The organism is Dyadobacter sp. HNCC25DJ185 (assembly GCF_056895195.1).
In genome coordinates, this window is sequence record NZ_JBXHAR010000004.1 from 1 (window position 1) to 57671 (window position 57671).

The window sequence follows — 57671 nt, forward strand, 5'->3', positions numbered from 1 at the left end:
CGCGGTCGGCTAGACGCGGTCGGCTAGACGCGGTCGGCTAGACGCGGTCGGCTAGACGTGATCAGAATTGTAGTGCAACCCGATATTCTCACGTCTGGCCATAGCCATTTTAATGATCAGGTAAGAAACCGAGATCATGTTCCTAAGCTCACAAATTGCTACCGAAACCTTAGATTCCCGGTAAAGCTGTTCGTGTTCTTCGTGCAATAATTCCAGACGGTCGTATGCTCTTTTCATACGACGGTCCGTCCTGACAATGCCCACGTAATTGGACATAATGCTGTTCAGTTCCCTGGTCATCTCCGTAACCAATACCTGCTCTTCCGGATGTGTTGTACCGGAATCGTCCCATTCCGGTATGTTGTCAGGAGTAAATGCCTCCTCAAAACTGGAAATCGTATTTTCGTAGGCCCTGTGCCCAAACACAACCGCTTCCAGCAAAGAATTAGATGCTAGCCGGTTGGATCCATGTAATCCGGTACAGGAACACTCGCCCACAGCGTACAGGAAGTTGATATTGGTTTTCCCCCACTCATTCACTTTGATCCCACCACACATATAGTGCTGGGCCGGAACCACAGGGATCATCTCTTTGCGTACATCGATACCCTGTTTAAGACAGTACTCTGTAATATTTGGAAAATGCTCTAAAAATTTATCGTAGTCGCAATGCCTTACATCCAAATAAACATGGTCAACCCCATTTTTTTTCATTTCAGAGTCAATGGCCCGTGCTACAATGTCACGAGGTGCCAGTGATAAACGCGGGTCGTAATTTTCCATGAATGTGCTTCCATCCGCCCGCTTCAGAATACCTCCAAATCCGCGTACAGCTTCCGAGATCAGGAAAGAAGGCTTCTGGCCTGGCTGATAAAAGCTGGTTGGATGGAACTGGATAAACTCCATGTTATCGCAAATACCCTTCGCCCGGTATGCCATCGCAATTCCATCACCTGTTGCAATGGTAGGGTTGGTAGTACTCTGGTAAATATTACCGATACCACCGGTGGCAAGCATCGTGGTTTTAGCCAGAAACTTTTCTACATCCCCTGTTCGGCGATTCAAAACGTAAGCTCCAAAACATTTAATGTCTTCCCGATAGCGATAAACTGTTTCGCCTAAATGGTGTTGTGTAATCAGTTCTACCGCATAATAATGCGTGAATATATGAATGCTTTGATGCCGGTTTACCTCTTCCAGCAGTGCGCGCTCGATCTCAGCTCCTGTGATGTCTTTAAAATGAAGGATGCGATGGTCAGAATGCCCTCCTTCTTTCGCCAGATCATATTCTCCGCCACTTTCTCTATCGAAGCGGGTTCCATAATCAATCAATTCCTGAATTCGCTGAGGGGCTTCACGGACAACGATCTCAACAATGTTCCGTTTGTTGACCTCGTCTCCTGCATCCATTGTATCCTGGATATGCTTTTCAAAAGAATCCGACTCTGCCCAAACCACCGCTATGCCGCCCTGCGCATACTTGGTATTCGTTTCGTCGGCCTGGACTTTTGTTATAACTGCAATGGAGACTTCTTGTTTCAAACCGTCGAAATGCCTGGCCAGCTTGGCAGCATAACTCAGCCCCGCGATACCGGAACCAATAATCAGAAAATCGAATTGGGGCATAAATCAAAAATGAATAAAAATGGTGTCAGATGCCTTTGCTTAATTCAAGCATACGGGCAACAGATTCGTAGGCTTTTAGTCGGATGTCTTCCGGGACAAAGATTTCGGGCTGTTCAAAGTAAAGTGCATGATAGACTTTTTCTAACGTGTTCATTTTCATGTACGGGCACTCCGAGCAGGCGCAGGTATTATTATCCGATCCTGGCGCTGGTATCAGCTTTTTATCCGGAACAGACTGTTTCATTTTGTGCAGGATCCCCGCTTCGGTAGCCACAATAAACTGATCATGGTCGGAATCTTTTACAAATTTCAACAGACCGGTCGTCGAGCTCACGAAATCTGCTTGTTTGAGAATATCTTCTTTACATTCGGGATGCGCGATTAACAGTGCGTGTGGATTTTCGTCACGCAATTGTTTCAGCTTTTCCCTTGAAATATCAATGTGTACAATGCAGGCACCATCCCACAGCACCATATCGCGGCCGGTTTTATGTGCGACATATCTACCCAGGTTAGCGTCTGGGGCAAAAATAATCTTCTGATCTTTTGGCAGGCTTTCAACAATCTGCAAGGCGTTGGACGAGGTACAAACGATATCCGTCAATGCCTTGATTTCAGCAGAACAGTTAATGTAGCTGATGACAATGTGGTCAGGATACTGGGCTTTGAAGGCGGCAAACTTATCGGCAGGTGCGGAATCGGCGAGGGAGCAGCCCGCATTCAGGTCGGGAATCACTACCTTTTTGTTCGGACTAAGGATCTTTGCCGTCTCACCCATGAAATGAACCCCGCAAAAAACAATCATATCCGCCTCCGTGGCAGCTGCCTGCTGTGAAAGGCCGAGGCTATCACCAATATAGTCGGCCAAATCCTGGATTTCAGCGTCTACATAATAGTGGGCAAGAATGACTGCGTTCTTCTCCTTTTTCAACCGGTTGATCTCTGCAACCAAATCAATGTCCTCTGCAATTGGCTCGGTCACATAACCGTAACGGCTTACCTGCGCTTCAATAGTTGTCATTATGATGAATAATTGGCTTTTGCTTAATCATAAAAAATTCCGGCCACCGGGTGGCAACCACCGCATTGGCCGAAATTACTACATTAAAACCAATGAAATATAAAGAAAGTGCGGGGTCAACAGGTAAAAGAAAAGCCGTCGGCATAAACCAGACGGCTTTTCAAGCGTGAAAATCTTTTCACACTATAAAATCCAGCGGAAAAATACGTACAGCGTACCGGACAGAACCATAGTCACGGGTAAGGTAAGTACCCAGGCGATCACAATGTTGCGAATCGTCCCGCCTTGCAGGTTTTTGACACCCTTACTAGCCACCATAGACCCCGCGATACCCGACGAAAGTACGTGGGTGGTGCTCACCGGAAGGCCCATGTAAGAAGAAACACCAATTGTACTCGCCGCTACCAGTTCAGCGGAAGCGCCTTGTGCATATGTTAAGTGCTGCTTGCCAATCTTTTCACCAATGGTAATGACGATCCGTTTCCAACCCACCATGGTTCCCAAACCAAGAGAAAGTGAGATCATCAGGATGACCCAGTCAGGTGCGTAATCGGTATATCTCCGGATGCCTTTTTCACTGCCAGACTGCATTTTCAAGAATGCCTTATCTGCCACATTGAGGTTGGCCTGGCCGTTATCCAGGATGGTTTTCGTATTACGGCTGATCAGCAAAAGAGAGCGACGCGCATTCATGCGTTGGTCGAGCGGAAGACGATGATCCGGAAGTGGATGATCAATTTGCGCATGCAAAGTCGTGATTTCATTCTTAATCGTCTGAAGGTGCGCACGGTCCGAAACAGATAGTCTGGAAGAATCAATTCTGTTCATGGCCTGTTCGATACCAACCAGGTCCGTTTTCATCAACATAGGATCCTTGCTGTTGTCCAGTGCAAAATGAGCGGGAACAATCCCGATCAAAATCAGCATGACCAGGCCTACCCCTTTCTGCCCGTCGTTGGATCCATGGAAAAAGCTGACAAGGGTACAAGTAGTGATTAATATAGCCCTGATCCAGATCGGCGGTGCCTGATTTTTCTTTGGCTCGCTAAAAACGATTTCGCGGATGGGTTTAGATAGCGCCCTGCGCAGAATAAACATGATGATGATCGCCAGGGCAAATCCAAAAATAGGCGATGTTAATAATGACATGAACAACTCCTCCGCCTTCGACCAGTTAACCCCCGTGGCATTGGAATTCTCCGGCATGAAGGTAAATGCAAGCCCCACTCCAAGAATGGACCCGATCAGCGTATGCGAACTGGAACTCGGAAGGCCAAAATACCAGGTACCCAAATTCCAGATAATCGCACTGAACAGCAGGGAAAAAACCATAGCTGCGCTGTGATAAACATTCTGATCAATCAAAAGTTCGACAGGCAACAGGTTCACAATGCCCATCGCAACTGCGATTCCGCCCAGGAAAACGCCGCAAAAGTTCATAAAACCAGACCATATCACCGCAATATTGGGTTTTAATGAATTGGTATAGATCACAGTTGCTACTGCATTGGCGGTATCGTGAAAACCATTAACAAACTCGAATGCGCAGGCCGCTAAAATACTAAAAGCGAGGAGGAGGAAAATGTCGGTTTCAAGACCAAACATAAATGGAGTATAGGTTTATTTATTGGACGCAAAGCTACTTATTCTTGTCCGTTGAAATATTAACAAATTGTTAAGCCAGGTTGGTCATGCTGTTTCCTTGTTGGCCAATTGTCCGCAGGCGGCGTCAATATCTTTACCCCTGCTCCGGCGCACGTGAACGGAAACACCTCTGTCTTCCAGGAAAGCCGCAAATTTATCCAGCCGGTCAGCTTCGGTATTTTTAAAATCCGCCTCCGCGATTGGGTTGTATTCGATAATGTTCACCCTTGCCGGCACACGTTTGGTGAACTCCCAAAGCTCCCTGGCATCCTGCAAAGTATCATTGAAGTTATTGAAGACAATGTATTCAAAAGTGATCCGGTTACCGGTTTTCTTATAAAAGTAATTCAGTGCCTCTGCCAGGTTATCCAGCGAATTGGATTCATTGATAGGCATGATCTGGTTTCTTTTGGCATCATTGGCGGCATGCAGTGAAAGCGCAAGCCGGAAACGTACTTCATCATCTCCCAGCTTCCTGATCATCTTCGCAATCCCGGCTGTTGAAACGGTAATTCGTTTGGGTGACATATTCAGACCTTCCGGAGAGGTAATATGTTCTATTGATTTCAGCACATTTGCGTAGTTCAGAAGCGGCTCACCCATTCCCATGTAAACGATATTCGTAAGCGGCGCTTTAAAACTACCCTCAGCCTGGCGCGCGATAGCTACGACCTGATCATAAATCTCACCTGCTTCCAGGTTTCGTTTGCGGTCCATATATCCGGTCGCGCAAAATTTGCAGGTCAGCGAACAACCGACCTGGCTACTTACACAGGCCGTCATTCTGTCTGCGGCAGGGATAAGTACGCCTTCGACGAGATTACCGTCGAAAAGCCGGAACGCGGACTTAATGGTCCCGTCGTTGCTCTGCTGCTGTTTGGCAACATCCATCGAATGGATCACAAAATGCTCGCCCATCAGCTGGCGGGTTGCCAGTGAAAGGTTGGTCATTTCAGCAAAGGAGTTGGCTGATTTTTTCCAGATCCATTCATAGATCTGCTTGGCCCGAAAAGCTTTTTCTCCGTGATCAGCCATCCAGGTCTTGATCTGCCCCACATCCATTTTCCGGATGTCCTGCTTGTTTTGTACTTCGGTCATGTGATTTTTTTGCTGGAAACCGCTCGTATCCAACCTATTTGTCTGCAAAGGTACTGAAACTCAATATTGAAAGCTTAACCTCACCTGGATTTTGAAAGTTCAATCGTCCAGATATTCGCGCTTCCATTCCCGGATCAGCTCTGTCCCCGAAGGCATTAATGTCAATGCTTTGGTGATCAGATTGGGGGCAACCGGGACAACAAGGGGGTAAAGGAAGGTATCATCAGTACGGTGTGCTGGGATTTTCACCCCGATCATATTTACGAGCCAAAAAAATTCGCTGATGCCGAACACCCAGGTAAATACGCCCACAATACCCCCCGCGAGGCTGTCGAATGTTCCCAGAATGGAATACCTGAGCGATCTCCGGATTGCATAACCAAATTGATTTAAAAGAAATATGGTTGGGAAGAAAATAACCGAAAACCCGATATAAGGCAGGATTTTTTTGGCCATACTATCGCTGAAATATGGAGTAAGTACTTCCATCCCTAAGCCCAGGAACTTAAATCCCAGGATCATGGCGACCACAAGGCCCGCAATACCTATTATTTCGATCAGCAGCCCTTTGCGGTAGCCATGCAATGCTCCCCACAGCAGGGGAAGAAGGATGAGTACATCCAATAACTTCATGCCAATAAGCTCTTAACCAAGGTAGAAATCACGCGTCCTTCAGCCTGCCCTGCCAATTCTTTGGTCGCAACACCCATCACTTTTCCCATATCCGAAGGCCCCGCTGCGCCAACCCGAGCTATAATTTCCTGAAGTTTGGCTTTCACCTCTTCTTCGCTTAATTGTTTGGGGAGGAATTGCTCTATCACCGCCAGCTCTGCCTCTTCTTTTTCAAGAAGGTCCGCACGGTTTTGCGCTTTGTAAATATCTGCTGATTCGCGCCTTTGCTTTGCAGCCTTGGTCAACAACTTAAGTTCGTCTTCCGAACTAAGATCCCCACCGGCAGCACGACCTTTGGTTTCTTCCAATAATATAAGGGACTTGATGGCGCGCAAAGCACGTAAAGTATCTTGATCTTTGGCACGCATAGCATCTTTAATGCCTGATTCTACCTGACTTTTGAGTGACATATAGGATAATGATTGAATGAATGAATTCTGAATGATTGAATGTTGATGATAAAATGAACGAATTCTGAATGGGAGTGCTAAATTTGCTTTCGGCCTGCAAAGGTAAACGAATCAACTTAATTGCACTTCATTCAACCCAATCATTCCCGTTCCAAGGCAGACCCATTCAATCATTCAGTCATTCACTCTATCCAAAACTCAACATGACCCGGCTAAGCGTCAACATTAATAAAATCGCAACCCTCAGAAATTCAAGAGGCGGCGACAATCCTAATGTCCTGAAAGTTGCGCTGGATTGCGAGCGGTTTGGGGCACAGGGTATAACCGTCCACCCCCGGCCCGATGAGCGGCATATACGCTATCAGGATGTTTATGACCTGAAAGAAGTGGTAACGACTGAGTTTAATATTGAAGGAAATCCCTCGGAAAAAAAATTCGTCGAATTGGTCCTCGCTAACAAACCTGACCAGGTTACACTCGTACCCGATGCGCTCAATGCCATTACCTCCAATGCGGGTTGGGATACCGTTGGCAAGAAAAACGAGTTAACAGGCCTGGTAGCCATTTTTAAGTCCGCAGGAATCCGGGTTTCTGTATTTGTGGATGCAGATGAACGTATGGTAGAAGGCGCAAAAATCTGCGGTGCCGACCGGGTAGAGCTGTATACGGAACCTTATGCCGCAGGTTATTTTGAAAATCGCCAGAAGTCGGTACTGCCTTTTATCGTAGCGGCAGAAAAGGCACGTGAGCTAGGGCTGGGATTGAATGCGGGCCATGACCTGAGCCTGGATAACCTTCATTTTCTGAAACAATGTATTCCCTGGATGGATGAAGTTTCAATCGGACACGCGCTAATTTCGGATGCACTATATCTCGGGTTGGAAAATACGGTACAAATGTACCTGCGGGAACTGGAACTATAATCAAAAACAGGCTTACTGGCCAAAGTACCGGTAAGCCTGCACTTTTACCATCCGGTACGATATTCCCTCTTCACAAATTGATTGGCCAGATCGAAGTTAGTAATCTTCATGCTGTCCCCGTCCCAGATCAGCTTCTGCCTTCCCGGGAAGCTAAAACCCTTTCCGTCGGCCTTTGCTTCTCTGTACATATAAGAACGCACTGCGAGGTTCCCCATCAGAACAATTTCAGTAAGCGGGCCTGACTGATCAAAAGAGGAACTGGTATAAGCACCATATCCCTTTTTACAAGCCTGTACAAACTGCTGCTGATGGCCTTCCCAGCTGCCCTTCACCAATTCTCTTGGCTTGGTAGCAATCCTGACCGTTTCGAATTTCTTTTCCGGCCACAGCCTGGGCTTTTCACCAAACATTTCGGCACTTAAAATACCTTTGGTACCCACAAAGAGCATTCCTCCATCTACGCTTCCGAAGACCGTTTTGTAATCACAACCATCTGGTAGCTGAGGGCGCATTCCACCGTCATACCACGAAAAGTTGATTTCCTTCCCAGGTGTTTTGGAGGCAAATTTCAAATGGATCATCGCAGAAGTCGGCCCGACGTCATCGAAAAACGACTGCTGAAAAAAATCCGAATAAACAGATCCCACGCTGCATTCAACCGAAGTTGGATATCCTAGTTTCAGGGCGCGGAAGGGTACATCGATAAAGTGGCAACCCATGTCACCCAAAGCACCTGTACCGAAATCCCAATATCCCCTCCATCTGAAAGGCATGTAAGCTTCGTGGTAATCGCGTTTCGGGGCGGTACCCAGCCACAAATCCCAGTCCACACCGGGAGGGACTGGCTGTGATTCTCCCCTGTCTTTGGGGGATTTTACACCCTGTGGCCAAACAGGACGGTCTGTCCAGACGTGAATGGTATGCACATCGCCCAAAACGCCTGATTGCACCAGCGCTTCAGTCTGGCGAGTACCGTCGCTGCTACTGCCCTGGTTCCCCATCTGAGTTACTACCTTATACTTTTTCGCAGCAGCAGCCAGGCTACGCGCCTCCCAGATATCTTTAGTAAGTGGTTTTTCAACATACACATGTTTGCCCAATTCAATGGCCGCAACCGCGATCGGGTAATGCATGTGGTCCGGGGTCGTCACCAGAACCGCATCAATATGCTTAGCTTCCTTTTCATACATTTTCCTAAAATCCTTGTAGTACGGCGCATTAGGAAACTGTTTACGGTATTTTTCGGATTGGCGGTCGTCTACATCGCAAAGCGCCACGATGTTTTCCGTACCTCCATTATAGGCCTGGCGGACATTTACATCGCCTTTCCCGCCACATCCCACAGCGGCAATATTCAACTTGTCGCTGGGAGGGATGAACCCTTTGCCCAGGACATGCCTCGGAACGATCATAAAACCACCCGCTGCAAGTGCACCGGCTTTCACGAAATCCCTTCGCCCGATGTTGCTTTCTACGATTTTGTTCTCATTTTCCATACCTGATAGTGAATTCTGATGGGTGAAATATTGCCGATGAAAGAAAAAAGGCTACCTGGCTCCCGGCCTACTATCGCCCCTTGAAAGTTTCAGCGATTTTCATTGCGACCCCCATATCCCCTTCGATCTTGAGCTTACCTGTCATCAGGGCCATCATAGCGTTCAGATCACCGTCAATGAGTTTCAGGGCATTTTTTGTAGAAATTTCGAAGGTACAATCTGCTTCCAGGTCGTCATTGCTGACCGCATTGGGAATTGATTTCCCATCGACAAACACATTGCCTTCATCGGTAACAAACTTGGCCGTTGCGTCCAGCCCGCTATCGGTCCCCAGAATATTTTTAACACGGTCGGTCAGGATTTGCAGGCTCATAATAACAGTCTTTACGTTGTTAGAATTTTTATTGGACTAAAACGACAAATGTATGTCCCCTCATAAGAATATTCAAATGCCTTTGGTGTTTTCAGCTAAAACATCAAATTTTACATCCTTCATCAGAAAAAGCTGCTGATTTATTTCTATCCGAATGAGTGATATTGTCAATCGACCCACGTTCCTTACCGTTTTGTGCTTTCTTACTTTTATGAATTCAGTTTCAGGCCTTTGGACACAATCGGAAAGATTGTGGAACCCTGGCGTGGTCGCAGACAAAACCAGGGAGACATTTGAAGAGGTACGTGAAAATCTGGAAAAGCAGACGACCACGACGGATACCAAAACCATGGATAAAATGTTTGACTCGGTTATCGAGCAAACCACCCCTCGATCCGTTACCGTCAGCGCCGTCATCACCCTGATTTTCGAATCGCTGTCGCTCTTTGCCGCCTACTTCATGTGGAATCTTCAAAAAAAAGGTTTTTACCTATATATAGCAGGTATGGTGGTGGCATTCCTGGGACCACTGTTCCTCATTGGAGGCTGGCTGGGCGCCATTACGTCGATAGCAGGTATATTCCTCAGCGTCTTTATGCTGATCATGTACGCTTTCAATCTTAAATACATGGAGTAACCTTCCTGTTTATCATTTGATAGAGACTCATGTATTTACGGCAAGTGGCGACCTGCCAATTATCGAAATTGAAACGTAAGGTCTTGCATTCCATGAAGAAAAGATTTTATTTTGCGGACTAATTTGAATCGAGAAAATGGCTTTAATTAACAAAATCAGAGAAAAATCCGGGATTGCCGTGACGGTAATCGCTATCAGCTTAATCCTTTTTATGGTAGGGGGCGACCTTATGGGACCAAATTCAATACTTGGAGGAGGAAATAACCAGGTTGTAGGCGAGATTGCTGGTCACAAAATTGATATCAAGGATTTTCAAAGCCGGGTCGATGGTTTCCGCCAGAATTACGAAGCACAATCGGGCCGCAGCCTGAATGAAAATGAGCTTACTTCACTGAGGGATCAGGCCTGGAATCAATTTGTAGTGGATATCGCTTACAAAAAACAATACGAAGACCTCGGACTTTCTGTAACCGACGAAGAACTGTATGATATGGTACAAGGGAACCATATCAGCCCATCCATTTTACAAGCCTTCTCTGATCCAACCAGTGGCCGTTTTGACAAAAATGCGGTTATTAATTATCTGAAAAACCTCAAAACACTTCCTCTCGAACAACAAAAATCGTGGGAAAACTTTGAGAAAAACCTGAGAGAAGAACGCACCCGTGCCAAATACGAAAATCTGCTGAAACTTTCGACTTATACACCAAAGGCTCAGGCTGAAAAAGAATATATCGCGCAAAACACCAAAGCCAATCTGCGCTACTTATATGTTCCTTATTTCTCGGTTGTTGATACAACTATTAAAGTGACCGACGCCCAACTGGAAGACTACCTGAGCGCTCACCGCAAAGAATATAAAGGAACTGATACCCGTTCGATAGAATATGTGACTTTCCCGATCCAGCCTGCCAAAGACGACAGTGCTGCCTTGTATTCAGAAATTAAAGATCTTGCGCGTGGACTGGCCACTGCGCAAAATGATTCTGCTTTTGCAGCAATGAATTCCGACATTCCCCTCCCCATCAATCAGTCATTGGGAACGATGACCGACCAGTTGAAGGAAGCGGTTAAAACCTTTGTACCTGGCGGTGTTTACGGTCCTTACCGCGAAGGCAATACCTATTTTATTTACAAGTATGGAGGTACTAAATCGGATACCGTTTCTTCTGCAAGGGCCAGCCATATTTTGGTTCGTGCAGAAAACCAGTCCGATTCCGCTAAGGCGGCTGCACGCACCAAAGCAGAGGGAATTCTTGCACAGATCCGCGCAGGTGCTAATTTTGAAGCACTTGCCGCCACTTCCAGCGCAGACCAGGGTTCTGCTCAGCGTGGTGGGGACGTAGGTTACTTTCAAAACAATGGTGCAATGGTGAAGCCTTTCGAAGAGGCAGTTTTCTCTGCTACTGCCCCAGGGTTAATTCCAAGATTGGTGGAAAGCCAGTTTGGTTTCCATATCATTAAAGTAACCGATCCTAAGTCCAATACATTGTACCGAATCGCTGCTATAGGAAAGACAATTGCGCCAAGCCAGGCTACCCGTGACGAAGCTTACAGGAAAGCAGATGAGTTTGTCAATTCCGTGAAAACAAAGGAACAGTTCGACGAGGCAGTAAAGAAAAACAAGTCACTGGTGCTCGCAACCGCAAACCGCATCCCTGAATCTGCAACCAATATCAATGCGATTCAAAATGGCCGCGAAATTGTTAGATGGGCTTTCAAAGATGATTCCAAAATCAACTCCGTTTCCCAGGTGTTTGAAACCGAAGAACAATATATTGTTGCTGTCCTGACTGGAAAATCGGATGCGAAAGATGTGAAAATAGACGATTTCCGCGATGAGCTGACCACCAAAGTACGTAACCAGATCAAATCCGAGCAAATCACTGCCAAGCTGAAAGCCGCTACAGGTGACCTTGAAACCATCGCCAAAAAATATGGTGCCGGTGCATTGGTTGAATCGGCAACCGACATTTCTCTTGCTACCGGTTTCCTGACCAGCGCAGGCTTCGACCCCATCGCACTTGGAAAGGCGTTCGGCCTTAAACCCGGTCAGAAAACGGGTGTTTTCACAGGCGAAAATGGTGTTTTCATTATGGAATTGGTCAGCAAGGCAGATGCTCCGAAAATTGCTGACTTTACCCAATACAAAACACAGTTAACCCAATCATTGGAAAGCAGGATGTCATATTTGGTGAATGAGGCGATCCGTGAAAACGCGAAGATCGAAGACCACCGGGCAAAATTCTTTTGATTTAAGAAATAAAAATCTTGCGTAAAGAGGAGCAGAATTTCATTCTGCTCCTCTTTTTTATGAGACTGCAAACTTTTCAAAAAAAAGTGATAGTATTGCAGTATAAATTGTCAATACTACACTTAATAAGTGGTTAGCTTTGGCTTCTGAAACTATTACCAAACGATTAATAAAAACACAATGAGCATTCTACTCGGAGAACAAGAGTATTTTAAAGGAATAGGGAAAATCGCATACGAAGGACCCGAAACGGATAATCCGCTGGCATACCGTTGGTATGATGAAAACCGAATTGTTGCAGGCAAAAGCATGAAAGACCACCTTCGGTTCGCCATTGCTTATTGGCATACATTTTGCGGTGCTGGGCTTGATCCTTTTGGAGGCCCTACTCTTTTTTATCCATGGGACAAAAAGCCCGATGCAGTTGACCGTGCTAAGGATAAAGCCGACGCAGCTTTCGAATTAATCACCAAATTGGGTGCTCCCTATTATTGCTTTCATGATGTGGATGTAGTGGACTATGCCGACGATGTCCGCACAAATGAAAAAAGGTTACAAGCATTGACTGAATACCTTGGTCAGAAACAAAAAGAATCCGAGGTAAAATTGCTTTGGGGAACTGCCAACCTGTTTGGCCACCATCGTTATATGAACGGTGCTTCTACCAATCCCGATTTCGATGTGGTAACACACGCTGGCGCACAGGTAAAAATGGCATTGGATGCCACTATCGCCTTGGGCGGAGAAAATTATGTATTCTGGGGAGGTCGTGAGGGTTACATGACGCTCTTGAACACAGACATGAAGCGCGAGCAGGAACATTTTGCCCAAATGCTGAAAATCTCCGTGGCTTATGCCCGTTCCAATGGCTTCAAAGGCAAGTTCTTCATCGAACCAAAACCTTGTGAACCTACCAAACACCAATACGATTATGACGCAGCAACCGTGATCGGTTTCCTGCGCCAGCACGATCTGCTGGGTGACTTTGCACTGAACCTGGAAGTGAACCACGCTACATTGGCTGGACATACATTTGAACATGAATTGCAGGTTGCGGCCGATGCCGGAATTTTAGGGTCTATCGACGCCAACCGCGGTGACTACCAGAACGGCTGGGATACAGATCAGTTTCCTAACGACATAGCAGAATGGACCAAGGCACTTTTGGTAATCCTCAAAGCCGGTGGATTAAAAGGAGGCGGTATCAATTTTGACGCAAAACGCCGTCGTAATTCTACCGATATGGAAGATGTTTTTTATGCGCATATCGGTGGTATCGATACTGTTGCAAGGGCATTGATCGTAGCTGATAAAATCATCAGTAATGGAGAGTACGACAAAATCCGCACCGACCGTTATGCCAGCTTTGACAGCGGTAAAGGCGCAGAATTTGAAGCCGGAGCATTGAAACTGGAAGATCTTTTTGAACTGGCCGCTACTAAAGGCGAGCCTGCAACCACTTCCGGAAGACAGGAATATCTGGAAAACCTGATCAACCGTTTTATCTGACCAGACTCCAAGATTACCCCAATATTAATTTATCAGAAGCCATCGGTTCACTTCGATGGCTTTTGACATTTATACATCTTTATTTGTGCGGCCGGAATTAACTTGCAACCGGATTAATCATAGTGAACCGGAACTATGAACATTGGAGTTGTAAAAACTTACCGCATATTGAAAACTTGCCTGATTGGCATTTCTTGTCTTCTTTACATCCTTTCCGCCGCTGTTTGCCTTGCTCAAACTCAAAATTCAGCAAAGGATCTTCCAGAATCCGATGTTCTGATCATCAATAATTTACCCAAACCGGATTCCCTGTTACTTGCGATTAAAGAGAATTATAACAAAGCTGTCCAAGGTAATCGCGAAAAGGAAGCCGCAAGCTATCTTCAGCAAATTGGACAGCTGCTCTTTATTTCCGGACAATATCCCCAATCGCTGGATTATCTGCTCCGCGCCGAAAAGCTTTTGAGAAGCAATAATCAGAAAAAAATGCTGGGCGCCAATCTGGGCATGCTCGGAGAGCTGTATTATCGGAGCCGACAACCTCAGTTGGCACGGAAACAATACGACGAAGCGCTAACCCTTTACGAGGACTTGAAATATGAATCGGGGAAAGCTGAGATTTATGGCGCGATCGGACATTTGTATGAAAAAACGCAGCAGTACGACAGCGCCTTTTACTTCCAGCGAAAAGCGCTCGCTTCCTTTCAGCGCGACCATCATATGGAGGGTGCTGCCAAGATTTATGAGAATATCGGAAGCATTTATGAGGACCTGGAAGATTATGATTCGGCCTACCATTATTTTAATAAAGCCTATATATTGAATGGAAAGCGTGGAAACGAAAGAGCTCAGATCGAAGTAGTCAACAACCTGGGCGACATGCTGCGCAAGACCGGAAAATTCAGGGAAAGTCTGGTGTACAGTTTTAAAAGCCTGGACATGGCCAGGAGAAAGGGAGATTTGTACCAACAGTCCGGCGCGTTCAACGATCTTGCAAAAGCCTATAACCTCCTCAATAAAAACGACAGCGCCTTCCATTATCTCGCACTCAGCCGGAGTTATCTGAATGATATCTATTCTGAAGAAAGCAACAAGCAGCTTGCACTGCTTCAGACGCTTTATGAAATAGAGAAAAAAGACAGCGAAATTGAAAAATTGACCGAAGCCAGAAAAGCCGATACGCTGATTGCGATTGCTACCGCTGTAACGGTTGTCCTGATCATCCTGATCGCTGCATTGATCATCAGTCGGCAAAGGCTCAAAATCCGGAATGAGCAAAAACTAAGCGCCCAGAACAAGCAGGTTTACGAAACACAAAGCCAGCTTATGGAAGCCGAACTGAAAAACAAACAGCTGGAAGAAGAAAATCTCAGGCAGCAACTGGAAACCAAAACCAAGGAATTGAGCAGCTATACGCTCCACGTGATCCGGAAAAACCAATTGCTTGAAAACCTGCGCTCCAAACTGGTTGAAATGTTGAAGGACGACAAAAGAGACCAAAGAAAGCAAATCAGGGCATTGGCTGAACAGATCAACGACGGATTGCAGGACGACCGGCATTGGGAGGAATTCCGGGGTATTTTTGAACAAGTCCACCAGTCGTTTTTTGAACGTTTGCAGCAACGCGCCGATTCTCTTACCGCTAATGACCTCCGCCTCATTGCGCTCATTAAGATGAACCTTACGTCCGCCGACATCGCGACATTGCTGGGCATATCCCAGGACAGCCTGCGCGTGATCCGGTACCGTCTCAGGAAAAAACTCAATCTTCTTCCGGGCGATAATTTGTCTTCATTTATCCAGGCAATCTAACCGGATAACAATTTCATAACATTACCTTAACGCAAAGATAATGGCTTAAACAAGATAGTTAATATTTTGATTGTCAACTATTTATATACCAATTTAAACACTTGTTGCCTTCCTGTAACGCCCTCATTTTGCATGTTGCCCTTTTGTTAACGGAGCGGTTTGTTCAGCCCGGATTTCTTTCGTCAACTTCGTCCCGCAATTTAAGAGCGGCCCAAAACAACCCGCTTCTTCATCACAGTTTCGAAGTTGAATATGAATTTGAAAATCTACTTATGCTTCCTGATCTTAGGTTTGACTGCCGGATATATGCAGGCTGGTACGATTAAAGGAAAATTATCAGAAGCCAAAACCGGCGAACCTGCATTGGGCGTGGTCGTTCATATAGAAGGTACCGGCATGCACGATATCTCGGGTCTCGACGGGTCCTTCTCTATTGGGAACCTGCAAAAAGGCACTTACAAAATTTCCATCCGCCATATTTCCTACGCACCCGTTCTCAGGGAACTTTCAATTACTGGCGACGAGACCGTCCGACTTGACCTGGTGCTCGAGCCGTCGGTAACATTGAACCTGAACGAAGTGTCCGTTACCGGTAAAAGAGACGGAGCAAGTGACAACACGGCCCGATTGATGGAGCGGAATGCTGCACAGGTAATGAATATCGTGTCGGGTAAAACCATCCAGATTTCCCCGGACCTAACCGTCGCCAATGTAATCCAGCGTGTATCGGGTGTCTCCATAGAACGGAACAGCAATGGCGACGGCCAGTATGCGATCCTGCGCGGCATGGATAAACGCTACAACTACACGCTGGTGAATGGCGTGAAAATTCCAAGCCCTGATAACAAATACCGCTACGTTCCTCTGGACATTTTCCCTTCTGATTTGCTCGAACGCCTGGAAATATACAAAGCATTGACACCTTCGATGGAGGGCGACGCGATGGGCGGCGCTGTGAATATGGTGATGAAAGATGCGCCTGATCGGTTTATGCTTTCAACAAATATCTCCGGCGGATACAATGAACTGTTTATGCAGCGCAAGTTTACAACCTATGGCTTTAAGGATCTCCAGACGCAATCGCCTTATGAGAAAAACGGGAGCCAATACAATGCGGCACCTTCGGATTTTTCCAATGCACCTGTTAACTATAAGTCCAAGTCCCCGCTTCCGAATTTGCTGGGCAGCATTGCTATAGGGAACCGTTTCCTGAACAACAAGCTGGGCGTACTGCTCGCGGGCAGTTTTCAAAATACTTACCGCGGCTCCAATAGCCTGTTTTTTGATTCGGAAACGGTGGATACGCTCCGTGGCGAGACACTCACGAAAATGAATGAGCGGAAATATTCGGAGCAGCAGATCCGGTACGGGGCACATTCAAAAATTGACTACCGGATCAATGATCAGCATAAAATCCAGTTCTACGGGGCATTGATGAACCTCACCAACATTCAGGTACGCGACGTAAAATCAACCCAACTGACGATCGGTGGTTACGACCCGGAAGCAGGTAATGCAACATTACAATTCTCGACGCGGTCGCGCCTCACGCGGCAACAGATCCTGAACACGACATTGCAGGGCAAGCACCAGTTAACCGATCATTTTTCCGTTCAATGGTCTGCTGTTTATTCCAAAGCCACCAATAAGGTTCCCGATAATGTGACGGTGCCTTTGACCGGCGTGATGAAGAATTTCGTGGAAAGGCGCACGACCGTGGACGACGCGTCCCGGCGCTGGGAACACAACTCCGACCGCGATCTCTCGGGCTATCTCAACCTGACATACCAGATGCATTTCGGCAGCATGCAGGTCGACTGGACAGCCGGTGGCTTGTACCGCGACAAATCCCGAAGCAACTTCTACAACAACTACCAGTTGCGTCCCGCCGACCCATTTGCGGAATACGGCAAAGATTTCACCGACTATTCACAGATCAAATGGGTGATCCAGAACCCGCGCGGCTCGGTAGCCAGCGCCTTAAACTACGACGCAACAGAGAAAATTACCGCCGGCTATTTACAATTCCGGGGCGAGACCCAAAACCTGGAAGTACTGGGCGGCGTGCGGGCCGAAGCCACAAACCAGGGTTACTCCATGCTTTTCCCGATCGGGGAAGACCGGCCAACCGGCAAGCAGGTGTACACCGATCTGCTTCCCAGCATTCATTTCAAGTTTAAACCTGAAAACCACATTAACCTGCGGGCTTCCTATTTCCGCTCGATCAACCGCCCGGGTTTTTTCGAGATCGTTCCTTACCGCATTGTGAATGAAGAATACCAGGAGCGGGGCAACGCAGATTTGAAAAGAGCCGTCGCCGACAATTTTGACTTGCGTTACGAGCTGTTTCCAAAAGCCTCCGAGCAGTTTATGGTGGGTTTATTTTACAAAGCCATCAAAGACCCGATCGAGTACACTTTGCAGCGTGACGCGATCCGGGGTCAAGACATTTACTATTCGCCGGGCAATTTCGGGAATGCAAAAAACTACGGGATCGAGATCGATTACATCAAGTACATCAAGGTATTCGGGATAAAGGCCAACTATACCTACACACATTCGAAGATCACCACGCCAAAGTCCAAACGTATCCGGAACGAAAGCAGCGATTTGGAAACGATCAATGTAAGCCAGTCGCGGCCACTTTATGGACAGGCGGCGCATGTGGCCAATTTGTCTGTCCTCTATAAAAATGCCAAAAATGGCTTTGATGCGCAGGTCGCAGGAAGTTTCACCGGCGACAGGATCAACACGGTATCCCAGTTCATTGATAATGATCTCTGGCAAAAGGGTTTTATCCAGGTCGATGCTTCCGTGGAAAAAACATTCAACAACCACCTGGGGATTTTCGCCAAAGCCAATAACCTGCTCGACACGCCGATGGAAGTATACATGAAAAACGTCAGCAGCGCCAATTCCAAAATTCCATTTCAGACAGATAGTAAAAGAACATTGATCCGGCGCGACCGCTACCAGCGCTCCTACCTGCTCGGTGTGAGATACAAGTTTTAATCATTCAAATAAATCAATCTAATGAAAAATCAAATGAAGCATTTAGCCATTTATGCATTACTGGGCGCGTTCCTTTTCACGGGCTGCAGCGATGATGAAAAAACTGACCCGACGCCCGTAAAACCGGTTGAAGAAAGCGTTACCGGCGAAGTTTCCGGAACGTGGACAAAAGGGGGCACTTACAAAGTTACCGGCCACATTCAGGTCCCGGAAGGCAAATCCCTGACGATCGAAGAAGGCGTAACCGTGCTTTTCAGCGACTCGGTGATCAAGCCGGAAGTGGTAGTAAAAGGTAACCTGTACAGTCTGGGCACTGCAACGGCTCCGGTGAAATTTACCGTACCTGATGCCTGGAAAACAGCCGGCAACCAGTTTGGTAACCTGTGGGGTGGTTTGATCGCCGGGCCAAAATCGGCTGAATTTGTGATCAGCAACACCATTATCGAGTACGGCGGCGCGGTAACTACGGAAGAATCGCCTTCGGTGAAAGCCGGACTTTATAAGGCAGAGGCCGGAGAGCACGTTCCGGTGATCTACTACCCGAATGTGGATGGCAAGCTGATTGTACAAAACAGCATTATCCGCAATTTCAACGAGGATGGTTTTTACATTGAGGGCGGTAAAGTGATCGTCGCCAATAATATGTTCTACACAACGGGCGTATCAGGCGGAGATGCGATCAACATTAAATCAGGTGTGCAAGCGGACGTAGCATTCAATGTGGTTTACAGCCCTAATACCAATGCTTTGAAACTTTCCAATTCAGGTGACCGCGCCCCTCAGGCTTACATTGTAGGTTATAACAACACCATTATCAACGCGGGATGGAGAAGGCCGACCACCAAAGGCGGTTCGATCTGGCTGGAAAAAGGTGTCCGTGCTGACTTGTATAACAACCTGCTGGCCAACGACCGTTTCGGTATTAAGAAAGAGAATGTGGATGCAGCAGTGGACAGCCGCTCAGGCATCGCCAACACATTGTATTATGGCTCCACCCAGGAAGCAGTAGCGCAATTCCAGCCTTCTGCCGAGATCTTGAAGGGAACCAATGATCTGATTTCGGCGACAGTAGGCGCCAATGATCCTAAATTTGTCAACTACCCTCTGACCACTGATAACAAAAATGCAACATTCGATACCGCCTGGGATTTCCATTTGCAGGCAGGCTCACCAGCATTGGGCAAAGGGAAAACCGATTTTACCAGATTATATGCAAACGGCATCGTGGTAAATGGCGTCACTTACAAATCCCCCGCCCCTGCCGACTATATCGGAGCTTTTGGAACCAAATAATAACATGCTCCCGGTATTCAACTGAAACCGGGAGCCTTACTTTTAATCTGTGAGAGCATTTCCTTTTTTCATAATCTGCCTGGTTGCATCGCTGCCGGGATGTCAGACACATACGCAAACCCCGGCAGAAATGGCTAATGCGGACACAGTCAGCCAGGTGATCAGCCCGCTTTACGTCACCGACACCGTTGCCAATGATGCGGACGACCCCGCCATTTGGATTAATCCGGCAGACCCCGCCCAGAGCCTGATCATTGGAACAGATAAAGATCGGAACGGGGGCTTATATGTATTCGACCTGAAAGGTAAGTCACTGAAAGACAAAACGATCAAAGGATTGCAGCGGCCCGACAATGTGGATATCGAATACGGGTTGGTTTTAAATGGAAAACCCAAGGATATCGCGGTAACCACGGAACGCTTTACCCATAAGATCAGGATCTATTCATTGCCGGACATGAAACCTTTGGACAAAGGCGGCATTGAAGTTTTTACCGGTCAAACTGGCCCGGAAGAGCGGGACCTGATGGGAATAGCACTTTATAAAAACAAATCAGGAAAGATTTATGCGATCGTAGGCCGTAAATCGGGTCCCACTGACGGGACTTATCTATGGCAGTATTTGCTCGACGACGACTCAGGTGCTGTTAAGGCAACCTTGGTGCGTAAATTTGGCCAATATAGCGGGTTAAAAGAAATCGAGTCCATTGCGGTGGACGACGAACTGGGATATGTTTATTATTCCGATGAAGGCAAAGGTGTAAGGAAATATTATGCGGACCCGGAAAAAGGCAATAAAGAGCTTTCCCTTTTCGCCACAACCGGTTTCACGGAGGATCACGAAGGTATATCTTTCTACAAACTCACCGATTCGACCGGCTATATATTGGTATCCGACCAGGGCGCAAACACTTTCCAGATCTTCCCGCGAGAGGGGACTGCATCCGACGTACATGCCCATCCGTTACTCAAAAAAGTAATTGTAAAAGCCACTCAGAGCGACGGATCCGAAATGGTATCTATGTCATTGAATACGGATTTCCCAAAAGGTCTCTTTGTAGCTATGAGTGATGATAAGACCTTTCATTTGTATCGCTGGGAGGACATTGCAGGGAAGGACCTCTTACAGATAAAAACGCATTAACCATTAAGTTCAAACAAAAAAATAGGTCGCCAAAATGTCATCGGCGACCTATGCTGTTTCTACTAAAATTACCAAGTTTAATGATAAACCTATTGCACTATCTACTTTCTTTAAGGCCTAATATCCCGCATTTTGTCTCAGGTTTGTATTGTTTCGCATTTCCGGTGTCGGGATTGGGAAAAGCAGCTCTCTTGCGGTCAATGTCGGCCCGTAAGAGAATTTATGACCTACATAGTTGTCAAACTGTTTGGTGGTAACATTAAATGCTTTGCGCAGCCTCACCATATCGAACCAGGTAATGTTCTCGAAAGACAACTCGTACCAGCGCTCACGCCAGATGGCTTCGCGCAGCGCGTCTTTGGTAAGGCCGGTCAATGCAGGCAGCTGTGCTCTCAAACGGGTAGCGTTCACCGCGTCGTACACATCGGCCGAAGGCCCTCCTACTTCGTTTGCAGCCTCCGCGTAAGTCAGCAAAACATCAGCGTAGCGGATCACTGCCCAGTTCAGGTCGCTGTTGGCCGTGCTGGTTTGGGCTACGGTATCAAAATGTTTGTAGATAAAATAGCCGCCCAGGTCCACTTCCAGGTTACGGTTGGCTTCGTTGGTGAATTTGGTAAAGTAAAACTGTTTCTCTTTGACACGGAGATCCGCGGGATCGTATGATTTTACAAAATCGCCTGTGGCATAAATACCGCCCGTTTCATCGGAATATTGGGAAATGTTCTTGTTATAAGGAATGATAGAAACCTGCCAGCCCGAAGGAAGGATCTGCGTCCTGAACTGGATCATGAAGATGTTCTCCTCCATGTTCTTTTTGGCGGGATCGTGGAGATCATTATAAGAAGCAAATAACTTAAACTGCTTCGAATCAATCACTTCTTTGGCTTTTTTAGCAGCAAGGTCATAATACGCGGCGCCTTTTTGCAATGGGTAACCAGCCATGGTGAGGTATACCTGCGACAACAGGGATTTGACAGCCCCCAGGCTCACCTTGCCGCTACTGTCCGTCCAGGGGAGTCCCGATGCCTCTGCTGCTGTAAGATCCGCAACGATCAGGTTGTAAACTTCTTCCGGCGTGGCCTGCCCTGGTTTCAGTTGTTCCGATTGCAAGTTAACAGGCTCTGTGACCAAGGGAATGCTGCCAAACATACGCACCAGATTGAAATAATAAAAAGCACGCAAGAAGTAAGCCTCGCCTAATAATTTTTTCGCTTCATTGGGATCAATACCAGGAATACCCGGCACTTTGGCAATGGAAAGGTTGGCACCAGCGATACCTTTGTAATAAGAAGTCCAGTAGGTTTGTCCGTAACTATTGTCCGACGTATTTCTCAGATCTTTGATAAAGTAGCTGTTAACGGCCTGCCCCAGGTCGGTTGCGGCCAGCCCCGTTGCAAACTCGGTCATCATCCAGGGGCCGCCGCCAAAGCCACTGCTCAACGGATCGCGCAGAGGTGCATATATCGCATTCACCGAGCTTCTGCCATGTGCAGGCTGGGTGAAATAATTCTCCACCGTGAAGTTACTGGGATCCGATTCTTCCAGGAAGTCGTTACATCCCGTTGCCCAGAAAATGCTCAAAAGGGTAGTGAGCAGTCCGATTCTTTTTGATAATCTATTCATTTTACTTCAAGTAATAAATGTTATAAACCAATGTTCAAACCCAGCATAAACACCCTTGGCTTCGGATAATCGTACAAGCCAAATCCCTGGTCGAACGGGGAACCCGAGTTGGATACTTCGGGATCGTAGCCCCAGTATTTCGTTTTCACGAAGAAGTTCTGTACTGATCCGTAAACCCGCAGCCTGTCCAGTTTCAGTTTTGAAACCACCGAAGCCGGGAATACGTAAGCCAGCAGCAGGTTGCGACCACGGATAAAGGAGGCGTCTGAGACTTTGTGACTGTCGTTGTTAGTGGTATAATAAGCATTGATCGGACGGATCTGCGCGATCGGCGTGTTCTGGTTGGTTTCTGTCCAGGCATTTAATACTGTTTTATAGCTATTGGCGATTCCTTGTCTGTCCTCCGCAGAGTGGATACTTCTGTCGAGCACATCGTTGCCGTACATATACTGCAGGTCGATCGTCAGCGAGAACGCTTTGTACTGGAAGGTGTTCAGGAATGTTCCGAAACCGTCGGGAATACCTTTTCCGATAATTGTGCGATCGTTGTCGTTAATGGTACCGTCATTGTTGAGATCCTTGTATTTCACGTCGCCGGGCAGCATATTGTATTTTTTTGCCTGCTCTGCTTCCGCTGTCGACCAGGTGCCTTCGTGAACCCGTCCGAAGAACGAACCCACCGGCTCACCCACGCGGATGATCGTATTTCCTGAGAAAATGTCGCTGCCTCCAGACAATGCCAATACCTTGTTTTTATTCACGGAAATATTAAAAGTTGTGCTCCATGAGAAATCCCCGGCCTTGATATTGGTAGAGTTCACAGCAAACTCAACCCCTTTGTTTTCCATGCTGCCCACGTTGGTGAAAATGCTGGGGTAACCGCTGCTCAACGGAAGGGGCGCATCCAATAGCATTTTGTTCACTTTTCTCCTGTACAAATCCAGTTCAAAGCTCAGCCTGTTTGAGAACAGACCCAGCTCAACCCCGAAATCGACCTGCTGGGTCTTTTCCCATTGCAGGTTGGAGTTGGACATACGGCCTACCCCGATACCGATGTTACGGGCGCCGCCAAAAATGACGTCATAACTGGACATCCCTGCCAAAGCGCGGTAGGCCGGAATCTCAGAGTTACCTGTGGCACCATAACTGGCTCTGACTTTAAGATTGGAGATCGCTGCCACATTTTTCAGGAATTCTTCCTCCGAAACTCTCCATGCTACTGCTGCGGACGGGAAAAACGCATAACGGTTAGCATCCCCGAATTTGGAAGAACCATCGATACGGCCTGTGAATGTGACGAGGTATTTATCCATCAAACTGTAATTCAGCCTCGCAAAGTAAGAGTTAAGCCCGTACGCCGTAGCGCTGGATGAAGGCGCCAAAGCCGTTGCACCCGCAGCCAGGTTATTAAACTGAAAATAAGTATCAGTGAAATTCTGGCTTCTGGCCAGGTTATCGAAACGGTCCACATGCTGCCACGACAGACCGAGCATGGCATTGATCGAATGTATTTTCCCGAAACTCTTGGCATATGTCAGGTAATTCTCAAACTGCCACGAATTAAAGCGTCTGTTTGTGACGGAGGCGTCACCATTGTTCGAAATGTATTGCAAGCCGGCAGCCGCGAAGTAATCTTCACGCTGGTTAATAATATTTGTCCCCACGGTCGACCGTAAATCAAGCCCATCGGCCAGGCGGATCGACGCAAACATGTTACCAAGCATGGTTTGGGTCCTCAGGTAAAACAACCTTTCCGCTGCAACGCGGAGCGGGCTGTCGCCGCCTTCCATTCCCGGGTAATCCCGGTTACTGGCCCATCTTCCATCCGGATATTTAACCGGAATAATCGGCAGCGCTTCCAAAACCTGGCGCATAGCCGTGATACCACCGCCGCCAAGCTGGTCAATTTGCTTTTCGTTCTGATCTGTGTAGCCCAATGTACCTCCTACTTTCAGCCAGCTCTTGATCTGACTGTCGAATACGAATCGGCCCGCAAATCTCTTTTGCCATGAGCCAATGGCAATACCGCTTTCATTGCGATAATTTAAGAATGCGCCATAACTTCCTTTGTCGCTTCCGCCCGTCAGCCCTAGCTGGTGATTTTGGGTAAATGCTTTACGAAAAGTTTCCTTCTGCCAGTTGGTATCGTAAAGCGGATTGCCGTTCGAGTCGAACAACAGCGGATTGGTACGTTTTAATTTGGGATCCGTATACTTTGTACCGGTAGCCCAGCCGACGGGATCGTATTTTTTTGCATTCGCGTAAATGGTCTCTTCCACGGCTAAAAACTCTTTCGAATTCAGTACCGGCAGTAATTTAGGGGCAACACCAATACTGTAATCCGTGTCATAAGTAACTTTTCCGCCTCCGGAACTTCCGCGTTTGGTAGTTACCAAAATAACTCCATTAGCGCCCCGTGCCCCGTAAATTGCGGTTGAAGACGCATCTTTCAACACCTCTATGGAGGCAATATCGTTTGGGTTCAGGAAGTCAATCGGGGTACTTCCGTTGCCGAGTTCTACGGCATTCAGGATAACCCCGTCTATCACATACAACGGGTTATTGGAAACGCTGATGGAGCTCGCACCACGGATACGGATGTTGGCCCTGCCACCTGGGCGGCCGGAATTGGAAGAAACATTTACCCCCGCAATGCGGCCCGACAGGCCCTGGTTCAGTGAAGAAGCAGGCCTTTCCTGTAAGACGTCGCCTTTGATGGTACCAACGGCGCCGGTCAGGTCAGACTTTTTTACTGTACCATATCCTACAACGACGATCTCTTCAAGCGCGTTTTCGTCCGGCATCATATGGACGGTAACATTGGATTGATTTCCAATAGTCACCTCCTGCGATTTATAGCCGACAAAACTGAAAACCAGTACGCTTTGGGCATTACCGTCGGGGATCTCCAAGGCAAACTCCCCCGCCGCACCGCTGGAAGTACCACGCTGGGTACCTTTTAACACGACGCTGACCCCTGGTAATGCGGTGCCGGCCTCATCGGATACAGTACCTCTCACGGTTCTTTCAACCGATGCGGGCTGCACGTTCGCCGGTGCGACAAGGTTTTCATGCATCACAGGCTGATCGCCCGGAAGTGCTGCCGACTCCTTTTTCTCTTCCTTTGAAGGCGTCGCTTCACGCGCTTTGTCTTCGGTAATCACGAAGGTGTTTTTCCGCGTCTTTTTGAATTTCAAACCGCTCTGTCCAAGAATGATTTCCAGGTTTTTCTCAATCGGCTGGGTCAGGTCCAATGATCCCGACGTTACGTTGACAGATCCGACCAGCCGGTCTTCGAACACGATTTCGACACCATAATGTCTTTGCAGATCCAGGAGAACGTTTTTCAATTTCATTTCCTGATTAAAAGCATTGTGTTGCCTGGCAGGCACAGAGGCAAATGCGATTACCTGAGAGCGGGCATCTTGGGCACTTTGTGTCGCCAGCACAAGCCCGATTGCCACCCATTGTTTAGCTGATAGCATTAGATTCATAAATGAGTAGTTAGAAATAGTCAGTTATTCGTTAAAAAGATAGTGCTTCCATTGTGCTCAATTTTCATATCAAGCACTTCTGAAATCGTACGCAAAAGTTCCTCGGCGTTCTTCGTCTTGAAGTTTCCCGTAATGGTTCTGTGGGCAATATTTGAGTCGGAAAGGCTCACTCTCTGTCCGAAATTCTCTTCAATCATCGATATGATTTCGCCCACAGACGTGGCGTTGAATACATAGCGTTGTTCCTTCCAAGGAGAAAAGGTTTTGATGTCCTGTTTCCTTTCCAGCTGAACTTCACCCTGCGGATCCAGGATGGCGAGATCACCGGGTACCATGGTAACATTTTTGAGCTGGTTGTTCTGAGAGTAGTCAATGCGCACACTGCCGCTGGTGAGGGTTACCTTTGTACCCCTTGGTCTTGCAAATACCGAAAACGTAGTCCCCAAAACCTCCACCTGAAACTTATCCGACGTCTTCACCACAAAACGTTTATGGTCTATCGTGTGGCTTACCGAGAACTCTGCTTCCCCTTCCAGAAACACCTGCCGTACCTCCTCTTCGAAGCCGAACCTTGGAATTTTCAACTTCGAATTTGAATTCAGCGTTACTTTACTGCCGTCTTCCAGGTATACGTCGGTGGTTTGCCCGTACGCCGTTTGATAAGATTTGTACCGCAGTGGCTCCCTGAACCACCATCCTGCACCAATGAGCAGAATAACAGACGCCGCCAGCCAAAACCAATTGCGGTAGCTGGAAAACAGAGAATGGCGTTCCTGCTCGAAATTCACCTTTTGAAGATCTTCCAAAGGCAGTATATCGGAATCCAAGCGGCGAAGCAGGTTCGCCATCGCAGCATCCTGATCAGGAACATATTGCGGGCTTTTGGTCTCGAATTCCATCAGCCAATGATGAAAGGTCTCCTCGTTTTCTTTTTTTGCAATCCAATCCTCGATCAGTTGTCTTTCCAGCGGAGTAGCCCGGCCCGACAGATACTCGAACAGCGTGTATTTTGATATAATTGTTTTCATTGCTTCTTCAAATCGGTATCACAGGTCTTTAGTTGGAGTATTTGTCACTTTCAGATGATGCTCAGGATAGTAAACCCCAGAGAGATCATCCATTCGCCATGCAGCGCGGACCTTAAGTGTTTCAGTGCCTTGGATATATGCACTTCAACTGTTTTGGGGGAGATATGCAGCTCCTCCGCGATTTCATGGTATTTTTTATTTTCAAATCTGCTGAGCAGAAACACCTTCTGGCATTGCATGGGAAGCCGCGCAATCACCTCGTTGACCTTGAGAAAAAGATGATTATAGTGGATCTCGGCGTCAGGCTGCTGGTGATAGGTGGAGAATGAATTTTCCTCAGTCATTTCGAGGGTATCGGTTTTGCCGAACTCTCTGCGCATATAAGTATAACACTCGTTTCTGACCGACCGGAAAAGGTAGCTGGTATAGGACGACGTAATGTTTTCGTAGGCTTTGGTGCGATAGAACTGGAAAAATACCTCGCTTACGAGATCTTCGGCGATTTGCTTGGAATAGACAAATCTTACAGCGTGGCTGCAAAGTGGGTTATAAAAGCGCCTGAAAAGCAATTCAAGTCCTTTGGAAGGGCTTTGCTCGAAGGTTATTTTTAAGAAGGAAGCAGAATCAATTTCACTGTAAGCAGCTTTCCCCTCGTGCGCGGGCGACACAAAAGGGTTAGGGCGCTTTGATTCCTGATTTAGTAACGGATCGTGCATTGAGTCTTTGTTTAATGTAATAATTAAAAGACTTTTTTGCATTTGAAATCCCTTAGTCTTGTTTTAAAAAAAATAAACCTTTTTTTAATGATATACCACAGGATCATTCAACACCGCCGATAGACAAGCCACTTCGCCCAGAAAAAAGAGAGATCATGTCACCACGTCTGTATTTGTCTCATTATTTCTCGGCCATTTCCAACTATTACAAACTGAACTGGCTTGTTATTCATCACAAACTGTAAATCGCATGGTTGACATGATTGAAGCAAACGAATTGAGCCCTTTTCCCAGCCCTCGGGATGTAGCTTCCATTTTCATGAAATGATAACTGCTTTGACTATTGCTTATCACAAGGGAACACTGCGTCATATTAATGGCAACGAAATCTGGCCTGACAAGCGGTATTAAAAGAAGTCACTCAGCGCGTAGCGGCAAAATTGGGATAGCGCGTTTCATGTATGATCGATCATTAGTTAAGATGGCGTTGCCATGAGCAACTATAAGATTCCAAAAAAAGGGCTGCCGACAAATGTCGGCAGCCCCCCTTATTTAGTTAAAAACCGTTCCTACAAATTCTTCGCTTTCATCTGTTTCACCGCATAATCTGCGGCCCTGGCCGATAAAGCCATGTAAGTAAGGGAAGGATTTTGGGTTGAGGTTGACGTCATGCAAGCTCCGTCGGTTACAAATACATTTTTGCAGGAATGCAACTGGTTCCACTGGTTTAGCAGCGACGTTTTAGGATCTTTTCCCATGCGCACGCCGCCCATTTCGTGGATATCGTTACCGGGGTTACGATGTCCATCATTGGCTTTCACATTTTTGAAACCTGCATTGGTAAACATTTCACTCACCTGCGCTATGTAATCCTTGATCATTTTCTCGTCATTGTCGTCATAGGCCACAGATATTTTGAGCAGCGGAATCCCCCAGGCGTCTTTTTGGTCCTTATCCAAAGCTACGTAGTTGCTTTCCTTCGGAATGGTCTCGCCCATCATGTGCGAACCTACGCTCCAGTTGCCGTATTTGGTCTCAAGTAAACTGGATTTGAGCGACTCGCCCAGGCCATTATGGTCAGAATAGGTGATTCGATTTGCGCCAAAACCGGCTGCATACCCTCTTAAAAAGTCAGTTTCCTGTTTATAGACGTTACGGAATCTTGGAATATATCCGCTGTTCGGGCGCCGACCGTCGGTTGTAGAGTCAAGAAAACCTTCGTATTCGCCAGAGATACTTGCCCGGTAATTATGAAAGGCAACATATTTTCCCAGCAACCCGCTATCGTTACCCAATCCGTTTGGAAAGCGACCTGACGTAGAATTCAGCAATACCAGATTGGAGTTGAGAGCAGCCGCATTCAAGAAAATGATGTTTGCATAAAACTCCATCATTTCCTTGGTATTGGCGTCGATAACCCGCACCCCGCTTGCCTTCTGCTTTTTCTCGTCGTAAATAATCGAATGTACCACCGAATGGGGACGGAGCGTCAGATTACCCGTTTTCATTGCCCAGGGAATGGTCGAAGCATTGCTGCTAAAATAGCCCCCAAACGGACATCCCCGCTCGCACATCGTCCTGTTCTGGCATTTGGCACGCCCCTGATCCAGGTGTACCTGCTGGGGATCAGTGATATGCGCTGCACGCCCAATGATGATGTAACGGTCTTTGTATTGCTTTGCTACCTGCTCTTTGAAGTATTTTTCAACACAGTTTAATTCGTGCGGGGTCAGAAATTCACCGTCTGGAAGGGCGTCGAGTCCATCTTTGTTCCCGGTTATTCCGGCAAATTTCTCAACGTGGCTATACCAGGGCGCTATGTCGTCGTAGCCAATCGGCCATTCCACCGCAAACTTGTCACGGGCGGGCCCTTCGAAATCGTACTTGCTCCAACGCTGGGTTTGCCGGGCCCAAAGCAACGATTTTCCACCTACCTGATACCCGCGCAGCCAGTCAAATGGCCTGTCCTTTTCCTGAACATAGGGATGCTCATTATCTTTCACAAAAAAATGTGCCGACGATTCCTTGAAGTTATAACACCTGCTCGCAATGGGATTCGCGTCGGTGATTTCCTTGGGTAACCGCTCACGGTGTTCAAATTCCCAGGGCATCATATTGGTGGTCGGGTAATCTTTGATGTGCTGTACATCCCGTCCGCGCTCCAGTACAAGCGTTTTAAGCCCTTTTTCAGTCAGTTCTTTGGCCGACCAGCCGCCGCTTATTCCCGAGCCAATCACGATGGCATCATAAGTGCGGGCTTTTTTACTGTCGATGTTAAAGTTCGCCATAGTTTCCTCGGGGAGAACGTCCCCTCTCATTACTCCTTATCCTTTTTTAACAGGTACACAACCGTGGTAACGGGCAGGGACCATTTCGTAGTGGGTAATATTGGTCATCACATATTCGGACGACATGTAACCTTGAATCGTCAGGTTTTTCACCATACCAAAGAAGGCCTTATCTCCTGCATCGGCGCTCTTTTCCAGTGCCTGCAAAAGCTGCATTCTCTGATCCTTACCCGCATCCGCAAATGATTTTCCAAACTGCTGGTTACTCTGAGTTTCCAGATTGGCGATCCCGCCGGAAAGCCCTGACTGGGCCTTGGTATCGTAACAGTCCTTCACCATCTTCTGAACAAAATTCCCCACACCCAATTCACCAGCACCTGGTGTGTCCGTTTTAGGAATAATGGTTTCCACCATCGCCGCCAAAGTTTTGGGTTGGTCTGCGTCAAGAAGTCTTCCTTCTGAAATGGATCCTTTGCTCCAACCTGATGCCCACGACGGCAAACTTGCCATTGCGCCCATGGCCAAAGCCATGTTTTTAAGCGCTACGCGTCTCTCCATTTGTATCTGTTTGATGTAAGTAAAATATCTTCTGATTCGTGTTATTCCTCAAGAAAATCGAGGTCCCGGCCGTGTGTCTCGGGAACTGTTAAAATGCAGAAAAGACCTATTGCGAAGCAAATCAGGCCTACCATCGCACCGGACTGGATAACTGAAAATGACATTTTAAAATTAGCAAATAATGTTGTCATCAACACCACCGTTCCCCGCACCATATTCGGTATGGTGGTAGCAGCTGTAGCGCGCAGATTGGTCCCAAATTGCTCTGCCCCAATTGTAACGAACATGGCCCAATACCCAATACCAAAACCGAGAAAACCAGCGACTGTGTAAAGCGTTGAAGCCGATTTAATGCCGGCCAAAAGATAAACGCCTGTCCCCACAAGCGTGTATAACATTAAATAGAACACCGCCTTTTTCCTGGATTTGAGCCAGTGGCTGATGAACCCGCTGGCCAGGTCCCCCATGGATAACCCTACATAACACCACATGATCGACAGCCCAGGCTTGATCGGCTCCTCCACACCCAATGCTTTTCCGAACTCATTGCTGAAGGTAGCCAGGATCCCGATCACAAACCAGGTAGGAAGTCCGATACCGATGCATTTGATATATCTTAAAAAGCGTTCCCTGTTATTGAACAGCGAGAAGAAATTACCCTTTTCGATATGCTTTTGATTCTTTACATCTTTAAAAATACCTGATTCAAAAACACCTATCCTGAGCAATAGAAGCGAGATACCCAATCCGCCACCAATAAAGTAGGCATACCGCCAATCGAAGAACTCAACTGTAAAATACGCCACAACGGCACCGAGTAGCCCAATGCCCGCTACCAGCGAAGTGCCGATCGCCCGAAGGTGTTTCGGAAGTATCTCGGAAACCAGCGTGATTCCCGCTCCCAGCTCGCCGGCAAGACCCACACCCGCTACAAACCGGAGTATCTTGTAAACAGCCACATCCTGGACAAAGCCACAGGCTATATTGGCCAGCGAATACGTGATGATCGAGCCAAATAAAACAGACAACCTGCCCTTTTTGTCGCCCAGAATTCCCCAAAGAATCCCGCCCAGAAGCAGGCCGGTCATCTGCCAGTTCAGGATACTTGCGCCCGTGAGCGAGATTTCCGCTTCCGATAATCCCAGCGAAGCAAGGCTCGGCAAACGGACTATCCCGAAAAGCAATAAGTCGTAGATGTCTACAAAGTAACCGAGGGCTGCAACAATGACGGGAGCACTGAAAAGGTGAGAAGCATCCGAACGAGGTGCTGAAAGGGTATTCATTTGATTTTAACGGGTTTCAGGAATTATTGCAATATTATGCAAATAGCCGGACATAAGACCGGCTATTTAATTCGAAAGTTAGGAAATTTCCAGGAGAATGTTTTGATCTGTTATGGTTTTTTAAAGACGATGGTTTTTTGTGGCTGGCCTTCCCCTCTACTTTTATGTACGACCATTTCATTTTGTTCCTGCTTGCCTTCAAGGTCGTATCCGTTGTATACGTCTCATCAACTCAGAATATCTCTGAGACAATGATACATTGATTTGTAAGACGACAATTTGAGATTGCTTTTCCGAGGTTTGATTTATTCGTTGGTCGTTAGCCCACACCTAACCAAAAAGACGTTTTCTGAGACCCAAGACATCCCGAATGCCTTGGCTTCTAATTAGCTTAATTTGGGCTCATGTTGAGCTACCTTACTTTTCCGACAATGATTGGTTTGGTCAATCATTATGTGCCACTCATATGCCGTAGCAAGGCAGTCGTCAATCTTATTTTGAAAAATCTTGGGAGTCCCTAGCTTTGAGGAAAACGTTAACTGTGTCTTGTCAGGCGCATTCATCACCTTTAAAAACGTATTTCTAAATATTTTCAAATGAAAAATTTTGTATCGCTCATTACGCTGTTGATTTGTATTCATTTCTCACATGCGCAGAATTTCAGTGCCTTTAAAAAAGCGCTTTTTATCCAAGGTAAGGACACGTTGCGTTACAGAATATTATATCCTGAAAGTTATGACCGCGGGAAGTCATACCCTTTGATAGTTTTTCTGCACGGTGCGGGCGGAAGAGGAAATGATAATGAAGGTCAATTCATCGATGGCGGTAGTTTGTTTTTAAATGATTCGGTCCGGAAAAAATTCCCTGCTCTGGTAGTTTTCCCGCAATGTCCTGCGGACAGTATGTGGTTTAACATCCCTCCTGGGCCGCCCTACGATACTACAGCAGCATTTAACCATAAGATGAATACCCTGGCACTTTCAGCACCAGAACGGATGGTCAAACTTTTAATGGACAGTTTGGCTGAACATCAAATCGCAGACAGAAAAAGAATTTATCTGGGCGGCACTTCGCTTGGCGCCTTTGGTACTTACGATTTGATCATCCATTTCCCAGACTATTTTGCCGCTGCCTTCCCGATATGCGGGCAGGGTAACGTCGAGCTATATCCCAAAAAAGCAGTCCATGTGCCGGTGTGGATTTTTCACGGTGAGATGGATGACATCATCAACCCATGGCCCGATAGAAGCCTGATCAAAGCGTTACGGCAGAGCGGTGCAAAAAATGCGAAATACACGGAATACCCGGGCTTAAAACATAATATTACAGAGAATGTATTTGCTGAGCCGGATTTGCTCCCATGGTTATTTTCATTTAAAAAATAAGGTTTGGTAATAGGCTTACAACTGAGCCGACTATTAGTTGCTTAAAACTATTCTCACAAAACACTCCATTGGTGATACCGCGTATCTCCTGGCTATGTCGGCAATGGCAATGAATCAGATTTTGGAGGTTTTAAGAGATAATATTGATAAGCCAACGAGCCGACTGGCATTTTAGCTACCCTAAATCAGGATGAGTACAGATCGCGTTTTTGAGGGCAAAGGTGAACCGCGTCCAATAGTAAGTTCGTTCTGACGGCTTTCTGTCAATCGCTCTTTAAACTGTTTACTGGGTTTACTAAAGCTGCTTTGACTGCTTGGAAACTAATGGTAATTAACGTGATGACAATGGCCATTAATGCCGATAAGATAAATGCAGACGAACCAATGGTGATACGGTAATCATATTGCTCCAGCCAGCCTGTCATAAAATAAAGCGCCAGCGGCGCAGCTATGGAATAACCGATTAACACCAGTAACATAAAGTCTTTGGACAATAGTAACCAGATGCTGCTGACTGAGGCTCCTAAAATCTTACGGACACCGATTTCCTTGATACGTTGTTCCGCCATATATGCCGCCAGGCCAAGCAAGCCGAGGCAGGAGATCAGGATTGCTAAGCCCGCGAAAACAGCGCCCAGCTTACCGACCAGTTGCGCCTGTTTGAATTTATTGTCATAAGCTGCATCGGCGAACCAATAATCATAAGGATACGCGGGATTATATTTTTTAAAGATGGGTGCGAGATTCCTTATCACATCCTGCACATTCACATCAGGCTTAAGGCGGTAGATCACTGTATTGGCCCGATCCGGCTTATAAACAAACAGCGCAGGTTGCAGCGCCGCAAATGGTGAGCCAATGACCGCGTTCTTAACCACGCCGATAATCTGCACAGGTTCTTTGGATAATTCAGTGGTCAGCATTTGGCCAACGGGCGCTTGCAGCCGCAATTGTCCGACGGCTGCTTCATTGAGAACCACGTGGAGGGTATCGTTCGATGTTCCCGCAAAGTCCCGCCCTTCTTTTATTGTCATACCTGCAGTCTTGAAGTAGTCTTCTGAAACTGCATCAAAGCACATCGCGTTGGTTTCTCCAGCGTTTTTACCCGGCCAATTTAACAGGTTGCAACCGGCAAGAAAATCAGTAACAGGGCCGGATGACTTTGTAACATTCACTACAAATCCAGTTTCTAATAAGTCATTTTTAAGTGCGTTATAATTGCGGCTAAGATCGGAGGTCATCGTTGTCATGACCAGGCGGTCGGCATTATAGCCGGACGGTCTGTTTTTAGCATAGCTGATCTGCTGATAAATGATGATCGTACCAATAATTAAAGCGATGGAACAGGCAAATTGAGTTATAACCAGGATCTTACGAAACAATGTCGCCGCTTTACTAACCTGGTGTGTGCCCCGTAGTACTTTTACCGGGTTAAAAGAAGAAAGGTAAAAAGCCGGCCTGCTTCCCGCCCCCACACCGGTAAATAAAATAAACATCAGAATTGATATCCAGAAAAGAGGAGCATCGTAAGGTATCTTCAGCATATTGCCAGTTAGTGAATTAAATGCGGGCAACGATATCTGAACGATGACAATAGCAAAAAGAGCAGCTACAAAAATAATCATGACAGATTCGGTGAGAAACTGGAAAATCAGGCTGGCCCGGTTCGAACCGGTCACCTTCCTCACACCCACTTCTCTTGCCTTTTTCTCCGAACGCGCTGTAAACAAGTTAACAAAATTAATGCAGGCGATCAGCAGGACCAGCGCGCCGATAACGCAGAACATACGCACATACACAATAAAGCCACCGGATGCCTGTCCGTTTTTGAATTCAGAATAGAGGTGCCAGTTTCTTACCGGTTGCAAAATGATTTCGACTTTATGGATGGGATCATGTCCCTGCAATAGGTTTTTGATCTTTGGTGCAAATTGTTCCTCAGTTACCCCCGGCTGCAATTCAACGTATTGATCAAAGGGATAATGTGTCCAGTCAGCCCTTGCGGGTTTTACCCAGGGTTCTGTTTGCTCCCAGTAACTAAACGGTAGCAGGTAGCTGAACTGCATGGTGGAATTATCCGGCGTATTTTCTATCAAACCGGTCACTTTGACATTGTGCGCGTTATCGATTCGCACTACTTTACCAATAGGATCATCGTTTCCAAACAGAGCATTGGCGGCGGATTGGGTAAGAACGATGGAAAACGGTTCATTCAGCACAGTAGCGGAATTGCCTGATAGCAAATGAAACTGAAACATCTTTAAAAAGTCATTTCCTACAATCATACCTTGCTTGTATAGCTTCTTATCGCCTGTCACCAGACTGTGTCTGGATGTCCAGCCTGTTTCAGCTACGTATTTTACTTCGGGAAAATTACGGCGCAGTGCGGCGGCAATTGGCAGGCAGCCACCACTCTGCGTTTGAATATTTCCATTTTGGTCAAAGTTTAGTTTAATCTGGTATAGCTGTGTGTATTTTGGAAGAAAACGGTCATAAGAATATTCGTGCCGGGCCCATAAACTAATCAGTAACGCTACGGCTATCCCTGCTGCAAGACCACTGATATTGAGTGTACTATATACTTTGTTTCTTCTGATATTGCGCCAGGCGATTTTAAGATAATTTTTAAACATTAAATTGTAGCTTGACTTTTCGTCTGACCACCCGGAAGTAGTTTTTGGACTTAAATTTATACCTGCAAATCGGGGATAACGTTCCGGGTTATATGCTGAGGTTCCTTTTTTATAGTCAGTTTTATATTCTGCGGGGCTTTTACCGGTCACTTTTTTGAAGATGCGGTGAAAAGTAGTCCTGGAGTTAAATCCGGAATCGTAGGCCATGCCCAGCAGCGTTATCCGGTCATAAGCCGGGTCCTGCATTTTCTGAACCACGTCCGCAACGCGATATTCATTAATGAAATCGTTGAAGCTTTTTTTAAGTATGGTATTAACTATGCGGGATAATTCATGAGGACTTAAATCAAGCTTTTCAGCCAATAAACTCAGACTCAATTCGGGGTCTTCGTAATAGCGGTTTTCTTTGACAACTTTTTTCAGCCAAGCGCCCTTTTCCCCGAGTTTCGCAGGCGGTGGCTTTAAAGAGGGAGCGGGCGGTGTTGTGTATGCGCTGACTTCCGGCCTTAAATAAGCCACCACGCCGATCCGAATTAATTGGGCTGCTAACAGAACATATAAAGGATAGCAGGCCTGTATAGCTAACTTTCCTTCATAAACGAAATAATCAACGCTCGCATAGGGTATCCATAACCACCATAACAATCCGAAAACGACCAGTAAGCGATGTAACCATCGAAATTCATTCCGGTACCGGTCGCTACCGTTGAATTTTAGCCGCCGGTAAAAACGCTCGATCAGCCGGTGAGACAGGTAGAGGTAGGTAAGGACCGAAATAAAAGTAAAAATTGGCAATAATATTTTTCCCGTGAAAGCTTGTTCGGCCAATAATGGGATGAGGTGCAGCAAATCATTCCAACGGAATTTATATTCCGGCCGCGTTAGTTTTCGTACATAAAGATAGAGCAATGGGCCAAGCGCTAATGAAAATTGCAGCGGTAGCCAGACATTATCATTTAAAACATGGACCATCCAGGCAACCATAACGGCCAATGCAAGGGCAAGCAGCCTGTTCGCCGGGCGGTTGATTCGTTTGGTAAACCATAACAAAAAAGCGAAATTGATCCCGGTAACGCCCAGGGCAATGAAAGCCAGGTTGTAAATGTTAATAGGGTATGTCAATGAATTCAGGTGAGCTAAGTCGTTCAATCATTATACCAAAGGGCTAACTTACCGAAAATAAAAGGCTTTCGTAAGATATAAAGCGCTGCATTTTAACAAAACCGAAGACCTTGGCGTTCGGTTTTGAAATGTTGTATTGAAGGTTTTATTCTTTATCCAGTTCTATTACCAACGTTTGGGCCTGTTTGTTTCCCGGGTCTAACATTAGGCTTTGCCTGGCACAACTTTTCGCCAGTTTGATATTTTTAATGTCACGGAATCCTTTTGCCAAACCTGCCAGTGCATTAGAATTTTTAGTGTATATAGCGGCATTTAGTTTAAGAATTTCCAATGCATTATTTTTCTGACCGCTTTCGGCTAAGATGTGCGCGAAGGCCCGCATATCTCCTTCCGGGATCGTAAAACCGGGGTTTTGCTGCTTTTCTTTTTTCCAGATATTGCCTGCATGCGCAAAGCCCTGTTTGATCAGTTGTGCCCTGAAATGGTTCACAGCGTAAGGATCGGCGTAGCCTATGGCGTAGCCATCCCAATCAGAATATCCGTTCCTAACCCATGGAATGCACCAGGTCGTTTGCTTACCTAAGAAAAGATCGACGACATCTTGCGTGATGTAATGTCCCCTGAAATTACTTGTAAAATAGAGCAGCCGCTCATGGCTTGCCGGGAAATCGATATAAAAACTTCTAAAATCCCCGTTATCGCCCCATTGCCAAATAGCCGTCCCTTTTTCATTGGTTTGAATTCCCACCCCAAGTCCCCAGCCGATGTGTTTCGTTGCTTCGATAGCCGGGTGATTAAACCAGTTGCCTGCCGATTGCTGCGACAGCATGAGACGGTGCGTTTCCGGTTTAAGCCCTTTTCCTGACTCTACAGCATCAAGGAAAATGTTATAATCCCCCGCATTGGTTATTAAGCTTGAGGCCGCATAGAGGGCACTATGGCTCTTTATGGCATTACTGTCACTGCCAAACGTAGAAGCCTTAGCAAATTTTGTGTCCCATCGGAAACTGCTGTTTTTCATTCCTAGCGGCTCAAAGACCTCGTCTTTGCCTAATTGTTCCAAGTCTTTGTGTGTGATTTTCTCTACGACAGCCGAAAGAAACATATAGGCTTCCCCGGAATAATTAAAACAGCTATCCGGTGGGAATAAGAGCCGGATCTTATCGGCATCACGCCAGTTCCTGAATCCGGTTTTGTGGCAAAGTACCATCCGGGCAGTGATTTTATTATAAGCCGGATTTCCCGGGTAAAATTGATCATAGCTGCCGCCCATATATTGGAGCAATGGGGTGTCAAGCGAGATCAGGCCCCGGTCAGCTAAGCGGAGCACCGAATAAGCAAATACTGCTTTGCTGAGCGAGGCGGCCTCGAATATACTTTCATTGGTGACGGGAACAATCGACTTGGCAGAGATGACCCCCAGGTTATAAGATTCCATATGGCCATCTTTACTATAGAGCAGTTGGATACCCGGGAGATTTACCGACTGAATAATTTCTTTTAATTTTTCTGCTTTGTTTGGCTGCTGCGCGAAACTTTGCCACATCGCCAGAAACAGGCAAAGGCTGATTACAAATTGTTTTTTCATCTTATTCCATTTTAATTTTATGGGATGAAATTGACATTTCTCCGTGGGATAGATGTTCCAAATTATAAATTGGGATTTCTTTTTACATGATTTTAGATTCCGAATATCCGGTGAGCAGCCATCAGCCCCAGCCAGCGAATGACAGACCAGTTTCTAACCGTGGGTGAACCAGGGGAAGTAGTCAAAGCTAGGTATCAGCTACGCATCAACAAGGTCAGTAAGTGGAGCGACAAGGTCTTACCTCGGGATATACTCTGCCGTGGCTGCTTATATTGGCCAACATGGGCGTATGCCAGGTATCCTCATCGTAGCAGGTGACCAATGATGGGGGACGATCTGGTCAAGTTGAGTGCGACCCTGCTGGAAAAAATATTGGAGTTGACCTCTATAGTATTCAATTAGAAAAGAGCAATCAATTTGTGCTTCAAAAAGCCATAAGGCAACAACGAGCGATTGACGAATTAAAGAGGTTAATGACATTGTGCTTCAGAAGAAGTATGTTGACATTCTCACAAAACACTCGAACGTGAGACTGTAACCCACTGGCCTGCCCTTTTCAGATCCGCCGCAATTTTCGGACGTTATTTAAGATAAAATACCACCTGTCTGTGGATTCTCTAACGAAACATTCCTTTGCAGCAGTTGGAAGCTCTTTTTTACGCTACGTTATTCGCTTCTTAGGGAAGTAACTGGGTTCAACAATGCTACCTTAATACTCTGAAAACTAACGGTCAACATGGCAATGCCTATCAACAACATACCTGCCGCTGCAAATATCCACCATTGTATGTCAATTTTGGTGGCAAAATTTTGTAGCCACTGCTGCATCAGGTACCATGCAATTGGCGAGGATAGTAAAATTGCAATTAATACCAGCTTGAGGAAGTCGGTGGCCAACAGCGTTGTTATACTTGCTACCGACGCTCCCAATACCTTGCGAACTCCAATTTCCTTTTGCCGTTTTTGAGCCGTATATGCTGCTAGTCCGAAAACACCTAAGCAGGAAATTAAAACTGCCAAAGCGGCAAAAAAACTGACTAAAATGCCTGTCTGTTGCTCAGTAGCATAAAGCTTTTGGTAATCGGCATCTAAAAAAGAATATTCGAAAGGGTATCTCGGATGAAATTTTCCGTATAGATCATTCACCTGACTAATGACGGATTTTTCCATACTAGCCCTTATTTTCAGTAAAACGTGTGAACCTGTTTCCGGTCCTCTGAAGCGAAAAATGAGCGGTTCAATAGCTTGATGCATCGATCCGTACTGAAAATCACTGACTACTCCAATAACCTGACTGAAACCATCTCCGGTTTTAATGCTCAACCCAACAGGGTTTTTTAGGTTCATTTTTTTTACGGCCGACTCATTCAAAATTATTTTTGAGCCATCATCATTAAATTTCTTTGAAAATGACCGCCCCTCAACCATTGTCATTCCTAAGGTTTCAATTACCTCATAGCTAATTCGGGGTGACTTGAAAACATATTGCTCATCCAATGGTTGTCCTCGCCACGAAAAACCAGATTGACGATCTGCGCCCTCCAGAATACTTGCTGGCATTGTAGCGACTTGTGCAATACCATTGATCTTTTTTAACTCAGTAAGAAAAGCCTCAGAATTTTGACCAAAGTTTCCCTCCCGGGTGAAGGTAATAACATTGTTTCGATTAAACCCTAACTGTTTGATTTGTGTATATTCAATTTGTTGGTGAATAACAAAAAAACCGATGATAAAAATGACCGAAAAGCTGAACTGGACGACTACCAACCCCTTACGGACAAACAAGTTTCCAAACATAGCTGAGCTCCTTCCCTTCAAAACTGCAACCGGCTTGAAGCGGGAAAGATAAAATGCTGGGTAGACACCCGCTAAAAAAGTAGTGGTAAAAACAACGATGCATAGCCCCAAAATAAAATTGAAATTGACATGAATACTAATTTGTTTAGCGGCTAGTTGATTAAATAATGGCAAAAGAAGAGAAAGCAACCCCAGGGCGATGCCAGTCGACAGCATCGTCATTAACAATGATTCGCCAAGAAATTGAATAACTAACGATTTTTGACTAGCTCCTAAGGCTTTTTTGACACCAATTTCTTTTGTTTTTTGAGCTGCCTGAGCGGTCGTCAAGTTAATAAAATTAATGCAGGCAATGATCAGGATTAAGGAGGCGATAAACGAAAACAAGCGCACATACTCGATTCTGCCGCCCGATTGCACACCGTTTTTAAAAGTGCCGTAAAGATACTTGTTCGAAAACGGTTCTACAAACAGGGTCTGAATTGATTTGGGATCTTTTGATTTTAAGTAATTGGCTAGTTTCTTGTTGAATAGGCTAACGTCGGTTCCTTTTTTGAGTACTAGACACGTATTGGCATAACTGCCGTTCCATTCCTTTGCCGATGAGTCACCTTCCAGCAGTAAATCAAAATTGAAAACAAGGTCAAATTGGTCGGACGCATTGAGGGGGGGATTTTCATAAATGCCAGAAATAACGAGCGGGACTTTGAATTTCATTACGTGGTTCCACGACAACGACTTACCAATGAGATTCTTTGTAGTCTTGAACAACTTTTTGGCTAATTTCTCCGAAATAACCACCCCATTTTTGTTGGCCAGTACTTCCTCCTTCTTTCCCTCAATTAATTTGTAAGAGAACACATTGAAATAGTCTTTACTTGCAAAGATGCCTTGTGATTTTACGCTGTTTTGGCCAACTGATACGACTCCTGGTCCAGCAAACCAATCCATAAAGTAATTCACCGTTACGGCCTGGTCTACTTCGGGCATTTGTTCTATCAAAGCCTCAGCCAATGGATAAGGCGTTTGTTCGATTGTGAGAACCTCATTTTCCAGCTTAAGATTAGCAAGTACCCGGTACAATTGAGAGTCCTGGGTATGAAACTTATCGATACTCAATTCGTCATTCACCCATAATAAAATTAATAATGTGCAGAGTAAACCAGTTGAGAGTCCGATCAAGTTAAGAACCGTGAACTGACTATTTCTAAGTAAATTACGAAAAGCAATTTTGATATAGATTCGTATCATGACGGTCGATCGTTTACGTATACTGGTTCTGTAAAATTATAATGCCATGGCTGGCAAAATAACCTGACAAGCATTTCTCCCCTTTTGGCGGTTCTTTATTGTTCGATTTTGGACAAATTTCCCGAGAAGTGTCCGCTTCTAGAATTACTGGCGATTCCCTCATCAAATTCAGGGGTTGTTGCCCAGTGTCAGTACATATAGTGAAGGAATCAGTGACCGGATTAGAATAGTCTACATTGATGGCAATCAAAATGATTATGTGAACACCCTGGCTGCACCCTACTGCGCAAAGATTGACAATAAGCCGCTAATAGTACTCCGCTTTCATGTAACTGAAACCCTGCCTTGACAGACAACTCCTTAAAACGCTAGGAGGGAATCGGGGTGTTATCATATATGTACTACAGATCATAGGACTTTCTGACGCTAGGCAGCGTCGATCGGTCCATCTTGTTGAGAACGCTATTGGCGGCAATCTAAGAAGCCCGTTTCGGCAAATTGCACAACTCCGGGCATTTGTGACAGGCTATCCAAACAATTCGGTCAATCTCAGAAAACCCTGGTGGCTGTTGCACAACTCGGATTCTATAACAGTCGGGTAAATTAATAGTTTTCGAACGACTTTAGAATTGCTTAGAATGATGTAACGAAACATCCATTTCACTTCTAGCCAAACGTCGTGGGTTTCCGGCATGCAAAAGCATAGCGGAAATAAAGCGGATTGAGTTGTGCAACAGCCACCCTGGTTTTGAGATAAATTCGATAATCCGGAAATGTCTGAGCAGGCGTCATTCTTATCGTAATTCATTTTGTAATACAACCATCGTTGAAATCAGCCTGAACTACTACCTTTTGTACGTGAAGCAAATTGCTAACCAAATAAGGGCAAACAGGCAAGCCATTGCTGTCTTCCACCGCCCAGGCCAATTCCGAATTGAAAAATAGAGAAAGACTTCCACCCCAAAAGCTGCCACGCCTGCCATTAAGTAATACTTGAATGGAAGCCTGTCAACATCGACACTTCTCTCAAAAAGCGTCTGGAACATCGAAAACAGCATGCTTCCCATGAACATGAAGCGCCACCAGTCTTTTTGCAATTCCTGCTTCTTAAACTGCTCCATAAGCTATGTGCGCATGATATATAATTGAATTTAAGTCGCCCCTCCTACTGTTGCCAACTTGGAAAGGCAGCGAGACCTGTTCGAATACTGTTAATATTTCAATTTACACTTTTAGTCAGTATGGACGTTTTTTAAGACGATTAATTGACTTTTAAGTATCGACAGAAGGATTATTTGATTTTTTGAATTGGATGGCTTACTCCGAGACAGGTTGATGTATCTATAGGCTGTCCATATAGTGGCAGGCTATTTAACATTTTTTAAATAGTTTAAATGACCTGTGTTTGCTTGCTTGCCACTATCAAATTTGATTAACCTAATGGTAAAGCTTGAGAGCATTATAAAAATGATCAGCTTGTACTTGGCGTCAGTGGCGTTAGCTTCGCACACGTCGAGAGGCAATACGGATATGACTGTCATTTTGAAGGACACTAGCAGCATGACTATCCACAAAGGGAAGTTTTATCCAAATCCCATAGCGGCCACAAGGCTGGCTATCATTCCTGGGGCTGGGCAGCTCTATAATCATGATTTCTGGAAACTGCCGATTGTCTATTTATCCCTTGGAGGCAGCATTTTCGCATACCATTTAAATTCGCTAAAATATCACGACTTTCTTCGGGCGTATAAGTCATTTTACGATTTGAATACAGGGCAGTTGGCTCCGGGAATTTCCGCGGACAGCAGAGTGTCGGTGAAAATCAGAAACTTACTGAACACAAATAGCCTCTCAGACTCTGCTACAAGGGATCAGATTGAGAAGCAAAAGAACTACTGGCGTAGGTCCCGTAACATTACGCTCTTTGCCACCGGATTAATCTACGCCCTTAGCATTATTGAAGCTAACGTGGCCTGTCACTTAAAACGATTTGATATTTCTGAGGATCTGACACTACGTGTCTTGCCAAAACTGAGCCAACCTTCCCTCGGTAAAGTATGCCCAGGGTTACGGTTGGAATTCAACATCAATTAGTTCATTGTATGACACGAATCCTATAGAGATTGTTTTATTGAATGACGTCATTCTCACAAAACGCTCCAATCCTGCGATTGCTTAGTCTTCTTTTGGTCGCCATTAATCTTTTTGGAACGATAGAGCCCTTGGTGTTAGATAACTTCTTTGGTGCTTAAAACAAAGACTCCATTCTCCCTTTCTATTTGAAACAGGCAAATACTTCTCGATAGAACTCGGGGTGTGATTGCCAGGTCTGTCCGGTAATCACATTTCCGTCGCGTACCGCCTGTTGGGTAGAGTACACACCACCACCCATCTCAATTTCTGTACGCACATGTTCATAAGCAGTTAAATTTCGGTTTTTGGCTAATCCAGCCGTAACCAGTATTTGAATGCCGTGGCAGATGGCAAAAACCCATTTTCCCTGCCTATCAAACTCCCGAACTATATCCAACAGCGTGGCATGATTGCGCAAATACTCGGGGGCGCGACCGCCAAGCAATAAGATGGCATCATAGTCGGCCACTATCACCTCCTCAATCGTCAGATCTGATGCCAGACAATAGCCAGGCCTCTCCACATATGTATCCCAACCCAATTCAAAGTCATGCATTACAAGGTTTAACCGACGCTTGCTGGGAGCGGCAATCACGGCGTTGTCACCTTCCTCTTGAAAGCGGTGGACTGCGTATAGAGTCTCGTAACTTTCACCACCGTCTCCTGTGACGATCAAAATTTTCCGATTCATGGGTACTAAGGATTTAAAATGGAATATTGGCAGTTTAATTTTAAGCCACTAAACAATCAAAGCTCAAAAAAGACGCCTCCTACCTGCTAGATATGATATCACGGTGCGCCGTTGATCATTATAGTGCGGTAAAGCATGCTATTCAGTCGATAGAAACTGGCTTTAAATCCTTCCCATCGAAGGTCACCGTCTCTTGACTTGTAACAAACCTGCCGTAAGGAAGTGGTCTTTCTACGTTTACCGTGAGAAAATCTCCATGTTCAGCAACCTTAATTGTTTTAGAAAGTGCGCGATCACCTTCTCCGAATATACAAATAGGAAATTTTCTATCCAGTTTACTTTTCGACTCATTTAATTTCCATTCACCAGAAAAGTTGGCACGGTCGGCGGCCATACTTAATAGCTCGTGGGAGATAGCTATGCTTTTGGTTTCAAGCGTAACTATATCTGTCAATACCTCAGGTTCGCTTTTTTCCTTCCAGGCGGTGCCAAAAATGATCATCAAGAATAGAGCGGAAAAATGTAAGTGTTTCATCATTTGTTTTTTTGATATTAGGAATTTACGCAAACTGGATGTTTTTGTTTGAGAAGGTAGTTAATGCCTTGTTAATCAATGTCAACGAAACGTTAAAGTGACTTTTACTGCTTTCGATGGATTTCGCCCAAAACCAGCTGAACGCGTACAGTGATGCTGTTAATAGTTATTTTTCTCACAAATCTCTCGCTTTTTGCGACCAAGGGTGCAGCATTTCCCATAGCTATCCACATACAAACGACATCAGCTTGATTTGTCCCCGGTTAGTTATCTTCCAGGTCGATTCATCATTTATCGGCATGAGATTATAAGGTATGTTCTTCCCCTGAAAAGCTGTTCCGAGTATACGCCGGACTTCCTATCCGGGACATCGCAAAAGCGCACCGGACAATGCTACGCACATTTTTTGCCGGCTACTCAACCACTAACCGGCAAGATTTTCGTAAACCCTGATAATCAAAAAAGTAAAGAATATATATACCTGCTGCCAAGGACGATTCGGGAGTGATTTCAACCTTTTCTTTACTCAGGCTCTTCTGCCGGATAGCCACTTGTACGCCATTTACATGGATTAATTGCAGCGTGGATTGATCTACATTCTTCGATCCGATCACAAATGATCTCCCTGAAACCGGATTCGGTATTACAACGCTTTCAGATACCTGCTTTTTCTCAGCGCCATCCGAAATCAGGATATCGCGGATATTAATTTTACCCAGTCCATTTCTGTACCTTATTTCAAAATTCGAAAGCTTAGTCGGCGAATAGGGGGAGTTACCGGGATAGCCTGGCGTATTTTTATGCAGCACCAGGTCATCGACCCACAAATCATAAGTTCCCGGCGATACCGTTTGTTCAGCGCTATTGGCAGCAAGCCGGTATTGGAACGGTTTCCCTGAATTGTTAAGCGCCCAGGTCAGTGTGACCGTTTTTTTCGTCTCAATAGGGCTGCTGGTCATTTGCGTCTCAGGATCTTTAATGATCATCGCGCCACCCGAAAAATTGATGATGAAACGTCCGAACATCAACCCATTCGCAGGAAATGAATTATTGACCGGATCAAAATTTTCACCTACATAAAAATAGACTGCATTTACAGCGTTGGACTGAATGGATTCAGCGCTAAGGGTAATCCTGACCAAAAGTGTTTCCGGATTGGGCAAAAATGGCGTTGCCCGCAAAACCCTGATAATGCCGCCGGTTGCCGAATCCTGCTGGGTTCGAGTGAGTTCAAGATAACCCTTGTGGAATTTGTAGTAAGAAAGCGCGGGCGCTGTGAGGATAATGTGGCTGAACTGGCTGGTATCCGGTTGTGGATTCACCAGAGAAGTGGTCTTCTCAAAATTTTGATGAAAATAAGTCGTCTGGGCCACCCCCCCAAACGGGACAAATGAAAGCCAGCCAAGGGCGATTACCTTAAAAACACTGATTGGGTAAAATGTCCGCATAAACATAAGAAGTTTATGCACTTAGACGTAGGATCTTTGTAATAGTAACTTAGCGGTAAGTAATATTTTTTGCCAGGGACACACGGTAGACCCGAACCGCATTGCTGTTGATTCGAATATCCCTGGCTACAAATTATCTGCTCCGTCCCGCACTTCTGATTCTTTCCAATTCGGCCCGCATCGCCTTCACTTTGGCAGGATACTTTTCAGCGAGGTTGCTCTTTTCACCGATATCTTTGCTCAAATCATACAATTGCGGTTTGGGATCGTTACCACTCTCCGTATTTGTGAGTTCGAGAACGGCCTTGCCTTCCCGCGGTTCAATGTACTTCCAGTTCCCCTGTGTGATAGACAGTGCACCGCCCTGCTTGACCAAAAAAGGCCTGCCTGTTTTCGATTTCCCTAAAAGGGCGTCCATGACATCGAAACTGTCCACAGCGTCCTCATTTTCTAATTTTTGCCGGAAAAAATTCGCAAAAGATGCAATCAGGTCAATCTGGCAAACCAGCGCATCCGAAGCTGTTCCGGGTGCGATAACGCGTGGCCATCGTGCCAGCCAGGGCACGCGGGTACCGCCTTCAAATGCACTGTACTTACCTCCCCGAAGCGCACCGGCCGGACTATGACCTTTGGATAATTCCACAGCCCGATCCTCGTAACCATCATCCAGCACCGGGCCGTTGTCGCTTGAAAAAATTACGAGCGTATTTTCGGCAATTTTAAGATCGTCCAGTTTTTTCAATATCTCCCCCACCGTCCAATCCATCTGCAGGATCACGTCGCCACGCAGCCCCATCTGGCTTTTCCCTTTAAACTGCGTACTGGGCATCCTGGGAACGTGAATATCATTGAGCGAGAAATACAAGAAAAAGGGGTTGCTCCGATTTTCCTCCATGAATTGTTCTGCCTTAGACAGAAATACATGCGCAATCTCCTCATCAGTCCACCTTGCCTGCTTGCCGCCAGTCATCCAACCTATGCGTCCAATGCCGTTTACAATGGTGTTATGATGTCCATGATTGGGTGACGCACGTAATTTCAAGAGGTCGGGGTTTTCCTCACCTGTTGGTTCGCTGCCAATTTTTTTCGAATAGTCTACTTCAATCGGATCGCTTTTATCCAAACCCTGCACATCGTGATTTTCTATAAATACGGTAGGTACCCGATCTGAGGTGGCGGGAAAGAAAAACGCGTAATCGAAGCCAATTTCATTAGGCCCTTTTGTGATCGATTGATTCCAATCAATCTGTTTGTTGGTTTCTCCTAATCCCAAATGCCACTTGCCGACCGACGCCGTTTTGTATCCTGCCCTCTGAAAAACCGAAGGCAATGTAAGATGGTCGGTTGGAATGATTAGTGAAGCGTCGCCCGGCAAGACTCCTGTTCCTTTCTGGCGCCAGGGATACTTACCGGTAATCAGCGCGAAACGGGAGGGCGTGCAGGTTGCCGAAGAAGCATGTGCATTCGTAAAACGGATTCCTTCCTTTGCCAAGCGGTCGATATGCGGTGTTTTAATCTTCGTTGCCCCATAAGAACTCAGGTCCCCGTAACCGACATCATCGGCGTAAATGAATATTACATGGGGTTTGGATTGCTTTTTCTGCCCTAAAACCAGGACAGGAAACAGCAGGCTGATTAATAAAAAACGCAGCGGCATTCAGATAAAATGATTCGATTCTTCCGATCTTAAGACAGGCCAGGATATTAACTACCGATGATTTCGCCTTGATTTGCCTGAAAAACCGAAAATTCAATTACCGCCAATATGCATGTCGATGAAACCAGGCACAAAAAAGGCGAACAAAGTGGAAGAGACCCATACCCCACAAATTTGCCAGTATTGAAGCGCTAGGCGGGTTTAAGAATGATTTGATAATTAAAACACTTGAAAATGTCGATCCTTCTTTTTTTAAACACCAAAGCCCTGTTAGTGTCCGTCGCTAACAGGGCTTGGGTCTTGGGATTTCTTAGAAACCTTACTTCGACGCCGTCAGGCTTTTTATCAAATCCGTCTCCTCTTTCTTATAAGGGGTTCCATCCTTTCTGAAAATATCGTGGAACCACAATTCCGGCTCTTTGGTATAGGTTTTCTTCCAGCTATCCCATGGATAAATCGTTTGTGATTTACCGTCGACTAATCCCCAGTTAATTGCCCCTACGTTATATTTCTTGGCAATGGGTAACGACCCCTTGAAAAAGCTGCCATTCCCGCGCGACATATATTCCGTGCAAATCAACGGGCGACCGTATTGTTCCAATTGTTTGATACACTTTTCGAAACTTTCGGGACCCTCGTAGTTATGAAAAGTAATGATATCGGACTGATCGATCATCACCTTTTCAATCGGTTTCAGGGTTTCATGTGAAGTCCAGTCCCCTGCCCAGACGCCGGCGGTAAGTGGTTGGGAAGGATCTGCCGACCGTGCCCATACAAATGCCTTCGACAGCAATGGAATCACATAATCCACTTTGTTTGGCAGTTCCACTTTTCCGTATGAGCTCGTGTTCGGATTGTCCGGCTCATTCCAGACGTCCCATGCCAATACGCGCTCATCTTTCGCAAAAGCGCCAACGGTACCTTTTACATATCTCTCCAAACGGGGATATTGCGTGCTGTCTTTCAAAGCTTCCAGGCCGGGACTTTGTACCCAGCCCGAATTATGGACACCAGGTTTTGGCGCACGTTGCGTACCCAATTGAGGGAACGGGTCCCAGCAGGAGTCAAACAACACAAATACCGGCCGGATCTTGTGTTTTTCCGCAATGCCAAGGAATGTGTCGAGACGCTTCACAAAACCCGCCGAATCCTGCTGAAATAACAAGTCGTGCAGGTAAACGCGCATCGTGTTCATGCCGATGTTCTCTGCCCAGCCCAGCTCCCGGTTAATGGTGGCCGTATCAAATGAAGCCTCCTGGAACATTTCAAGCTGATTGATGGCGGTGCTTGGCAAAAAGTCGGCCCCTACCACCCATCCTTGCTTGGCATACCAGTCTTTGGCCTGCTCTTTTGTCCAGATTTCACGGCTGGCCGGTTGTTCCTGAGCGGCAGCTTCTCCCTTTTTTTCGTCTGTCTTTTTCGCGCAGTTTTGTAGGGACAGACAAACAACAGCTGCCCAAATCGTCGATTTTAATAATTTCATTCAGTTAAGTATTTATTGTTTCGATTTAAAAAAAAGCGGCGAAGACATATTTTCTATGCTTGGTTCACTATTTTCAATTTCGGGCCAGCCGTTATTCCAAGTGATCCTGTCCAGCATTAAAACGCGCCGATTTGCACCAGTCGAGACATACGGCTTACTTGTGTCGATTGCATGGTAAAGGAGCCAGTCAACCCCAAAATCGTCGGTAATTATCCTCGCATTATGTCCGGGCCCAGCATACTTATCATTTCCATGGATCAGGATTGTCCCCGTTCCGCGTTCCTTCAAATCCTTTCCTTCTTTGTCCAGAAACGGACCGAAAATTTCCTTCGATCTCCCGACCCTGATATGATATTTGCTCTTCGCCCCTTCACAGCAACTCTCTTTAGAGCCGAAAAAATAGTAATAATCTCCCTTTTTCTGGATCATTACCGCCTCAAAATCACCTGCGGCAATCTTAAACTTTTTTGAGAGGTCGGGTATTGATTGACCATCCCAGGACAATTCCACACCGTAAGTACCCTGTGTGGCAGCATCGCTGAAACTTCCCCAAAAAATGTACTTCTTCCCGTTCACATCCATATAAAACGGATCAATAGAGTTGGGAACATTTGCTTCCGAGCTTAAGAACAATTTTCCCAGATCCGTGAAAGGCCCTGCTGGCTGATCAGAAACCGCAAGTCCTATCCCCGGATCCGGGTCTCCCCAGGTCGAGAACGCATAATACATATGGTACTTCCCGTTCACCTCCACCACATCAGGGGCCCAAATACCGCCTTTTTCCTTCCAGGCCGGCTTTTGCAAAAATGCATCTTGCACAAAAGTCCAATGTGCTAGATGCAATGAGCGGACCACAGGTATCAGGTGCGGCCCCTGGCCGTCACCCCAATTGTCCATAGTCCCGTAAGCATAAAACCAGCCATCCTTCGCCCTGATTACAGTCGGATCAGCCAGTATAGGCTCAAAAACCGGGTTCTGATACTTGAACGGAGATTGTTTAGTTGCGGCAATCTGGCAGGATCCCGTGCTTCCCAGGCATGTCAGCACGGTCAGTAGTGAAAATATAAATCTGGTCATTCCGTAGTTTTAGTTTAATATAATTTATTCAAACCTAGCAATCTGCATAAATAATATCGCTCTCTCATCTCAAAACTCCATCTTGATACCTGGGCAGGTATTTGGTTTTCTTGTACAGGGCGCAACCGCGGTACTCGTCGAGATGATTGAATTTTTCGAAAATTGAATCATTTGGCCCCCGTCAGGGAAAAAGCCCTTGATTAAGTCGTCAGAAATAGATTCAGGTACCGCTTGGGATAGCATGTCATTCCCGCCAAAAAAAAAGATGGTTGAACGTTTAAACGCTCAACCATCCTTCTAGGTTGTCTTTTCTTTCATATTTACAGTTTCCCTAACTCATAGACCAGACTTTCCACCTGCTCTATGGAGGTGGCCGGAAAGTTTGCAATCCTAAGCTGCGATGCCTTAAACTGCCCATACCCGCTGCCCACTACCATTCCTTTCGATTTAATGCTTTTAATAATATCAGCCGAAAGCGATATCGTATCTGTTACAATGACGGTCTGGGAACGAAATGTTTTTTCTTTTACAAAGGCAGCATAACCACTGGCCTTGTCAATAAACTTATACAATAGCGAGGCCTTTTGCTCGGTTTCCTTTCTGATCGTTTTCACACCAATCCTGTTGAAATCCTCGGCGATTTTACCCAATAAATAAATACTCATCACATTTGGAGTCGCAGGCGTTTCATGATTCAAGCTGTTTTTCCAAAGTGTGGGTAAATCATTGTGAGCCCCAATCGAATACTGGGTCTTGATGTACTCCGCTTTCTCCAGGCAACGCTCACTCACAATCCAGACACCGAGCCCAGCGGGCAATCCAAAGGCTTTTTGCACAGAAAAGAATGCGGTGTCGACCAGGTTATAATCCAGCTCCGGATATGGCGCGGAAGAAACCATATCCACCGCAATAAACTTGCTCGGATGTTTCTGCTTAAGCTTATGAATTTCAGCAACAGGCATTTGCACGCCCGAACTGGTTTCATTGTGTGTGGTACAGATCAGTTCGGCATACGGCGGCACTTCGATCTCAGCAGCCGTAAATCCTTGCCCCATAGGCTTTTCCAGCTTGTGGGCATACTTATTCAACGCATTGGAGTAGTCATAGAACTTCTTGGAGAAAGACCCGTTTACCAAATGAAAACTTTCCAGTTCCACACAACTGAACAAGATCCGCTCCCATATTTCCGAAGCGGAGCCAAGGAACAAGATGGCGTGCGTATCGGGTACGTTCAATAAAATCCGAAGCTGATCGACCGTGAATTTATGTAAATCCCTGTATTGCTGGCTGCGGTGTGATATCGAACCCAGCTGCCCACTCACAAAAGCCTGCAAGTGCTTTTCAAAGGTAGGATAAAGCTGGGCAGGGCCGGGTGTGAAATATGTTAATGACATTTGATTTGTCTATCTTAATAAAGCATTCTGAACCTGATAGTACCTTCGATCTCTTTTACTTCCTGGATAAACTCTTCGTTATAGCCCTTTGCGATATCCACGATCACATAACCTATGTGCTCGTTAGTTTTAAGATACTGGCCCGTGATATTGATGTTATTCTTTCCAAAGATATGGTTCAGCTTCGCGAGCACCCCAGGTACATTGGCATGAATATGAAGCAAACGGTGCGAATCTTTCAGCTTGGGCAATTGTACCTCCGGAAAATTCACGCTGCCATAGGAGCTGCCGTTGTTCATGAATTCCAGGAGCTTAGAGGGAACAAAATGCCCGATATTTTCCTGGGCCTCCTCTGTGCTGCCGCCGATATGCGGGGTCAGGATCACGTTGGGCAGGCCACGTAACTCACTCTCAAAAAGCTCGTCGTTGGTCTTCGGCTCTTTTGGAAAAACGTCCACGCCAGCTCCTGCCACTTTCCCGCTTTTTACCGCCTCAGCCAATGCATGGATATCCACGACATGGCCACGGGATAAATTCATGAAAATCACGCCATCCTTCATCAAGTCAAATTCGCGTTTGCCGATCAGGTTGGTATTTTCCTTACGACCATCGACATGCATGCTGACAACATCCGAAATGCCGAGCAACTCTTCCAGCGAGTTTACTTTTCTTGCATTACCAATGGACAGCTTTTCTACCTCATCATAAAAATAGACCTCCATCCCCAGGGCCTCGGCCACTACCGAAAGCTGCGTTCCAATGCTTCCGTAACCTACCATACCGAGTTTTTTACCGCGAATCTCGAAACTTCCGTTCGCCGATTTGTCCCAAACCCCCTGGTGTAGCGAATTGCTTTTGCCCACGATGTTGCGTATCAATAATATCATTTCGCCCACAGCGAGCTCTACCACAGAACGGGTATTGCTATATGGGGCATTGAAAACGGCAATCCCGCGCTTGGCGGCTTCGTCGAGGTCAATCTGATTGGTACCAATGCAGAAAGCGCCTATAGCCATCAAACGGTTCGCATGTTCAAGTACGCGTTTGGTAATCGTGGTTTTGGAACGTATGCCGATAATGGATACGTCTTTGATCCTTTCACAAAGCTCGTCCTCATCCAATGCACCTTTCACAAACTCTACATTAAAGCCTTCCTGCTCAAATGCCTTTAAAGCAGCCGGATGCACGTTTTCAAGCAGCAATACCTTGATGCGGCTTTTAGGATAGGACTGACTTCTGCTCCATTTATTATCGTATAAAAAATCATCAAAAGAAGTCGCAATATGGTCTGCTACAGCAGTTACCCTCGGACGTTCGATGTTTTCGGTGAAGGCATAAAAACGGCTCGCCAGCCCGGAAGCTTTTAGCTCGTAATCCGTGTAACCGTCCCCTATCGCAAATACATCACCGGACAGGTTCAATGCCGAAAGTATTTTTATTTTACCCCCGTCCATTGAAAGCACATTTTCTTCGTCAATTCCGATGATGTTGTCTTCTTCGTCGAATACAAACTCGTTGGCATACACGTGCTCAGGCAAGATACCAAGTTCCGTCGCAACGGGTACGATAAACTCCTTAAAGCCACTTGATACAATATAGATCTGGTCTGCATTTTCACTCAGGAACTGACTATTCCTCAGGAACGAATCCGAGACTTTGGTCCTCAAAAAAGAAATCAGGCTGTTAATATGGGACCGATTTGCTTTCAAAAGTGAAATTCTCTGCCGAAGCCCCTCAGCGAAAGACATTTCGCCATTCATACCTTTATTGGTCAGGTCCGAAATTTTCTGAACAATGAGGTCGCGTTCCGGGTGACCTTTCAGCGCGATGGCGGCCAGTTCGTCCAGCCCTTCTACTTTGGTGAAAGTGCTGTCAAAATCAATAATAATGTATGGTGCCGGATTGAGTGTTAATGTGGACATGAAGCGGGATATAACTGAACAATAATCGAGTTAACGTGATTGAATGTCTTTGGGTCCAGGTTTTGGGTGCAAAATTACAAATCTGTTTCCGATATGATGCTAACAAAATAATCTTTCGATTGATTTTATTGCCCGCAGGAATTGTGAAACATCTTGGGAATGGACATGTTTTATCACGAAATTGTCAATCATTGACCGTTATCATTGTCTAAAAACTCCATTGCCTTGTATTCCGACCAATAGATTCCGTCCCTCAATACAGCAGGGCGGAAACCGCAATGCCCGCCATCGCTGGTGGCCAACAACTGCACCGATTGATGTTTAGCTATGACCGATAAGGGCAAACTTTCGTAAGGAACAATCGGGTCGTTCTTCGCATGGATGATCATCGTCGGGATTTTTATCCCATCAACAAAATGCATGGAGCTGCATTGCTCATAATAATGATCTGCGCTTAGAAACCCGTGAATAGGTGCCGTATAATGATGGTCAAAGTCGTACAGTGTCCGCACGATTTCTCTGCTCTTTACTTTAATGACATCGGGAAACAGCAACGCCTTCGATTCTACTTTTGGGTTCAGGGAATTTAAAAACCGGTGCATGTATAGCCTGTTCCGGGGCTCGGTGATCGCAAGACTGCAGGCCTTAAGATCCATTGGGACACTAAAAACGAGTGCCTTATTGATTCTCGGGTCCAAAATCCTGCCAGGTTCCCCAAGGTATTTGAGAGTGAGGTTTCCGCCCAGACTGAATCCGACCAGCTGAATTCTTCCGTAACCCCTGCTTATGGCGTGGTGAACTACTACATCCAGATCCTCGGTCGCGCCACTGTGATAGAAGCGGGCCGTCTTATTCATTTCGCCCCCGCAGCCCCGAAAATTCCAGGCAAGACAGTCAAATCCCGAGGCGTTCAGGGTTTTGACCATCCCTAAAATATATGGCCTGGTGCTGTCGCCCTCCAGGCCGTGCGAAAGGATCACAAGTCCTTTTTTAAGGATTTGATTTGTATAAGACCAGTCCAGGTCGAGTAAATCGTCATCGGGAGTTGCAACTTTTTCACGGTAATATTTTATTCCACGAACCTTCCGAAAAAGTGCCGGATAAATGCTTTGAAAATGTCCATTTGGCAACCATTTAGGGGAAATCAAGGCTTCTGATGCGATAATGGGCATACCCGTATTTCTGTTAAATTATTGAGAAGAGTTCTAATTGAAACAATTTTAATCTTGTTTATATATTTTTTCTACATACATTTGATTTTTAAAAATATAAGATCAATTATAATGGCAGAAGGTACAGTAAAGTTTTTCAATGATTCCAAAGGATTTGGATTCATCCAACCAGCAAGTGGTGAAAAAGACATTTTTGTTCACGTTTCAGGTCTTCAGGACGATATTCGTGAAAATGACAAAGTGACTTACGACGTAGAAAATGGAAGAAAAGGTCTGAATGCGGTTAACGTTCGCGTTATCTAATTTTAGTCATAAGAAGACATTTCGAAAGCATGCATCTGAATGCATGCTTTTTTTGCGTCTTTACTTTTTCTTCCGCATTTCCTCGTAAGCTTTGTGAATTTCTGCGTTCTCCGGCTCCCCTATCATCGCAGCACGCCTTTTATTCACATCTTTCATCCATCTGTAAACCCAGGAAAAGCCTCCATTACCATCATAGTATTCTTTTGACAGATAAAGCGGATCGCGCATTGCATCCTGCAGGCTTACAAATCTGTAGTCTTTCTCTTTGAGTTTGCGGATCAGAACAGGCAGGTAATCTGTATTCAGCCGGTTGTCATGACATAAATAAATCTGGCTGACAGGCTTCCCGTAGCTGGCTATCGACAGGCTGTCAAAATAGTCAAACCGGGCCAGGGTCAGCTGCACATATTGGTCACCGATAACGGATGCTTTCTTGTGATTTCCCTCACTCAGCTCCTTTTCATATAACTGCGTAAACAGCCAGTCTTCGCTTTCGACCGTAAAAGGAGTACTGATATAGCCTCTGCTGGCAAGGAATTTTTTCATCCTGGCCTGATCGACGCTATCCTTTCCCGTACCATTGAAAGGAAACCGGAAGTATTCGAGCTTCTTGCCCGATTTACTCAAAATCTCCCGGGTAACCTCCTCTCCTTTAATAACTTCCTCTTTAAAGGCATCGAAACCGATCTCCCCGTAATTCGGATGCGAATAGCTATGGTTACCTGCTGTTATAAAATCTTTTAAAAGCCAGGTTCTTAGCAGCTCCTTATTTTTATCAAAGCGCTTAGTCAATTGCAAGTTGCGCTCATTGATAAAGATAGCGACTGGCAATTTCAGGGGGTCTAGTCTCTGAAGCAATCTCGAAGAATAGCCATCGGCTTCAAAAAGATGCACATTGGGTACATCATCAATGGTGATGGAAACATTTCGCTGCTGGGCAAAACAAAGCCTGGCCGAGAAAATGAATGCGGCCAGTAAGAAATAGTTTTTCATGGTGATGCGGGTCAGCCTGGGATACGGTCTCTGCCCTGGCGTTCAAACATCCATTGCGGGTATTCTGCTTTCAACGCGCTGATTTCGTCCAGCTTCGCGAGATCCGCGTCCGTAAGTACCACCGAAGTCGCAGCAATGTTATCCGTCAGTTGTTCCGGTTTTTTGGCTCCGATAATGACACTCGTCACCGCTTTTTGATGTAATAACCACGACAATGCGATCTGCGCCACCGAAACCCCATGTGCTTCTGCGATCGGCTGGATCACATCGATAATATCGTACGCCTTTTCTTTATCTATGGGAGGGAAATCAAAATTGTCCCGGCGGTTATCACCGCTTGTCTGATTGTTGCGTGTAAATTTCCCTGAAAGAAATCCCCCCGCCAGCGGGCTCCAAGGCATTAATGCGAGATTCTGATCCTTCATCATCGGGATCAGTTCCCTTTCCAGCTCTCTGCCCGCAATCGTATAATAGTGCTGGCAAGCCACAAATTTGGTCCAGCCATTCTTTTCGGCAATCCCGTTGGCCTTCATGATCTGCCAGGCCGCATGGTTGCTTACGCCCAGGTAACGCACTTTTCCGGACCGGACGATATCTTCCAATCCCCGCATGGTTTCTTCAAAAGCGGTCTCCACGTCCACTCCATGGATGTAAAAAAGATCGATATGGTCAGTACGCAGCCTGGTAAGGCTTTCTTCCACCGAATCCATGATATGCAGCCTCGACAAACCGATTTGATTAGGTCCGGGTGCCATTCTTCCCCTTACTTTGGTTGCAATAACCACCTCGCTTCTTTTAATACCCAGGTTTTTAAAAGCCTGGCCGAGGATTGTTTCCGACTTACCATAAGCGTAGACATTGGCTGTATCAAAGAAATTAATACCGCTATCAAGGGCGGTCTTAACCAGTGACTCGCCCTCTTCCTGCTGTAACTTCCCGATCACTTCCCAATAGCCCTCACCACCGAAAGTCATCGTTCCAAAGCACAATTCTGAAACGAGCACGCCTGTATTACCAAGAAATTTATACTTCATTTTTTAAAGGTTTAGTTTGAAATAGGCAGGATCAAAACTTTTTCGTATGTTAATCAAAAAGGTCCTCAGAACGTTCGAGCATCAAAATAGAAGCCTGTGGCACAATGACATATTTCTGTCCGTCATATTCCAGGTCTAT

The 57671-nt window shown here is 46.0% G+C and carries 42 protein-coding genes (1 of these 42 running past the window's edge); 11 read left to right on the plus strand and 31 right to left on the minus strand.

What is annotated here, in order from left to right:
- Window positions 1-51: 51 nt before the first annotated feature.
- The 6 genes from nadB to AC1XUF_RS11960 form a co-directional block, all read right to left on the minus strand.
- Window positions 52-1626 carry an L-aspartate oxidase gene (gene nadB / locus AC1XUF_RS11935; RefSeq protein ID WP_483342029.1) on the minus strand — a complete coding sequence of 525 codons (1575 nt, stop codon included), beginning with the start codon at window positions 1624-1626 and terminating at the stop codon, window positions 52-54.
- 25 nt (window positions 1627-1651) lie between these two features.
- Entirely contained in the window at window positions 1652-2647 is a 996-nt protein-coding gene (gene nadA / locus AC1XUF_RS11940; protein ID WP_483342030.1) for a quinolinate synthase NadA, read from the minus strand.
- A gap of 183 nt (window positions 2648-2830) precedes the next feature.
- Window positions 2831-4252 carry an inorganic phosphate transporter gene (locus AC1XUF_RS11945; RefSeq protein WP_483342031.1) on the minus strand — a complete coding sequence of 474 codons (1422 nt, stop codon included), beginning with the start codon at window positions 4250-4252 and terminating at the stop codon, window positions 2831-2833.
- Window positions 4253-4336: 84 nt separating this feature from the next.
- Window positions 4337-5389, minus strand: a complete 1053-nt coding sequence (rlmN, locus tag AC1XUF_RS11950) for a dual-specificity RNA methyltransferase RlmN (protein WP_483342032.1) — start codon at window positions 5387-5389, stop codon at window positions 4337-4339.
- Window positions 5390-5488: 99 nt separating this feature from the next.
- A complete protein-coding gene (locus tag AC1XUF_RS11955) occupies window positions 5489-6022 on the minus strand; it encodes a CvpA family protein (protein WP_483342033.1) in 534 nt (177 codons plus the stop codon).
- Window positions 6019-6471, minus strand: coding sequence for a GatB/YqeY domain-containing protein (locus AC1XUF_RS11960; protein WP_483342034.1), 453 nt, complete (start codon window positions 6469-6471; stop codon window positions 6019-6021). The genes AC1XUF_RS11955 and AC1XUF_RS11960 overlap by 4 nt, the downstream gene beginning before the upstream one ends.
- A gap of 203 nt (window positions 6472-6674) precedes the next feature.
- On the opposite strand from AC1XUF_RS11960, the gene AC1XUF_RS11965 reads away from it, so the two are divergent.
- Window positions 6675-7394, plus strand: a complete 720-nt coding sequence (locus AC1XUF_RS11965; protein WP_483342035.1) for a pyridoxine 5'-phosphate synthase — start codon at window positions 6675-6677, stop codon at window positions 7392-7394.
- A 44-nt stretch (window positions 7395-7438) separates the two neighbouring features.
- On the opposite strand, the gene AC1XUF_RS11970 is transcribed toward AC1XUF_RS11965, so the two are convergent.
- Both AC1XUF_RS11970 and AC1XUF_RS11975 read right to left on the minus strand, forming a co-directional pair.
- Window positions 7439-8890, minus strand: coding sequence for a Gfo/Idh/MocA family protein (locus tag AC1XUF_RS11970; protein WP_483342036.1), 1452 nt, complete (start codon window positions 8888-8890; stop codon window positions 7439-7441).
- Between the two features lie 70 nt (window positions 8891-8960).
- Window positions 8961-9263, minus strand: a complete 303-nt coding sequence (locus AC1XUF_RS11975) for an SCP2 sterol-binding domain-containing protein (protein WP_483342037.1) — start codon at window positions 9261-9263, stop codon at window positions 8961-8963.
- Window positions 9264-9474: 211 nt separating this feature from the next.
- Between AC1XUF_RS11975 and AC1XUF_RS11980 the strand changes: the two genes are divergently transcribed.
- The 7 genes from AC1XUF_RS11980 to AC1XUF_RS12010 all read left to right on the plus strand — a co-directional run bounded on the left by AC1XUF_RS11980 (window position 9475) and on the right by AC1XUF_RS12010 (window position 20924).
- The gene (locus AC1XUF_RS11980) at window positions 9475-9900 is read left to right on the plus strand and encodes a hypothetical protein (protein WP_483342038.1); all 426 of its coding nucleotides are present in this window, start codon (window positions 9475-9477) and stop codon (window positions 9898-9900) included.
- A 136-nt stretch (window positions 9901-10036) separates the two neighbouring features.
- Window positions 10037-12154, plus strand: a complete 2118-nt coding sequence (locus AC1XUF_RS11985) for a peptidylprolyl isomerase (RefSeq protein ID WP_483342039.1) — start codon at window positions 10037-10039, stop codon at window positions 12152-12154.
- A 180-nt stretch (window positions 12155-12334) separates the two neighbouring features.
- Window positions 12335-13663, plus strand: coding sequence for a xylose isomerase (gene xylA, locus AC1XUF_RS11990; protein WP_483342040.1), 1329 nt, complete (start codon window positions 12335-12337; stop codon window positions 13661-13663).
- Window positions 13664-13798: 135 nt separating this feature from the next.
- Complete coding sequence (locus AC1XUF_RS11995; RefSeq protein ID WP_483342041.1) at window positions 13799-15475, plus strand: tetratricopeptide repeat protein; 1677 nt, start codon at window positions 13799-13801, stop codon at window positions 15473-15475.
- Between the two features lie 252 nt (window positions 15476-15727).
- Entirely contained in the window at window positions 15728-18487 is a 2760-nt protein-coding gene (locus AC1XUF_RS12000; RefSeq protein ID WP_483342042.1) for a TonB-dependent receptor, read from the plus strand.
- Between the two features lie 33 nt (window positions 18488-18520).
- The gene (locus AC1XUF_RS12005; RefSeq protein WP_483342043.1) at window positions 18521-19780 is read left to right on the plus strand and encodes a right-handed parallel beta-helix repeat-containing protein; all 1260 of its coding nucleotides are present in this window, start codon (window positions 18521-18523) and stop codon (window positions 19778-19780) included.
- 91 nt (window positions 19781-19871) lie between these two features.
- Window positions 19872-20924 carry a phytase gene (locus AC1XUF_RS12010; RefSeq protein WP_483342606.1) on the plus strand — a complete coding sequence of 351 codons (1053 nt, stop codon included), beginning with the start codon at window positions 19872-19874 and terminating at the stop codon, window positions 20922-20924.
- 117 nt (window positions 20925-21041) lie between these two features.
- On the opposite strand, the gene AC1XUF_RS12015 is transcribed toward AC1XUF_RS12010, so the two are convergent.
- The 7 genes from AC1XUF_RS12015 to AC1XUF_RS12045 all read right to left on the minus strand — a co-directional run bounded on the left by AC1XUF_RS12015 (window position 21042) and on the right by AC1XUF_RS12045 (window position 31914).
- On the minus strand, window positions 21042-22547 hold the full coding sequence (locus AC1XUF_RS12015) for a RagB/SusD family nutrient uptake outer membrane protein (protein WP_483342044.1): 1506 nt from the start codon (window positions 22545-22547) through the stop codon (window positions 21042-21044).
- A gap of 20 nt (window positions 22548-22567) precedes the next feature.
- Entirely contained in the window at window positions 22568-26041 is a 3474-nt protein-coding gene (locus tag AC1XUF_RS12020; protein ID WP_483342045.1) for a SusC/RagA family TonB-linked outer membrane protein, read from the minus strand.
- Window positions 26042-26061: 20 nt separating this feature from the next.
- The gene (locus AC1XUF_RS12025) at window positions 26062-27069 is read right to left on the minus strand and encodes a FecR family protein (RefSeq protein WP_483342046.1); all 1008 of its coding nucleotides are present in this window, start codon (window positions 27067-27069) and stop codon (window positions 26062-26064) included.
- A gap of 50 nt (window positions 27070-27119) precedes the next feature.
- Window positions 27120-27785 carry an RNA polymerase sigma-70 factor gene (locus tag AC1XUF_RS12030; RefSeq protein WP_483342047.1) on the minus strand — a complete coding sequence of 222 codons (666 nt, stop codon included), beginning with the start codon at window positions 27783-27785 and terminating at the stop codon, window positions 27120-27122.
- 569 nt (window positions 27786-28354) lie between these two features.
- Window positions 28355-30073 (minus strand): GMC oxidoreductase, encoded by a 1719-nt coding sequence (locus tag AC1XUF_RS12035; protein WP_483342607.1) that lies wholly within the window; start codon window positions 30071-30073, stop codon window positions 28355-28357.
- 36 nt (window positions 30074-30109) lie between these two features.
- On the minus strand, window positions 30110-30631 hold the full coding sequence (locus tag AC1XUF_RS12040) for a gluconate 2-dehydrogenase subunit 3 family protein (RefSeq protein WP_483342048.1): 522 nt from the start codon (window positions 30629-30631) through the stop codon (window positions 30110-30112).
- Window positions 30632-30672: 41 nt separating this feature from the next.
- Window positions 30673-31914, minus strand: a complete 1242-nt coding sequence (locus tag AC1XUF_RS12045; RefSeq protein ID WP_483342049.1) for an MFS transporter — start codon at window positions 31912-31914, stop codon at window positions 30673-30675.
- Window positions 31915-32510: 596 nt separating this feature from the next.
- Here AC1XUF_RS12045 and AC1XUF_RS12050 point away from each other — a divergent pair.
- The gene (locus AC1XUF_RS12050) at window positions 32511-33299 is read left to right on the plus strand and encodes a carboxylesterase family protein (RefSeq protein WP_483342050.1); all 789 of its coding nucleotides are present in this window, start codon (window positions 32511-32513) and stop codon (window positions 33297-33299) included.
- Window positions 33300-33562: 263 nt separating this feature from the next.
- On the opposite strand, the gene AC1XUF_RS12055 is transcribed toward AC1XUF_RS12050, so the two are convergent.
- The 4 genes from AC1XUF_RS12055 to AC1XUF_RS12070 form a co-directional block, all read right to left on the minus strand.
- Window positions 33563-37081, minus strand: a complete 3519-nt coding sequence (locus AC1XUF_RS12055; RefSeq protein ID WP_483342051.1) for an ABC transporter permease — start codon at window positions 37079-37081, stop codon at window positions 33563-33565.
- Between the two features lie 118 nt (window positions 37082-37199).
- Complete coding sequence (locus tag AC1XUF_RS12060) at window positions 37200-38642, minus strand: serine hydrolase domain-containing protein (RefSeq protein ID WP_483342052.1); 1443 nt, start codon at window positions 38640-38642, stop codon at window positions 37200-37202.
- Window positions 38643-39308: 666 nt separating this feature from the next.
- Entirely contained in the window at window positions 39309-41690 is a 2382-nt protein-coding gene (locus tag AC1XUF_RS12065) for an ABC transporter permease (protein ID WP_483342053.1), read from the minus strand.
- A gap of 845 nt (window positions 41691-42535) precedes the next feature.
- Window positions 42536-42811, minus strand: coding sequence for a hypothetical protein (locus AC1XUF_RS12070; protein ID WP_483342054.1), 276 nt, complete (start codon window positions 42809-42811; stop codon window positions 42536-42538).
- 346 nt (window positions 42812-43157) lie between these two features.
- Between AC1XUF_RS12070 and AC1XUF_RS12075 the strand changes: the two genes are divergently transcribed.
- A complete protein-coding gene (locus tag AC1XUF_RS12075) occupies window positions 43158-43784 on the plus strand; it encodes a DUF5683 domain-containing protein (RefSeq protein WP_483342055.1) in 627 nt (208 codons plus the stop codon).
- Window positions 43785-43965: 181 nt separating this feature from the next.
- On the opposite strand, the gene AC1XUF_RS12080 is transcribed toward AC1XUF_RS12075, so the two are convergent.
- The 9 genes from AC1XUF_RS12080 to AC1XUF_RS12120 all read right to left on the minus strand — a co-directional run bounded on the left by AC1XUF_RS12080 (window position 43966) and on the right by AC1XUF_RS12120 (window position 55202).
- The gene (locus AC1XUF_RS12080) at window positions 43966-44514 is read right to left on the minus strand and encodes a DJ-1/PfpI family protein (protein ID WP_483342056.1); all 549 of its coding nucleotides are present in this window, start codon (window positions 44512-44514) and stop codon (window positions 43966-43968) included.
- A gap of 142 nt (window positions 44515-44656) precedes the next feature.
- Window positions 44657-45052, minus strand: coding sequence for a hypothetical protein (locus AC1XUF_RS12085; protein ID WP_483342057.1), 396 nt, complete (start codon window positions 45050-45052; stop codon window positions 44657-44659).
- Between the two features lie 410 nt (window positions 45053-45462).
- Entirely contained in the window at window positions 45463-46497 is a 1035-nt protein-coding gene (locus tag AC1XUF_RS12090; protein ID WP_483342058.1) for a T9SS type A sorting domain-containing protein, read from the minus strand.
- A gap of 133 nt (window positions 46498-46630) precedes the next feature.
- On the minus strand, window positions 46631-48154 hold the full coding sequence (locus AC1XUF_RS12095) for a sulfatase family protein (protein WP_483342059.1): 1524 nt from the start codon (window positions 48152-48154) through the stop codon (window positions 46631-46633).
- 319 nt (window positions 48155-48473) lie between these two features.
- Window positions 48474-49637, minus strand: coding sequence for a cellulase family glycosylhydrolase (locus tag AC1XUF_RS12100; protein ID WP_483342060.1), 1164 nt, complete (start codon window positions 49635-49637; stop codon window positions 48474-48476).
- A 12-nt stretch (window positions 49638-49649) separates the two neighbouring features.
- Window positions 49650-50714 carry a family 43 glycosylhydrolase gene (locus AC1XUF_RS12105; protein ID WP_483342061.1) on the minus strand — a complete coding sequence of 355 codons (1065 nt, stop codon included), beginning with the start codon at window positions 50712-50714 and terminating at the stop codon, window positions 49650-49652.
- A 320-nt stretch (window positions 50715-51034) separates the two neighbouring features.
- Window positions 51035-52108 carry an aminotransferase class V-fold PLP-dependent enzyme gene (locus AC1XUF_RS12110; RefSeq protein ID WP_483342062.1) on the minus strand — a complete coding sequence of 358 codons (1074 nt, stop codon included), beginning with the start codon at window positions 52106-52108 and terminating at the stop codon, window positions 51035-51037.
- Window positions 52109-52122: 14 nt separating this feature from the next.
- Window positions 52123-54030, minus strand: a complete 1908-nt coding sequence (serA, locus tag AC1XUF_RS12115; protein ID WP_483342063.1) for a phosphoglycerate dehydrogenase — start codon at window positions 54028-54030, stop codon at window positions 52123-52125.
- Between the two features lie 188 nt (window positions 54031-54218).
- The gene (locus AC1XUF_RS12120) at window positions 54219-55202 is read right to left on the minus strand and encodes a YheT family hydrolase (RefSeq protein ID WP_483342064.1); all 984 of its coding nucleotides are present in this window, start codon (window positions 55200-55202) and stop codon (window positions 54219-54221) included.
- Window positions 55203-55313: 111 nt separating this feature from the next.
- Between AC1XUF_RS12120 and AC1XUF_RS12125 the strand changes: the two genes are divergently transcribed.
- Window positions 55314-55505 carry a cold-shock protein gene (locus tag AC1XUF_RS12125; RefSeq protein WP_167267416.1) on the plus strand — a complete coding sequence of 64 codons (192 nt, stop codon included), beginning with the start codon at window positions 55314-55316 and terminating at the stop codon, window positions 55503-55505.
- A 60-nt stretch (window positions 55506-55565) separates the two neighbouring features.
- Here the strand turns inward: AC1XUF_RS12125 and AC1XUF_RS12130 are convergent, their stop codons facing one another.
- The 3 genes in view from AC1XUF_RS12130 to AC1XUF_RS12140 are tightly spaced (at most 49 nt apart) and all read right to left on the minus strand, a layout consistent with a single transcriptional unit that may run on beyond the window.
- The gene (locus AC1XUF_RS12130; RefSeq protein ID WP_483342065.1) at window positions 55566-56498 is read right to left on the minus strand and encodes a polysaccharide deacetylase family protein; all 933 of its coding nucleotides are present in this window, start codon (window positions 56496-56498) and stop codon (window positions 55566-55568) included.
- Window positions 56499-56509: 11 nt separating this feature from the next.
- Window positions 56510-57532, minus strand: a complete 1023-nt coding sequence (locus AC1XUF_RS12135; protein ID WP_483342066.1) for an aldo/keto reductase — start codon at window positions 57530-57532, stop codon at window positions 56510-56512.
- A gap of 49 nt (window positions 57533-57581) precedes the next feature.
- Window positions 57582-57671: the 3' portion of a co-chaperone GroES gene (locus AC1XUF_RS12140; RefSeq protein WP_483342067.1), read on the minus strand. It continues 291 nt past the right edge of the window; the window shows 90 of its 381 coding nt (coding positions 292-381); its start codon lies beyond the right edge, outside the window; the stop codon is at window positions 57582-57584.

What these genes read in the sequence shown, in the direction of transcription:
- nadB (WP_483342029.1), bottom strand. Translation starts at nt 1,626, where the DNA reads ATGCCCCAATTCGATTTTCTGATTATTGGTTCCGGTATCGCGGGGCTG.
- nadA (WP_483342030.1), bottom strand. Translation starts at nt 2,647, where the DNA reads ATGACAACTATTGAAGCGCAGGTAAGCCGTTACGGTTATGTGACCGAG.
- AC1XUF_RS11945 (WP_483342031.1), bottom strand. Translation starts at nt 4,252, where the DNA reads ATGTTTGGTCTTGAAACCGACATTTTCCTCCTCCTCGCTTTTAGTATT.
- rlmN (WP_483342032.1), bottom strand. Translation starts at nt 5,389, where the DNA reads ATGACCGAAGTACAAAACAAGCAGGACATCCGGAAAATGGATGTGGGG.
- AC1XUF_RS11955 (WP_483342033.1), bottom strand. Translation starts at nt 6,022, where the DNA reads ATGAAGTTATTGGATGTACTCATCCTTCTTCCCCTGCTGTGGGGAGCA.
- AC1XUF_RS11960 (WP_483342034.1), bottom strand. Translation starts at nt 6,471, where the DNA reads ATGTCACTCAAAAGTCAGGTAGAATCAGGCATTAAAGATGCTATGCGT.
- AC1XUF_RS11965 (WP_483342035.1), top strand. Translation starts at nt 6,675, where the DNA reads ATGACCCGGCTAAGCGTCAACATTAATAAAATCGCAACCCTCAGAAAT.
- AC1XUF_RS11970 (WP_483342036.1), bottom strand. Translation starts at nt 8,890, where the DNA reads ATGGAAAATGAGAACAAAATCGTAGAAAGCAACATCGGGCGAAGGGAT.
- AC1XUF_RS11975 (WP_483342037.1), bottom strand. Translation starts at nt 9,263, where the DNA reads ATGAGCCTGCAAATCCTGACCGACCGTGTTAAAAATATTCTGGGGACC.
- AC1XUF_RS11980 (WP_483342038.1), top strand. Translation starts at nt 9,475, where the DNA reads ATGAATTCAGTTTCAGGCCTTTGGACACAATCGGAAAGATTGTGGAAC.
- AC1XUF_RS11985 (WP_483342039.1), top strand. Translation starts at nt 10,037, where the DNA reads ATGGCTTTAATTAACAAAATCAGAGAAAAATCCGGGATTGCCGTGACG.
- xylA (WP_483342040.1), top strand. Translation starts at nt 12,335, where the DNA reads ATGAGCATTCTACTCGGAGAACAAGAGTATTTTAAAGGAATAGGGAAA.
- AC1XUF_RS11995 (WP_483342041.1), top strand. Translation starts at nt 13,799, where the DNA reads ATGAACATTGGAGTTGTAAAAACTTACCGCATATTGAAAACTTGCCTG.
- AC1XUF_RS12000 (WP_483342042.1), top strand. Translation starts at nt 15,728, where the DNA reads ATGAATTTGAAAATCTACTTATGCTTCCTGATCTTAGGTTTGACTGCC.
- AC1XUF_RS12005 (WP_483342043.1), top strand. Translation starts at nt 18,521, where the DNA reads ATGAAGCATTTAGCCATTTATGCATTACTGGGCGCGTTCCTTTTCACG.
- AC1XUF_RS12015 (WP_483342044.1), bottom strand. Translation starts at nt 22,547, where the DNA reads ATGAATAGATTATCAAAAAGAATCGGACTGCTCACTACCCTTTTGAGC.
- AC1XUF_RS12020 (WP_483342045.1), bottom strand. Translation starts at nt 26,041, where the DNA reads ATGAATCTAATGCTATCAGCTAAACAATGGGTGGCAATCGGGCTTGTG.
- AC1XUF_RS12025 (WP_483342046.1), bottom strand. Translation starts at nt 27,069, where the DNA reads ATGAAAACAATTATATCAAAATACACGCTGTTCGAGTATCTGTCGGGC.
- AC1XUF_RS12030 (WP_483342047.1), bottom strand. Translation starts at nt 27,785, where the DNA reads ATGCACGATCCGTTACTAAATCAGGAATCAAAGCGCCCTAACCCTTTT.
- AC1XUF_RS12035 (WP_483342607.1), bottom strand. Translation starts at nt 30,073, where the DNA reads ATGGCGAACTTTAACATCGACAGTAAAAAAGCCCGCACTTATGATGCC.
- AC1XUF_RS12040 (WP_483342048.1), bottom strand. Translation starts at nt 30,631, where the DNA reads ATGGAGAGACGCGTAGCGCTTAAAAACATGGCTTTGGCCATGGGCGCA.
- AC1XUF_RS12045 (WP_483342049.1), bottom strand. Translation starts at nt 31,914, where the DNA reads ATGAATACCCTTTCAGCACCTCGTTCGGATGCTTCTCACCTTTTCAGT.
- AC1XUF_RS12050 (WP_483342050.1), top strand. Translation starts at nt 32,511, where the DNA reads ATGAAAAATTTTGTATCGCTCATTACGCTGTTGATTTGTATTCATTTC.
- AC1XUF_RS12060 (WP_483342052.1), bottom strand. Translation starts at nt 38,642, where the DNA reads ATGAAAAAACAATTTGTAATCAGCCTTTGCCTGTTTCTGGCGATGTGG.
- AC1XUF_RS12065 (WP_483342053.1), bottom strand. Translation starts at nt 41,690, where the DNA reads ATGATACGAATCTATATCAAAATTGCTTTTCGTAATTTACTTAGAAAT.
- AC1XUF_RS12070 (WP_483342054.1), bottom strand. Translation starts at nt 42,811, where the DNA reads ATGGAGCAGTTTAAGAAGCAGGAATTGCAAAAAGACTGGTGGCGCTTC.
- AC1XUF_RS12075 (WP_483342055.1), top strand. Translation starts at nt 43,158, where the DNA reads ATGATCAGCTTGTACTTGGCGTCAGTGGCGTTAGCTTCGCACACGTCG.
- AC1XUF_RS12080 (WP_483342056.1), bottom strand. Translation starts at nt 44,514, where the DNA reads ATGAATCGGAAAATTTTGATCGTCACAGGAGACGGTGGTGAAAGTTAC.
- AC1XUF_RS12085 (WP_483342057.1), bottom strand. Translation starts at nt 45,052, where the DNA reads ATGATGAAACACTTACATTTTTCCGCTCTATTCTTGATGATCATTTTT.
- AC1XUF_RS12090 (WP_483342058.1), bottom strand. Translation starts at nt 46,497, where the DNA reads ATGCGGACATTTTACCCAATCAGTGTTTTTAAGGTAATCGCCCTTGGC.
- AC1XUF_RS12095 (WP_483342059.1), bottom strand. Translation starts at nt 48,154, where the DNA reads ATGCCGCTGCGTTTTTTATTAATCAGCCTGCTGTTTCCTGTCCTGGTT.
- AC1XUF_RS12100 (WP_483342060.1), bottom strand. Translation starts at nt 49,637, where the DNA reads ATGAAATTATTAAAATCGACGATTTGGGCAGCTGTTGTTTGTCTGTCC.
- AC1XUF_RS12105 (WP_483342061.1), bottom strand. Translation starts at nt 50,714, where the DNA reads ATGACCAGATTTATATTTTCACTACTGACCGTGCTGACATGCCTGGGA.
- AC1XUF_RS12110 (WP_483342062.1), bottom strand. Translation starts at nt 52,108, where the DNA reads ATGTCATTAACATATTTCACACCCGGCCCTGCCCAGCTTTATCCTACC.
- serA (WP_483342063.1), bottom strand. Translation starts at nt 54,030, where the DNA reads ATGTCCACATTAACACTCAATCCGGCACCATACATTATTATTGATTTT.
- AC1XUF_RS12120 (WP_483342064.1), bottom strand. Translation starts at nt 55,202, where the DNA reads ATGCCCATTATCGCATCAGAAGCCTTGATTTCCCCTAAATGGTTGCCA.
- AC1XUF_RS12125 (WP_167267416.1), top strand. Translation starts at nt 55,314, where the DNA reads ATGGCAGAAGGTACAGTAAAGTTTTTCAATGATTCCAAAGGATTTGGA.
- AC1XUF_RS12130 (WP_483342065.1), bottom strand. Translation starts at nt 56,498, where the DNA reads ATGAAAAACTATTTCTTACTGGCCGCATTCATTTTCTCGGCCAGGCTT.
- AC1XUF_RS12135 (WP_483342066.1), bottom strand. Translation starts at nt 57,532, where the DNA reads ATGAAGTATAAATTTCTTGGTAATACAGGCGTGCTCGTTTCAGAATTG.